At 47.9% G+C, this 57671-nt stretch carries 52 protein-coding genes and 1 tRNA gene (2 of these 53 running past the window's edge); 34 read left to right on the forward strand and 19 right to left on the reverse strand.

All coding sequences use genetic code 11. From position 1 onward, the window contains the following. Positions 1 to 708 carry the 5' portion of a membrane-bound lytic murein transglycosylase MltF gene (gene mltF, locus EZV61_RS05070; protein ID WP_131414530.1) on the reverse strand. Its footprint begins 849 nt before the window's first position, so 708 of the gene's 1557 nt are visible here — the first part of the coding sequence; it begins with the start codon at positions 706 to 708; its stop codon lies off the left edge, out of view. Between the two features lie 127 nt (positions 709 to 835). On the opposite strand from mltF, the gene purL reads away from it, so the two are divergent. Next, positions 836 to 4729, forward strand: coding sequence for a phosphoribosylformylglycinamidine synthase (gene purL, locus EZV61_RS05075; protein WP_131414531.1), 3894 nt, complete (start codon positions 836 to 838; stop codon positions 4727 to 4729). An 80-nt stretch (positions 4730 to 4809) separates the two neighbouring features. Here the strand turns inward: purL and EZV61_RS05080 are convergent, their stop codons facing one another. Next, positions 4810 to 5094: a hypothetical protein gene (locus tag EZV61_RS05080; RefSeq protein ID WP_131414532.1), complete on the reverse strand. Its 285-nt coding sequence runs from the start codon at positions 5092 to 5094 to the stop codon at positions 4810 to 4812. 226 nt (positions 5095 to 5320) lie between these two features. Continuing rightward, positions 5321 to 7378: a methyl-accepting chemotaxis protein gene (locus EZV61_RS05085; protein ID WP_131414533.1), complete on the reverse strand. Its 2058-nt coding sequence runs from the start codon at positions 7376 to 7378 to the stop codon at positions 5321 to 5323. A gap of 327 nt (positions 7379 to 7705) precedes the next feature. Between EZV61_RS05085 and EZV61_RS05090 the strand changes: the two genes are divergently transcribed. Continuing rightward, a complete protein-coding gene (locus tag EZV61_RS05090; protein ID WP_165569533.1) occupies positions 7706 to 8569 on the forward strand; it encodes a 2-hydroxyacid dehydrogenase in 864 nt (287 codons plus the stop codon). Between the two features lie 56 nt (positions 8570 to 8625). Continuing rightward, positions 8626 to 9198, forward strand: a complete 573-nt coding sequence (locus EZV61_RS05095) for a GNAT family N-acetyltransferase (protein WP_130567904.1) — start codon at positions 8626 to 8628, stop codon at positions 9196 to 9198. Between the two features lie 13 nt (positions 9199 to 9211). Here the strand turns inward: EZV61_RS05095 and smrA are convergent, their stop codons facing one another. From smrA to EZV61_RS05110, 3 genes are all read right to left on the reverse strand, one after another. After that, positions 9212 to 9796 (reverse strand): DNA endonuclease SmrA, encoded by a 585-nt coding sequence (gene smrA, locus EZV61_RS05100; protein ID WP_131414535.1) that lies wholly within the window; start codon positions 9794 to 9796, stop codon positions 9212 to 9214. A gap of 54 nt (positions 9797 to 9850) precedes the next feature. Next, the gene (locus EZV61_RS05105; protein WP_165569534.1) at positions 9851 to 10735 is read right to left on the reverse strand and encodes a TraB/GumN family protein; all 885 of its coding nucleotides are present in this window, start codon (positions 10733 to 10735) and stop codon (positions 9851 to 9853) included. A 79-nt stretch (positions 10736 to 10814) separates the two neighbouring features. Beyond that, positions 10815 to 10889 (reverse strand) — tRNA-Arg (locus EZV61_RS05110). A gap of 228 nt (positions 10890 to 11117) precedes the next feature. Between EZV61_RS05110 and EZV61_RS05115 the strand changes: the two genes are divergently transcribed. Beyond that, the gene (locus tag EZV61_RS05115; RefSeq protein ID WP_165569535.1) at positions 11118 to 11648 is read left to right on the forward strand and encodes a Crp/Fnr family transcriptional regulator; all 531 of its coding nucleotides are present in this window, start codon (positions 11118 to 11120) and stop codon (positions 11646 to 11648) included. 188 nt (positions 11649 to 11836) lie between these two features. Here the strand turns inward: EZV61_RS05115 and EZV61_RS05120 are convergent, their stop codons facing one another. Continuing rightward, positions 11837 to 12451, reverse strand: a complete 615-nt coding sequence (locus EZV61_RS05120; RefSeq protein ID WP_131414538.1) for an NAD(P)H-dependent oxidoreductase — start codon at positions 12449 to 12451, stop codon at positions 11837 to 11839. Between the two features lie 148 nt (positions 12452 to 12599). Then, on the reverse strand, positions 12600 to 13574 hold the full coding sequence (locus EZV61_RS05125; protein WP_131414539.1) for a DUF2860 family protein: 975 nt from the start codon (positions 13572 to 13574) through the stop codon (positions 12600 to 12602). 210 nt (positions 13575 to 13784) lie between these two features. Between EZV61_RS05125 and EZV61_RS05130 the strand changes: the two genes are divergently transcribed. Further along, positions 13785 to 14870: an efflux RND transporter periplasmic adaptor subunit gene (locus EZV61_RS05130; RefSeq protein WP_131414540.1), complete on the forward strand. Its 1086-nt coding sequence runs from the start codon at positions 13785 to 13787 to the stop codon at positions 14868 to 14870. Between the two features lie 2 nt (positions 14871 to 14872). After that, positions 14873 to 17977 (forward strand): efflux RND transporter permease subunit, encoded by a 3105-nt coding sequence (locus EZV61_RS05135; protein ID WP_131414541.1) that lies wholly within the window; start codon positions 14873 to 14875, stop codon positions 17975 to 17977. 128 nt (positions 17978 to 18105) lie between these two features. On the opposite strand, the gene EZV61_RS05140 is transcribed toward EZV61_RS05135, so the two are convergent. Then, on the reverse strand, positions 18106 to 19281 hold the full coding sequence (locus tag EZV61_RS05140; RefSeq protein WP_131414542.1) for a flagellar assembly protein T N-terminal domain-containing protein: 1176 nt from the start codon (positions 19279 to 19281) through the stop codon (positions 18106 to 18108). 234 nt (positions 19282 to 19515) lie between these two features. Between EZV61_RS05140 and EZV61_RS05145 the strand changes: the two genes are divergently transcribed. The 4 genes from EZV61_RS05145 (at position 19516) to EZV61_RS05160 (ending at position 21845) form a co-directional block, all read left to right on the forward strand. Continuing rightward, positions 19516 to 20097, forward strand: coding sequence for a FlgO family outer membrane protein (locus EZV61_RS05145; protein ID WP_114339795.1), 582 nt, complete (start codon positions 19516 to 19518; stop codon positions 20095 to 20097). Between the two features lie 91 nt (positions 20098 to 20188). Continuing rightward, positions 20189 to 20815, forward strand: coding sequence for a FlgO family outer membrane protein (locus EZV61_RS05150; protein WP_131414544.1), 627 nt, complete (start codon positions 20189 to 20191; stop codon positions 20813 to 20815). Positions 20816 to 20832: 17 nt separating this feature from the next. Then, positions 20833 to 21291, forward strand: coding sequence for an LPP20 family lipoprotein (locus EZV61_RS05155; RefSeq protein ID WP_114339841.1), 459 nt, complete (start codon positions 20833 to 20835; stop codon positions 21289 to 21291). A 155-nt stretch (positions 21292 to 21446) separates the two neighbouring features. Next, the gene (locus EZV61_RS05160) at positions 21447 to 21845 is read left to right on the forward strand and encodes a hypothetical protein (protein WP_114339793.1); all 399 of its coding nucleotides are present in this window, start codon (positions 21447 to 21449) and stop codon (positions 21843 to 21845) included. 26 nt (positions 21846 to 21871) lie between these two features. On the opposite strand, the gene flgN is transcribed toward EZV61_RS05160, so the two are convergent. The 3 genes from flgN to flgA all read right to left on the reverse strand — a co-directional run bounded on the left by flgN (position 21872) and on the right by flgA (position 23433). Next, positions 21872 to 22300, reverse strand: a complete 429-nt coding sequence (gene flgN / locus EZV61_RS05165) for a flagellar protein FlgN (RefSeq protein ID WP_158538129.1) — start codon at positions 22298 to 22300, stop codon at positions 21872 to 21874. A 22-nt stretch (positions 22301 to 22322) separates the two neighbouring features. After that, on the reverse strand, positions 22323 to 22655 hold the full coding sequence (gene flgM, locus EZV61_RS05170) for a flagellar biosynthesis anti-sigma factor FlgM (protein WP_114339791.1): 333 nt from the start codon (positions 22653 to 22655) through the stop codon (positions 22323 to 22325). A gap of 85 nt (positions 22656 to 22740) precedes the next feature. Next, positions 22741 to 23433 (reverse strand): flagellar basal body P-ring formation chaperone FlgA, encoded by a 693-nt coding sequence (flgA, locus tag EZV61_RS05175; protein WP_114339790.1) that lies wholly within the window; start codon positions 23431 to 23433, stop codon positions 22741 to 22743. A gap of 121 nt (positions 23434 to 23554) precedes the next feature. Between flgA and EZV61_RS05180 the strand changes: the two genes are divergently transcribed. The 19 genes from EZV61_RS05180 (at position 23555) to EZV61_RS05270 (ending at position 45065) form a co-directional block, all read left to right on the forward strand. Then, positions 23555 to 24484, forward strand: coding sequence for a chemotaxis protein CheV (locus EZV61_RS05180; protein ID WP_131414545.1), 930 nt, complete (start codon positions 23555 to 23557; stop codon positions 24482 to 24484). Positions 24485 to 24515: 31 nt separating this feature from the next. Beyond that, positions 24516 to 25346 (forward strand): CheR family methyltransferase, encoded by an 831-nt coding sequence (locus EZV61_RS05185; protein ID WP_114339788.1) that lies wholly within the window; start codon positions 24516 to 24518, stop codon positions 25344 to 25346. A 155-nt stretch (positions 25347 to 25501) separates the two neighbouring features. Continuing rightward, positions 25502 to 25897: a flagellar basal body rod protein FlgB gene (gene flgB / locus EZV61_RS05190; protein ID WP_114339787.1), complete on the forward strand. Its 396-nt coding sequence runs from the start codon at positions 25502 to 25504 to the stop codon at positions 25895 to 25897. 2 nt (positions 25898 to 25899) lie between these two features. Beyond that, positions 25900 to 26313 (forward strand): flagellar basal body rod protein FlgC, encoded by a 414-nt coding sequence (gene flgC, locus EZV61_RS05195; protein ID WP_114339786.1) that lies wholly within the window; start codon positions 25900 to 25902, stop codon positions 26311 to 26313. A gap of 21 nt (positions 26314 to 26334) precedes the next feature. Continuing rightward, entirely contained in the window at positions 26335 to 27027 is a 693-nt protein-coding gene (locus EZV61_RS05200; protein WP_114339785.1) for a flagellar hook assembly protein FlgD, read from the forward strand. Positions 27028 to 27068: 41 nt separating this feature from the next. Next, positions 27069 to 28403 carry a flagellar hook protein FlgE gene (gene flgE, locus EZV61_RS05205; RefSeq protein ID WP_114339784.1) on the forward strand — a complete coding sequence of 445 codons (1335 nt, stop codon included), beginning with the start codon at positions 27069 to 27071 and terminating at the stop codon, positions 28401 to 28403. A gap of 150 nt (positions 28404 to 28553) precedes the next feature. Beyond that, entirely contained in the window at positions 28554 to 29318 is a 765-nt protein-coding gene (locus EZV61_RS05210) for a flagellar basal body rod protein FlgF (protein WP_114339783.1), read from the forward strand. Positions 29319 to 29344: 26 nt separating this feature from the next. Further along, positions 29345 to 30133: a flagellar basal-body rod protein FlgG gene (gene flgG, locus EZV61_RS05215; RefSeq protein ID WP_114339782.1), complete on the forward strand. Its 789-nt coding sequence runs from the start codon at positions 29345 to 29347 to the stop codon at positions 30131 to 30133. A 17-nt stretch (positions 30134 to 30150) separates the two neighbouring features. Next, positions 30151 to 30822, forward strand: coding sequence for a flagellar basal body L-ring protein FlgH (gene flgH, locus EZV61_RS05220; protein WP_114339781.1), 672 nt, complete (start codon positions 30151 to 30153; stop codon positions 30820 to 30822). Positions 30823 to 30839: 17 nt separating this feature from the next. Next, positions 30840 to 31931 carry a flagellar basal body P-ring protein FlgI gene (locus EZV61_RS05225; RefSeq protein ID WP_114339780.1) on the forward strand — a complete coding sequence of 364 codons (1092 nt, stop codon included), beginning with the start codon at positions 30840 to 30842 and terminating at the stop codon, positions 31929 to 31931. A gap of 10 nt (positions 31932 to 31941) precedes the next feature. Beyond that, entirely contained in the window at positions 31942 to 33081 is a 1140-nt protein-coding gene (flgJ, locus tag EZV61_RS05230; protein WP_131414546.1) for a flagellar assembly peptidoglycan hydrolase FlgJ, read from the forward strand. A gap of 28 nt (positions 33082 to 33109) precedes the next feature. After that, positions 33110 to 35119, forward strand: a complete 2010-nt coding sequence (flgK, locus tag EZV61_RS05235) for a flagellar hook-associated protein FlgK (RefSeq protein WP_131414547.1) — start codon at positions 33110 to 33112, stop codon at positions 35117 to 35119. Between the two features lie 10 nt (positions 35120 to 35129). Beyond that, on the forward strand, positions 35130 to 36446 hold the full coding sequence (flgL, locus tag EZV61_RS05240; RefSeq protein WP_131414548.1) for a flagellar hook-associated protein FlgL: 1317 nt from the start codon (positions 35130 to 35132) through the stop codon (positions 36444 to 36446). Between the two features lie 150 nt (positions 36447 to 36596). Continuing rightward, positions 36597 to 38345: a flagellin gene (locus EZV61_RS05245; protein ID WP_131414549.1), complete on the forward strand. Its 1749-nt coding sequence runs from the start codon at positions 36597 to 36599 to the stop codon at positions 38343 to 38345. 120 nt (positions 38346 to 38465) lie between these two features. Next, positions 38466 to 38855 carry a hypothetical protein gene (locus EZV61_RS05250; protein WP_131414550.1) on the forward strand — a complete coding sequence of 130 codons (390 nt, stop codon included), beginning with the start codon at positions 38466 to 38468 and terminating at the stop codon, positions 38853 to 38855. Between the two features lie 237 nt (positions 38856 to 39092). Then, complete coding sequence (locus tag EZV61_RS05255; RefSeq protein WP_130567895.1) at positions 39093 to 40835, forward strand: flagellin N-terminal helical domain-containing protein; 1743 nt, start codon at positions 39093 to 39095, stop codon at positions 40833 to 40835. A gap of 97 nt (positions 40836 to 40932) precedes the next feature. Next, positions 40933 to 41337, forward strand: coding sequence for a flagellar protein FlaG (locus EZV61_RS05260; RefSeq protein WP_114339773.1), 405 nt, complete (start codon positions 40933 to 40935; stop codon positions 41335 to 41337). A gap of 20 nt (positions 41338 to 41357) precedes the next feature. After that, positions 41358 to 42899, forward strand: a complete 1542-nt coding sequence (fliD, locus tag EZV61_RS05265; RefSeq protein WP_114339772.1) for a flagellar filament capping protein FliD — start codon at positions 41358 to 41360, stop codon at positions 42897 to 42899. Positions 42900 to 43025: 126 nt separating this feature from the next. Further along, positions 43026 to 45065 carry a motility associated factor glycosyltransferase family protein gene (locus EZV61_RS05270; RefSeq protein ID WP_131414551.1) on the forward strand — a complete coding sequence of 680 codons (2040 nt, stop codon included), beginning with the start codon at positions 43026 to 43028 and terminating at the stop codon, positions 45063 to 45065. 62 nt (positions 45066 to 45127) lie between these two features. Here EZV61_RS05270 and pseI read toward each other — a convergent pair whose 3' ends face one another. From pseI to fliS, 7 genes are read right to left on the reverse strand one after another with little or no spacing between them, the layout of a single operon-like run. Continuing rightward, positions 45128 to 46186: a pseudaminic acid synthase gene (gene pseI, locus EZV61_RS05275; RefSeq protein ID WP_114339770.1), complete on the reverse strand. Its 1059-nt coding sequence runs from the start codon at positions 46184 to 46186 to the stop codon at positions 45128 to 45130. An 11-nt stretch (positions 46187 to 46197) separates the two neighbouring features. After that, positions 46198 to 47736 (reverse strand): UDP-2,4-diacetamido-2,4,6-trideoxy-beta-L-altropyranose hydrolase, encoded by a 1539-nt coding sequence (gene pseG / locus EZV61_RS05280; RefSeq protein ID WP_131414552.1) that lies wholly within the window; start codon positions 47734 to 47736, stop codon positions 46198 to 46200. After that, entirely contained in the window at positions 47736 to 48446 is a 711-nt protein-coding gene (pseF, locus tag EZV61_RS05285) for a pseudaminic acid cytidylyltransferase (protein ID WP_233496543.1), read from the reverse strand. The genes pseG and pseF overlap by 1 nt, the downstream gene beginning before the upstream one ends. Then, positions 48443 to 49609 (reverse strand): UDP-4-amino-4,6-dideoxy-N-acetyl-beta-L-altrosamine transaminase, encoded by a 1167-nt coding sequence (pseC, locus tag EZV61_RS05290; RefSeq protein ID WP_131414553.1) that lies wholly within the window; start codon positions 49607 to 49609, stop codon positions 48443 to 48445. The genes pseF and pseC overlap by 4 nt, the downstream gene beginning before the upstream one ends. Further along, the gene (gene pseB, locus EZV61_RS05295; protein ID WP_114339767.1) at positions 49606 to 50613 is read right to left on the reverse strand and encodes a UDP-N-acetylglucosamine 4,6-dehydratase (inverting); all 1008 of its coding nucleotides are present in this window, start codon (positions 50611 to 50613) and stop codon (positions 49606 to 49608) included. Before pseB ends, pseC begins: the two co-directional genes overlap by 4 nt. A 32-nt stretch (positions 50614 to 50645) precedes the next feature. Continuing rightward, positions 50646 to 50951 (reverse strand): hypothetical protein, encoded by a 306-nt coding sequence (locus EZV61_RS05300; RefSeq protein ID WP_114339766.1) that lies wholly within the window; start codon positions 50949 to 50951, stop codon positions 50646 to 50648. Then, on the reverse strand, positions 50944 to 51363 hold the full coding sequence (fliS, locus tag EZV61_RS05305; protein WP_114339765.1) for a flagellar export chaperone FliS: 420 nt from the start codon (positions 51361 to 51363) through the stop codon (positions 50944 to 50946). Before fliS ends, EZV61_RS05300 begins: the two co-directional genes overlap by 8 nt. 280 nt (positions 51364 to 51643) lie before the next feature. Between fliS and EZV61_RS05310 the strand changes: the two genes are divergently transcribed. From EZV61_RS05310 to fliF, 5 genes are all read left to right on the forward strand, one after another. Beyond that, entirely contained in the window at positions 51644 to 53086 is a 1443-nt protein-coding gene (locus tag EZV61_RS05310) for a sigma-54 dependent transcriptional regulator (RefSeq protein WP_114339764.1), read from the forward strand. A gap of 251 nt (positions 53087 to 53337) precedes the next feature. Continuing rightward, the gene (locus EZV61_RS05315) at positions 53338 to 54537 is read left to right on the forward strand and encodes a sensor histidine kinase (RefSeq protein ID WP_233496542.1); all 1200 of its coding nucleotides are present in this window, start codon (positions 53338 to 53340) and stop codon (positions 54535 to 54537) included. Between the two features lies 1 nt (position 54538). Next, positions 54539 to 55903 carry a sigma-54-dependent transcriptional regulator gene (locus tag EZV61_RS05320; protein ID WP_131414554.1) on the forward strand — a complete coding sequence of 455 codons (1365 nt, stop codon included), beginning with the start codon at positions 54539 to 54541 and terminating at the stop codon, positions 55901 to 55903. A 173-nt stretch (positions 55904 to 56076) separates the two neighbouring features. After that, positions 56077 to 56403, forward strand: a complete 327-nt coding sequence (gene fliE / locus EZV61_RS05325; protein WP_114339762.1) for a flagellar hook-basal body complex protein FliE — start codon at positions 56077 to 56079, stop codon at positions 56401 to 56403. A 29-nt stretch (positions 56404 to 56432) separates the two neighbouring features. Next, positions 56433 to 57671 carry the 5' portion of a flagellar basal-body MS-ring/collar protein FliF gene (fliF, locus tag EZV61_RS05330; protein WP_130567890.1) on the forward strand. Its footprint extends 510 nt past the window's final position, so the window shows 1239 of its 1749 coding nt (coding positions 1-1239); its start codon is at positions 56433 to 56435; its stop codon lies beyond the right edge, outside the window.

The raw sequence follows: 57671 nt of genomic DNA on the forward strand, positions 1-57671 counted from the left end.
GACTACAGTAAAAGCGAGGGAGAGTTCGGTGTGATAGCGACGGAACAGATCCAGTTGGCTTGAGTCGACGATGGTAAAGTCGATATCGCCAGCCAACACTTTCTGCATTAACTCTTCACTGTCATGCTCTGTGGTGACTTCCCAATCAAGATTCGGGTAGTCGGTTTTAAACCTTTCGAGTGTTTCGGCATGGCTGGAGTTGGCGATGACGCGAATAACACCGTCTAATTGGCCAAGGTTGCGTGGGCGTTTACGCCCCTTTTTATAAACAACCTTTTGGCTGATCCATTGATAGGCGGGGGAGAAGCTATAAAACTCTCGTCGTTGATCTGTGACTGCCAAGCCTGCAGCGAGGATGTCGACACGGCCTGCATTCAATTGGGTGAACAGATCATCAATGGTATAGCTCGGTACCATCTTAAGTTCGACGCCGAGGTAATCGGCAAGTTGTTTTGCTAACTCGTAATCGATGCCCTCAGGGCCGTTCGGGCCAAACAGGTATGTGGTACTCGAATAAATCGTGCCGACACGTAACTCACCCCGATCCAAAATCTGTTGCAGGTGAGTTTTGTCTGGTTGCGTCGGATCGCAGCCTAATAACAGCAGCGATGTCAGAAATAGGCTAACTAGCAGGATCTGTCGTTTCCATCCGCGAAACAGACGACTGCTAACTGACGACTCCGAGCTTTTCTGACGAGTAATTTCCATACTTAACTTATACCAGATGAAAACGAATGCGCCCAGCTTCCTTCTAGCGCTTATCAACGGCCACACTTTTCACTATAATACGCCTCCTTAGTTCAACCCCCCTAACTTCGGCCAGGTGAGTAAGCGTATGCAAATCCTTCGTGGTGCCCCCGCGTTGTCAGACTTTCGTATCAACAAGTTATTGGATGCTTGTCGCAGCCAAAAACTCCCCGTAACAAGCATTTACGCTGAGTATATGCATTTTGCGGAGTTGACGTCGCCACTGTCAGAAGCCGAGCTGGCTAAGCTGGAAAAGCTTCTGACCTACGGCCCAACCATTGCTGAACACGCGCCGGAAGGTAAGCTGTTGTTGGTGACTCCTCGTCCCGGCACCATATCGCCTTGGTCGTCTAAAGCGACAGATATTGCTCAAAACTGTGGTCTGGATCAGATCGTGCGATTGGAACGTGGTATGGCTTACTACGTTGCTACCAGCGCCGAGTTGTCCGCTGCGCAGTGGCTAGAGGTTCAAGGCCTTATCTATGATCGTATGATGGAAGTTGTATTCGAACAACTTGACGATGCGACGGCTCTGTTCCGCCACGATCAGCCGGCACCATTGAATTCGGTGGATGTATTGAGCGGTGGTCGTGATGCGCTTGCTCAAGCCAATATCGCTATGGGCCTGGCATTGGCTGATGATGAAATTGATTATCTGGTTGAGAATTTTCAGGCTTTAGGGCGCAATCCAAACGATATTGAGCTTTATATGTTTGCTCAGGCGAACTCCGAGCACTGTCGTCACAAGATTTTTAATGCGGATTGGACCATTGATGGAGAAGCGCAGCCGAAGTCGCTTTTCAAGATGATCAAAAATACCTATGAGCAGCATAACGATTACGTGTTGTCTGCTTATAAAGATAACGCTGCAGTGTTTGCCGGCTCAAAAGCTGGCCGTTTCTTCCCTGATCCGGAAACTAAAGCTTACGCTTATCATGTCGAAGATATCCATATTCTTTGTAAAGTGGAAACCCATAACCACCCGACTGCTATCTCGCCATGGCCGGGTGCTTCGACCGGATCTGGCGGTGAAATTCGTGATGAAGGTGCGACCGGTATTGGCTCTAAACCGAAAGCTGGTTTAGTTGGCTTCTCCGTGTCAAACCTCCGGATCCCTGGTTATCAACAACCATGGGAAACGGATTTTGGTAAGCCGGGACGTATTGTTTCTGCACTCGATATCATGTTGGAAGGTCCTCTGGGTGGCGCCGCTTTTAATAACGAGTTTGGTCGCCCGAACCTGCTAGGCTACTTCCGTACCTATGAAGAGCAGGTGGTAAGCCATAACGGAGAAGAGATCCGTGGTTACCATAAGCCGATTATGCTGGCCGGCGGTTTGGGTAATATCCGTGCTGACCATGTTGAGAAGAAAGAGATCCCAGTCGGCGCAAAGCTGATTGTTCTCGGTGGCCCAGCGATGAATATCGGCTTGGGTGGCGGTGCCGCTTCTTCTATGGCATCGGGACAATCTTCAGAAGATCTTGATTTTGCTTCTGTTCAGCGTGAAAACCCTGAGATGGAACGCCGTTGTCAGGAGGTGATCGATCGCTGCTGGCAGCTGGGTGATGAAAACCCTATCGTATTTATCCATGATGTGGGCGCGGGTGGTTTGTCTAACGCCCTGCCTGAACTGGTTAATGACGGTGAGCGTGGCGGTAAGTTCGAATTGCGCAGTGTACCCAACGATGAGCCCGGCATGAGCCCGCTTGAGATCTGGTGTAATGAATCGCAAGAACGATATGTGATGGCGGTGCCAGCAGAAAAACTGGCGCAGTTTGATGCTATCTGTCAGCGTGAGCGAGCGCCTTATGCGGTGGTTGGTGAAGCCACTGAAGAGTTGCACCTGACTCTCAGCGATAATCATTTTGGTAACAACCCCATTGATATGCCACTGAGCGTGTTGTTGGGTAAAACACCTAAGATGCATCGTGATGTGCAACGTTTGCAAGCCAGTGGTCAGGCCTTGGCTTTGGATGGTGTTGACCCGCTGGATGCAGCAGAGCGTCTGCTGAACTTGCCAACGGTCGCCGAGAAAACCTTCCTTATCACTATTGGTGACCGCTCGGTGACAGGTCTTGTTGCCCGCGATCAGATGGTCGGCCCTTGGCAGATCCCTGTCGCAGATTGTGCGGTTACCGCCGCCAGTTTTGATACCTATGCCGGTGAAGCTATGTCGATCGGTGAACGTACGCCGGTGGCACTGCTGAATTTCGCGGCATCGGCACGTTTGGCTGTGGCGGAATCACTGACGAATATTGCGGCAACGCAGATTGGCGATCTTAAACATATCAAACTGTCTGCCAACTGGATGTCAGCTGCAGGTCACCCAGGTGAAGATGCGGGCCTGTACGATGCGGTAAAAGCGATTGGTGAAGAGCTGTGTCCGACATTGGGGCTAACGATTCCGGTCGGTAAAGACTCCATGTCGATGAAGACTAAGTGGCAGCAGGACGGTGAAGAGCGTGCCGTGACTTCCCCGTTGAGCCTAGTGATCACCGCGTTTGGGCGAGTGGAAGATATCCGCTCAACAGTGACACCTGAACTGGTTACTGACGCAGGTGAGACCGACCTCTTACTGTTGGATCTGGGACTTGGTAAGAACCGCCTCGGTGGCTCTTGTCTGGCGCAGGTCTATAAACAACTGGGTGATGATACGCCTGATGTTGATGATGCTGAACTGTTGAAGGGCTTCTTCAATGCGATGCAGGTGCTGGTTGCTGACGGTCAGCTGCTGGCTTACCACGATCGCTCTGACGGTGGTCTATTTGTCACAGTGGCTGAGATGGCGTTTGCGGGACACTGTGGTGCTAACGTTGTGTTGGATGCGCTAGGCGGCAACGATCTGGCTGCCTTGTTCAGTGAAGAGCTGGGTGCGGTTATTCAAATTAAGCGTAGCGAACGCGACGCGGTGCTGGCGGTGTTTGCTGAACACGGCTTAGCGGCTGCAACCCACGTCATTGGTGAGGTGTCGGCAGAAGATAGTGTCAGCTTTAGCCGTGCGGGTGTTGAGGTGTTAAACAGCACTCGTACGCACCTGCGTACCGTGTGGGCTGAAACGACTCGTCGCATGCAAAAGCTGCGGGACAACCCAGCCTGTGCTGAGCAGGAGTTCCAAGCGAAGCAGGATGTAAAAGATCCTGGTTTGAACGTGTCATTACCCTATGATCCAAGCTTAGATGTTGCTGCGCCATATATCGCCACTGGCGTGAAGCCGAAAATGGCAATTTTACGTGAGCAAGGCGTTAATTCGCAGTTAGAGATGGCGGCCGCGTTTGACCGTGCCGGCTTTGAAAGCATCGATATTCATATGAGCGATGTACTGGCCGGGCGGATTAAGCTTGAAGACTACAAAGGCTTGGTTGCTTGTGGTGGATTCTCGTATGGTGACGTTTTAGGCGCTGGCGAAGGTTGGGCAAAATCTATTCTATTTAACTCGCAGGCGAGAGAGATGTTTAGTCGCTTTTTCGCCCGCGACGATAGCTTTGCGCTAGGTGTGTGTAATGGCTGTCAGATGCTTTCGACCCTGAAAGAGCTGATCCCTGGCACTGACTTGTGGCCACGCTTTGTTCGCAATGAGTCGGAACGTTTTGAAGCCCGCTTTAGTTTGGTTGAAGTGCAGGACAGCCGTTCTGTGTTCTTCCAGGAAATGGGTGGCGCCCGTATGCCTATTGCTGTTTCCCACGGTGAAGGTCGTGCGGAATTTGCCGCTGCTGATGGAGCGCAGAAAGTCTTGGAAAGTGGCTTAGTGGCGGTACGTTATGTCGATAACTATGGTCAGTATACGACTCAGTATCCGGCTAACCCGAACGGCTCTGAAGGCGGTATTACCGGTTTAACCAGTAATGACGGTAAAGTCACCATCATGATGCCGCACCCTGAGCGTGTGTTCCGTACCGTGGCTAACTCCTGGCACCCAGATTCTTGGGGCGAGGACAGCGCCTGGATGCGTATGTTCCGCAACGCTCGTAAGTTTGTTGGTTAGTTTGCTGGCGTTGATGCGAAGTAAGAAGAAAGGGCCTTAGGGCCCTTTTTTATTGCCGGGGCTTTATTGATGTTATTCACTTAGATCGCCTTGGATATAAATACCATGGGGGTTTTGCCATCGAGATCGAGGAATATCTGATAGATCCCAGGTGCGGGCGGCATGAACTCGAAATTTTCTTTGACTGCATCTGGTGTTGCTTTAACTACTCTGCCCATGGTGATGACCCGATCAGTGGGGTTGAGATAGCCAAAATTGCTACCGGGTGTGTAGTTCACATCAACCAGCTTAAAGTTGATTGGGAAGCTAGCGTTCTTAATCTCAATTTCTGTGCGATAAAGGTTTGCGCTGCCAACTTGCTGCATCTGGTACTCAGGTAGCGCTTGCCACCAGTTACAGTCACACCGGAGGTAGAGCGGTTCATCTGCATGAGTCGTATGGCTTAAGAGGAAGAGGAGGAGTATGGCTAAATGTCGGTGCATAACGGCTATGTCATCAGGTTGTCTCCTAACAAGCATAGTCTTAAATGGGCGGATCAAAAAAGGCCAGCAATGGCTGACCTTTAAATAGATTGACTAAATCAGTCGCTGGCTAAGTTTTGTAGCGCATGCAATGAGCTTTTTGCTCTTCTGACATACTCGATTGTTTCGAGCTTGTTTCGGTGATCTGCTCAAATACCACCATGTTGGCATCGGCAGCTTCGTTAATCATATTGACGTTGCGTGTCATCTCTTCAGTGGTACAACGTTGCTCCTCGGCAGCCACACTGATTTGATTAGACATATCAGCAATTTGTGTGAGGATCGACTTGATGGTGCCCATGGCACCGTCGGCGTCACTGACCTGAATAACATTCTCTTGCATGCGATCTGTGGCATCACGGACTGAGCCCGCAGCTTCACGGATACTGCTTTGCAGATTTTCGATGCGTTGGTTGATCTCTGAAGTGGACTCCGAGGTACGCTTGGCCAGGTTTCTGACCTCGTCGGCAACCACGGCGAAACCACGACCCTGTTCACCAGCTCGGGCAGCTTCAATGGCTGCGTTAAGTGCCAACAAGTTAGTTTGCTCAGCAATGCCGCGGATCACATCTAAGATCTGCCCAATTTGGTCACTGAAGTGTTCGACTTCTTGGATCTTATCGGCAGAACTTTGCAGTTGTTCAGACAGCTGGTTAGTGCTGGTAATGGTTGTCGTCATGATATCACTACCTTGATTGGCAGCGTCTTCTACTTGATGCACCTGCTCTGCGGTATCAGAGGCGTTCTTCGCTACTTCACTGAACGACGCTTCCATCTGTGTCATGGCTGTGGCTAATGCACCGATATTGTTTCGTTGATGCTCTAGGCTCGCATTGGCATCGTTACATGCGTGGCTATTATCGGCGGCGATCCTTGCTTGCTCGTCGGCTGAAACACTGAAACTGGCAAGGGTTTCCTGCATCTGGCTGGCTACCATATTTACATCATCAGCGATGGCACCAAATTCGTCTTTGTTGTTATAGCTGACGCGAGTGGTCATGTCGCCACTGGCGACGGCACGCAATGAGTGACTGACATCTTTCAGTGCCTTGCGCATCTGGCTACTCAGCCAAAGACCAAACAATATGGCAACAGTTACCGATGCGACCAAGATAATGATGACCAAACTCATACTGCTGCGGTAGGTCAACTTTGCGCTACTGGATGATTTCTCAACGGCAGCATCAGATGCTTGTATTAGTTGTTCGACCTGTTGCCGTGATTGTTGCTGGATATCTGCCAGTGCCGTTTTGTACTGTAGGTTTGCTTGTTGCAGTTTGAGCAGGTTGAGGTAGTTAGTAACCTTGCCGCCGCCACCAAGGGTAAAGTCGAGCTTGATAGCCTCCCAGCGTCCAGTGAATTCATCGCGATAGCTGGTACGGCTATCTTCATACATCTCGAATTCATCGATGGTGTCTGACATTTTCCCATCAAGGTTGGGTAGCATGCCATCGACCAAGGCACCTGCTTCTTCTAACTGAGCTACGGATCCACTATTTAAACCGTCAAACAGTGTCGCTTCCAGTTTTTCAAATGGATTAAGAAACTCACTTAGGGTCCAGTTAACGTAATCATCACCAGTTGAGTTGGCGACTTTGGTCAGGTGTTGTTTGAGGCGGGAAAACTCCAGTTGTAATTCTCGCACCTGGATGGATGCAGCCTCTTCGTCGTTTAGCTGTTGGCTATAGCCGTTAATCACATTTTCTGCTTGTTGTCCCATGTTGGGAAGCAGACCTGACAGCACCTCAACGCTGGGCTTAGCATCTGCTGATACCACTTCGTTGAGTTGCTCCAGTGATGCGTTCGCTTGCACCAAGGCATCGCGGTAGCTGGTGGCTAGTAGTTCTACCTGTGCAGGATCTCTTTCACTCAGGATACTGGTAATGCTCTGTGCCACCTCTTGTAATGAGATAAACAGATTTTGGCTGGCTTTTAGTTGCGGCAATGCACGCTCTGAAACCTCTTCTGCTCCATTATTTAAGGAGTTAATAGAGATGAGCCCAAATATACCAGTGAGCAGGAGCATTAGGGTGAGTATGCCAATAAGTAGATATAAGCGTTGAAGGAACGAGAGACCTCCAAGCTTGAAGTTTATCTTACCTATTCCAGGGAACTTACTTCTTATCATTCGTTTATCGCCCGCGGAGTTAGCCGTCAAAATATATTCATAGTAAACGCTAGCATAAAAAACCTGTCCGTGGCGTCGCACACGGTCACACAACTAGGTTGGTGATGTGCTGCTGCATCTCCTATAGGAGTCTAGCTAAGTATCGACGTTTGCAAGAGAAACTTAAATCAGCTTGTACGATTAGGTTGCCAAAAATCGACATAGGTCATGCTATCTGGATCCCTGTGTCGCATCGCGTAAACTAGGCAGGGGTTTCTGTCACACTTCTTTGATATGTCGTTAGCTGTTGTTATACCAGATAGAGATGTCTCGCCACTGTTGGCAGCAATGAGATGCCAAGGCCCAGAGATTGATATTCAGTGTTGGCCAGCCATTACTGCACCCGAGGTCGTAAAGGTGGCCTTGGTATGGTCGGTGACCGAACAGATGGTTGCAGATTTTGAGAATCTGTCGGGGGTGATCGCCTTTGGCGCCGGAGTGGATCGTCTATTAGAGCTAAATGCTTTGCGTGATATACCCTTGGCGCGCATTGTCGACCCCAACCTGGCGAACGCTATGGCACGGTATGTGGTGGCTCATGTTTTGCGCCATCATTTGCGACTGGCTGATTTAATGGCACAACAGCAACGGCGTGAATGGGCTCCTATCAGTGCAACGCCTAAATACAATGTCGTTGTGCTTGGGGCTGGGCAAATAGGCAGTGCGGTCGCTAGGGCGCTGGAGCTGCAAGGGTTTCATGTTGTGCGCTGGGTGCGAGAACCACGCGCTGACGATGACACGGCTATATGCGGTAAAAAACTTTTACATGCCGCCTTGGCAAGCGCGGACTATGTGATCAATACCTTGCCTTTAACCAGCGCGACTCGGGGTATTCTCAACGGGGAGCTGTTCGCTGAATGTCAGCGAAGTTGCTACTTGATTAATGTGGGGCGAGGGGAGCACTTGGTGGAGACTGATCTGTTGGCTGCACTCAGCGATGGTCAGCTCTCGGGGGCGACGTTGGATGTTTTTATGCAGGAGCCTTTACCTGCGCAACATCCCTTCTGGCAGCATAGAGACATTGTCGTGACACCCCATTGTGCGGCCTTGACCGATCAGCATGCTGTGGTTGCGCAAGTGATTGAAAATTATCGCCGTGTTAGCCGCGGACTACCTATGCACCATTTGATCGACCGAAACCGGGGTTATTGAGTCGGCCGGGCGACCATTCGCCACTGTTTATATCTGTTATTGCGTTGGAGCTATTTTTGAAAAAACAAGTGACCACTTACTATCTGGAAATGACGACACCTGATGACCTTGTTGCCGCTGAGCCTGTAGCAGGTTTTTCTGTTCAGCGCTGTCAGCATATCGTGCCTGAGTTCAACCAATTCATGTTTCGTGCCGTGGGCGGTCCCTGGCGCTGGTATAGCCGTTTGGGGTGGGACTACGCTGCGTGGCTAAGCCACCTTACTGATGAACGTGTCACCACTTTCATGGCTACCTACGATGGTAGCTTGGCAGGTTACTTCGAACTGTTTACTCATCCAGATAACAGTGTCGAACTGCACTTCTTTGGTTTATTGCCCACGTTTTACGGCAAGGGGTTGGGTAGTCGTCTGCTTGTTGAGGCGATACAGAGTGCCTGGTCGTTAGCGCCAGAACGTGTTTGGGTTCATACCTGCAGTGAGGATCATAAGTATGCCCTTGCCAATTATGAACGCCGTGGCTTTCACTGCTTTAACCAGCAAACAGAATGGGAAGAGTTGCCTGAGGACGATAGTCCACAGTGGTTGACGGCTCCCTTTGTTTTTAGCCAACTAAACCGTCACAGAGGTTGAATTTAGCCGCGGGCTATCCGCGGCGATGTTGAATGCGTTCTTTGGTCTCAAGCTTTTTTGTCGCTCCCTTTTTTAGCATCACGTAGACGGCGCCGAGTCCGCCGTGGTGGCGTTGGCAGGTGTGAAATGCTTGTACTTCAGCTAATGCTTGCAGCCATTGATTAACGGCACTTTTAAGCAAGGCGGGGGGCTTGGAGTGACGACCAATACCATGCACTATGATGGCGCTTCGCACCTCCATTCGGCGGCAGTCATCAAGAAACCCTTTGACCGCTAGTCGCGCTTGCTCGACGGAGTGTTGGTGCAGGTCCAGTCTTGCTTCGATCTGATACCGTCCTTGGCGTAGCTTTTTAAAAACACCATGTTGTACACCTGGGCGCACAAAACTCAGTTCATCGTCAGGCCCGATCAAATCGCAGATCTCTGTTGATAGCGGATCATCTGGCTGAGATAGGTTGGCCTGTGCGGCTTCCCGTTTGGCCTGTTTCTCTTGGTCTAATCCTGCACGTTTTGAGTGATGGGCAACCGTTTCTGTTCCGGCCAATTTTTTAACGTCCGCCATCTCGGCATCAAATAGTAGATACTCATCATCGCTCATTGGCGCACCTCTAACTCATTGCCACTGTTACCAGCGCTTGCTTGCCATTGTGGCTTAATAGCTGACAGCTTTTACTTGGTAACCAGCTTGGCGAAAGCTGTCCAAAATATTCTCTGGGCCAACTAAATGCGCAGCACCGACGACCACGAATAGCGTTTCTTTCTTCATCATTGGCTTCAGTTGTTGCAGCCAATTTTGATTCCGTTTTAATAGCAGATGTTCAACAAACAGTTTATCCGCCTGTGTGTCGTCTAGTTCTTCATTAAATATGGCGCTAAGTTCACTGCTGTTACCTTTTTCCCAAGCGGTCATCATGCGTTGGGTGTAGTCACTGCTGCTGTCTGCTTCGTCCAGTACTTGCTGCAACATACTGCTGCCTTCGCCGTCAGCTGCCAACATCGCATTAATCTGTTCGGCAAGGGTTTCTAAGCCATAAATGGCTTTACCTGTTTTTATTGCCTGTTGACTAAAGTACTGGTCGACTCCCCAATTTGGATCTAAACCCATGGTTAAATAATAGTGTTGGCCAATGAGCAGAGCGACGGCCCATGGACGTAACTGCTGAATGCTGTTGGCAGGCACGCCTAAGCGCTCGGCTGTTTTCATCGTTTGCCGGTATAGCGATGAGGGAATGTGGGTTTTTAGATCGCTGCCATCGAGGTACATCCCGTGCTGCATCATGAGTTGCATCATTTCCATTTGGATGGCGGATTCATCGGCCATGTCGATTTCCATCACCAGCCTTTGGCTCTGCTTGAAGCGTTGCTCAATGGCGCTAGGAAGTGGGTAGTAGCGGGCTTCGCCCATATGCACAGAACCAAAGAAATAGCTGGTATGCCCTTGTTTACTGACTTCAAAAAGTGCGGGGGAAATAGCGGCCATGACAGAGCAGGGCAGAAAGATGAATAATGCTAAAGCCGTGGCATAGAGTGCACGCATATTGAAGTCCATAGTCGGGTGGTAGAGGAGATAACTTTGCCCTGATGAAGGGGGATATTGCAAATAGACTCGGTAAAAATGGCGTCCTCGGCAGGAATCGAACCTGCAATACAGACTTAGGAGGTCCGGGTTATATCCATTTAACTACGAGGACGTATTTCAAGTTTATAGCAATCAACGAAAGCATCCAACATTTTAAGTGTGAACCACATAAAATACAGGGGCATAGAGCTGTTTCCATTCGGTGTAGCCGGGAAAGAATTGGTTGACATTTTCTTACTACTGTGATTCTTATTGAAATGTGCTCTCTGGTTAGGGGGGATATGTCTTGCTACGAAGGTTATTTTCTATAATTAATATTTTAGATTCTAAGGATTGTACTGTGGAAGATGTAAACAACCTCTGGCAAACCTATTTTCAAAATGCTGATAAAGTCTACCTGAAGAAAAAAGAAGCCATTATTTTGGAAGGTGAAGTTACCGAATCTGTTTATTATGTTAAGAATGGTTGCTTAAGATCTTGGTTCAACAAAGATGGGAATGATGTTTCGTTCCAATTTTTTCTTGAGGGAAGTTTCCTTTTGTCATTTGATAGCTTTATGTATGATGAGCCAAGTCTATTTACCGTTGAAGCTATTCTTCCAACTACTTTATATGTCATCCCTAAAAAGCAATTCAAGGAAAAGATTGCTGAATCATCTGAATTAAAAAATGCAGTTTTTAGAGTGGTGTGTGAACGAATGAGACACTACCAAAGGCTCTTCTTATCTAGAATTAAAGATACCCCTCAAGAGAGATATGAAGAATTGGTAAAAAACAATTCTGATTTGCTAAGAAAGATACCTCAGCACTATATTGCATCATATTTGGGAATTACTTCTGTCTCCCTAAGTCGGATTAGGTGTAGAAAGTAATATTTGGGAGATATTTGTTATTATCTGCTATTTTCTATAATTAACCTTTCTATTGTTGGTTTGATTTTTATACGGTTTGTTATTGCAAGATGTAATAAATTAAATTGTTTTTCGTTTTTTTCATATTTTTTAAATGTGTGCTTTATATTTGCTATTGTATAATGGTAATTTCAGACGTGCTTGTTGACTCAGTTAATTTTTTTAAATTTTTCTCTGAAATTTACTAACCATTTTTCCCTTTTCTTATTAGACGCTGACTTTACATTTGTTAGATTTATCCACTTTCTGTTTTTAACGCCAATCTTCCAGAACGTTCCCATCATAATGGCTTTCTTAATCGCATTACCAAATAATAATCTATATACGAGAGAAGGTGTGTTCATTGTCGTTATCATTGTCACACCCTTTAATTTATTTAAAGTACATGACATACCGGTACCTTTGTTGCTGTACTGATATGCAATGCCGGGAAAAATTAGTTTGTCTATGAACCCCTTCATCAATGCCGGCATAAGTTCCCACCAAATAGGAAATATAAAAATGATATGTTCAGCACATTCGACCCTCTGCTTATATTGTAATACCATAGGATCAAGTAGCTTGTACGCACTTTCTGGGTCAGTACGAGCGATTGAAAATGCCTGAAGATCTTTACCTCGCATTACAGGGTCGAAGTTATCATTATCCAAATGAATCAAATCCACTTCATGATTTCCTTCTATTAATCCCTGCTTTACATGTTCAAGAATAGAGTTGCAATAACTAAGATCGTAAGGGTGATTAAATACAATTAGTACTCGCATTTTTATACCAATAACCAGATGATGCCTTATTCTATATGTGTTTTTTATTTATCTACGATAACATATGTTATCAAGTTAGATTTTCCTTAATATTTTAGGTTGAGCTTGGTTAGACCCCTAAATTTAGGGCCTGTAACGAATAGAGGAATTAAAAATTGAAGGTGAGACCTAGACCTGCAACTGCTTCTTTCTCCTCATAGAAATCAATGTTTGAGGTGGTTTGTTCATACCCCAGGATAGCGTTAAGATCCAGGTTGTCGAAACCTGCTATTCCTTGATATTTATATGCGGAAAACAAACCTAAGTTTTTATCATTCTGTGTTTTGAGAAATATCGGGTTTTCCGAGTCGTTGTTAGATGATTTATATTTTGCAGACAAAGATAAGGCGTGCTTGTAGAAAGCTTTTCTATATACTATCTCGATACCTATTTGATCGTATGACATAGCATCACCATCCGCTGAAAAATTCCTATAGATAAATGACGGCTCAATGACAGATGTTGATGATAAGTACTCCGAATAACTAAGTTTCGAGTATATGCCACTACCATTCCGATCGAGCAGTTTGGTAGCTGCTTCACCGTAAATACTGCCGGATAGCTCTTCATCTAAATCAACGGTATAGTATGCGATATCAAGCGATAACGCAGTGTTGAAGGCGTTGTTGTATCTAAATCTAATGGCATCGCTAGATACGTCTACGATTTTTCGGTCTTGGTCTGTTAAGTAGGGGTCAGCAAACGTCTCACCGACCAGAGATGTCAGGTAGGAAAAACCCATACTGGACTGTTCTCCGACATCAAACCTATAACCTAGCTCGAGTGCGAAGTCACCAACTGTAATATCCTCTTTTAAGGTGCTAATGAATATTTGATGGTCATGGTCGGTGCCAAGTGTGTATCTAAGTTGACCTAATGGCACTGCAAGAAACTCAGTATCAGATGAGCCTTTAGTGTTTAGATTTTCCGGCTTACCTTTATTGTTTGTATTAAAATTTGACTTCTCGTAGCTAGCTCCCAGTAATACTGTCAATTCACCACTTAATCCTGATGGGCCTTCTATACGGGCATCTGCCGCATATGAAAATGATGATGCAACAACTAAAAAGGTAAGCCTTTTCATACAGTTCTCTTCAAGTTAGGTTTGCATTACTTGGCATACATTAACGCGATGTCGTGGGGTAAAACGATAACATTTGTTAATGGTTTCCTCGTATTTCACTTCAGTGGCATGCATCAGGGGTTTCGTCAAAATTGATAACATATGTTATCGGTAAATTTATCAGCTCAGCATTAAGCTCATGTTCTTTCCTGCCCGGCCCCAGAGAGAACGATGCAACGATTTATAGTTTTACCTTTCGCAGTGTTAGCCGTTTTACTGCTAGCTGCATGCTCCGATGTATCAACAAACGAGCTCGAGTCTCCAAATCTTCTGACGGTAGGTGTTCAACCGGCCCAGAAGAGCGATGGCTACACTGTGACAAGAGAATACGTAGGTACGATACAAGCGAATCAAAAGGCGAATCTTGGATCCGAATTATCTGGGAAAGTATCTCGAATCATGGTGGATATTGGTGAGGAGATTCAGGCGGGCCAAGCGCTTATAAGGCTTGATACTCAGTTGCTGGAAACAGAGAGAGAGCAGTTGATAGCGCAGCTACATGAAATAGAGGCGCAGCTTAAACTCACGATTGCCAACCTTAATCGACAACTCTCACTACGGAGTAAAGGGTTCAGTTCTGAGGCAGACATCGATGCTTTGAGCAGCCAAAAGGAATCACTCGAGGCAAATCTACAGCGTATTCAGTCTTTTGTTAATGCAAACAACCTCAAGCAGGAAAAGTCTGTTATTAGAGCTCCGTATTCAGGCATTGTGAGCGACAGGTTCGTTTCTTTGGGGGATGTTGTATCCATAGGTGAACCGACAATGGCTTTATTGTCTTCGGGTAACAAAGAAGCTGTTATCGGTGTCTATAAAGGCGATGCAAAAGGCATTATCGATCAGGGCCACTTTTCTGTAGATGTGGATGGTGACAGGTTTCCTGCAGTTCTTATATCTACGCCCTCTAATATTGATTTGAGATCGCGCAACGTGAGGCTGCGCTTTTCGCTTAAAGGTGGGGCGGAAGCCTTAGATGGAGATCTTGCACGCTTATCCTATCAAAAGAAGTTTACTGAGACTGGCTACTGGTTACCTAATACCGCACTGATCGACGGAATTAGGGGAACCTGGAACATCTATGTCATCGCTGAAAATGACAGTCAAAAGGTTGTAGAAAGCCGCTCTGTTGAAGTGATTTACTCGGATAGTCATCGAGTCTACATTCAAGGAGCGTTACTAGAAGGTGAGGAAATAATTGTATCCGGATTACACAAAGTCGTACCGGGCCAGACTGTCAAAGTTGCACAGGGGCGATAGTTATGGATTACAAAAGCATTATCTCTAACTTGCGACTGATGGTTTTAACTGTTGCCTTTTTGATTGTCAGTGGTTTTTCGGCATATTCATCTCTACCGAGAGCAGAAGACCCATCCATCGTTAACCGTGCTGCCACTATCAAAACTATCTACCCCGGAGCCAGCGCCACTCGTGTTGAGTCTTTGGTGACTGAGGTAATAGAAAACAAGCTTAGAGAAATCAATGAAATTATCTTAATTACCTCTACTTCCAGGTTAGGGGTTTCGGTGATCACTGTAGAGATAAGTGAGGATATTACGAATGCAGAGCCCATTTGGTCCGAAATAAGGGATAAGCTTTCGGATGTAGAAGTTGATCTTCCAGTAGAAGCACATTCTCCCGATCTGGACAGTGACGGGGGAGATTCCTTTACTACCATTTTCTCTTTGAGTTGGCAGGGTGAAGGTGAGCCCGACTTGCTGGTTCTTGGACGTTATTCAAATGAACTCGCCAAACGCCTTCGAATTCTGCCCGGTACTGATTTGGTAGAAGAGTTTGGTCTTTTGGATGAAGAAATCGTAGTTAGCATGAATACCGATGATGCGGTAGCTACGGGCCTTTCTGCAGAGAAGCTCGCATCAGCAATTGAAGGAGCTGATGTTAAAGGTTCAGCAGGTGAGTTGATCAATGAAAGTACTCGTTTTGGTTTGGAGTTGTCTTCTGGGTTGGATTCGATTGAGCGTATCAAACAAGTACCTATTGCGGTGGATGGCTTTGGCAGCACTTTGAGAGTGAGTGACGTCGCTACGGTGGCCAGAGCTGCAAAAACACCTTACTCAGAGTTAGCTCTTATTGACGGTAAGCACGGAGTCATGGTTGCTGCGAGAATGCAGCCTGATCTGCGCGTTGATCAGTGGTCTCCCGAGGCGCTGAATGTCTTGGAAGAGTTAAAGCAAGAGTTACCAGCGAACATTAATACCGATGTTATTTTTACTCAACAACCGTATACAGAAGCCAGACTGTTGGAACTGGGTAATAGTTTGCTTATAGGCTTAAGCCTTGTTCTGGTCGTTCTACTATTCACCTTGGGCATACGTGCCGCCTGCATCATCGCTTTGGCCTTGCCTTTGACAATGCTATTTACTCTGACCTTAATGAAATACCTCGGTATTGCCATCGATCAGATGTCGGTAACCGGTTTTATTGTTGCCCTGGGTATCATGGTCGACAACGCGGTGGTGATGGTGGATACCATTCAGACTAACCGACTTAACGGTAAGGGAAGAGTTGAATCTGCAATGCTCGCTATTCAGCATCTTTGGATACCTCTACTAGGTTCTACATTAACAACAGTACTGGCCTTTGCACCCATATTCCTGATGCCTGGCTCAATTGGCGAGTTTGTGGGTTCAATAGCATTAACAGTTTCTTTCTCCCTGATAGGCTCATACATCATTTCGCACAGTGTCATTGCCTCTCTATCTAGTATCTTTCTGCCTGACAATCAAACCTCTTCAGCCTGGTACCACGCTGGGATCACTATCCCAGCACTGAGCAAATGGTTCACTGGCTCGGTAGCATTTGCGATTCGTTATCCATATTTGGCGATAACGCTAGTGATCTCTGTTCCGTTACTTGGTTACTGGAGTAGCACACAGTTGACAGAACAATTTTTCCCATCAGCAGACAGAGATATGTTTGAAGTTCATGTTTACTTACCTTCGCAGGCGAGTATCTATGCAACGAAAGGTACGACTGAAGTCATTAATTCGCTCATTGCAGAAGAGCCAAATGTTAAACAGGTAAACTGGTTAATCGGTACTTCATTTCCTTCGTTTTATTACAATATGGTTCCCCCTACACATAATGCACCATTCTTTTCTCATGGGATGGTAAAAACGACGGACTTTGAATCAGCGAACGAGTTGATACCAAGGCTACAGAACAAGCTAAATGAAAGGGTGCCTGAAGCACAGGTTTTGGTGCGAAAACTCGAACAAGGCCCTCCATTCGGTGCGCCCATAGAGTTAAGAGTTTACGGACGAAATGTAGAGACATTAAAAAGTATCGGAAGAGACATCAGATTGATACTTTCCAGTATTCCTCACGTGACTCATACACGGGAGAGCCTGACATTGGGAGTCCCTCAATTTACGGTAAATGTCGATGAAGAAGCTATACAGATGAATGCGCTTAATCTCACCGATTTTGCTAGGTTACTTCAATCTTCTCTGGTCGGGCGTGAAAGTGGCAGTGTTATCGAAGACACTGAGTCGATTCCTGTTCGTGTGAAGGTATTAGATGAAGACCGAGAAAATTACAATGATCTAAATAAGCTCCGATTTCCGACCACAGCCAAAAGCACGAATCTTGGCATGTCGGTAATGGACTTCGCTCAGCTTGAGCTGGTTCCTGGCAGCGGTGGTATCACGCGAAGAAATGGTCTCAGAGTGAATATCGTTGAAGGCTATATAGAGGCCGGTGTTTTGCCACAAGTAGTGTTGGATGAGTTTAAGCTGGCCCTAGAACAATATAAGTTTCCTGCAGGTTATAAGATAGGCTTTGGAGGTGAAGCTGAGGAAAGGGATGATTCGGTCAATCAGCTCGTTAGCAATGTTTCTGTAGTTCTAGTGCTGATGATATTGGTGGTCGTGTTGTCATTTAATTCATTCCGCCTTAGCTCGGTTATTTTTATCGTTGCAGGCTTAGCAGCAGGCTTAGGTATACTGTCGGTTTGGTTTTTTGGTTATCCATTTGGTTTTACGGTTATTATTGCGTTGCTTGGTGTGGTTGGATTAGCAATTAATGCTGCTATCGTCATTATCAGTGAGCTGAGCGCGTGTCCACAAGCCAGCAAAGGTGAACCAGACGCCATCCTTGCGGCTGTAATGAGTTGTACCCGGCACATCACATCCACAACAATCACAACAATTGGAGGTTTCATACCGCTGATTGTGGCAGGAGGTGGATTTTGGCCTCCTTTTGCGATTGCGATTGCTGGAGGGACAGCACTAACAACGTTGTTATCATTCTATTTTGTACCACCAGTTTTTAAACTACTCACACAGATGCCTGTTAAGCTAAATTCCTTAGTTGTAGCTAATTGCGCTCAAGAAGTATCCCCTTGAAGCATCAATAGTTTTGTGAGGAATCTTGCAGGGGTTAAGGGGCCGCGCTATCCAGCTGTGCCACGGGAGCGAATATTTTTACCGCCGACGAGGTCGGCGGTCAGCATTATACTGGTCTAACGCTGAAATTAAAGCGTACCGGTAAGTTCGACCAGATCATGGATCTGAACGCCGCTTAGTAGTGCCGGATCGGTCACTCGGGCAACGGCGCGGTTTTGATAGGATTCAGTGATCCGTAACTGAACGGTGGTAGGCAGAAGCCGTACGTGTTGCTGGTTGTCTTGCCCATCATGAGCAGCACGGTGCAGCAGGGTTAGTCGGTCACCAACACGGATGCCATTGCTGACTCCGATATCGACTTCAACTGCGTCGTTCCTTACATGGGTGATGCGTCCGCGTCCTGGAGTGCAGCTTAGTGTCGTATCTATATCTGTGAGTAGCTGCGACATGACATCGGAGACGGCGCTCCCGTAGGCTGATTCCCAAAACTGGCGAGAGCCTAAAGCCACCGCTTCTTCTGCTTTAAACTCCCACGGGGCTTTACTGCGATAGCTTCTCTCCAGCGTCAGTTCACCACTGATACCATCGATAAGATAAACCATCAATTCGAAATTCCGCTCTGGCGGTGAGTAGAGCCACTGCTGCCATTTGCGAACAGGCAGGTCACCATTGAAGGAGAGATCTCTGATCTCTGCAAATAGTACTAACTGGGTATTGGTTTTCTCGGTCACGACCAGCGGTAGAAGCGGTGAAACCACGCTGCGGTTGTTGTAAAGGGAAGGGTTAAAGGTTGATATTTCATTTAACCAGCGCTTTGGATAACTGTGCAGACTCTCCGCTCTGAGATGGTCGTACAGCCATTGGCTGGTATGCAAACCGATCTCATCAATGCTGCCAGTGCGCGCATTGATCCGATCGTTGACCTTAAATCGTGTCAACAGCAGTGACTTTCTTGATCTGCCGTTCTGGCATTGTAACTGCTGTGGAAAGAGATCAGCATGGATCGTAATAAACAGCGTGTCTCCGCTACGACGCTCCGACAGCACGCGCACATCTCGTACGGTTCCTGCTGTGCGGATTTCAAATTGGTCGTTAACGATTTTGCCGGCGGCAACTTCTTGCAGGCTTGTGACCGTTCCTCCGGCAAGAACTAGTGCATTTTGGATTGCTTGCTGTGTTGCTCGCTCTCTGGCACTGGCGACATCGCCTGAATAGATAGCTGCGCGGCCTTCTGCTTCATACCAAATCCCTAGGCTCGGGGCGCTAAAAAGCAACAGGAGGCAGGCTAGCAGTTTGTTTCTCATTATTTGCTCCAGTCTGTTGAGGCGGCAGGCGTTAGTGACTAACGCGGTGTCAAATCAATGACTATCTTTTAATGGTGTAAGGTGCTCGCAAAAATTAGGCCAGTTAGTCGTGCGGGACTAAATTTATGAGCCTATGGCACAGCATTTGCTTTGTTTTAGGTGAGAACAATCCTTTGACGTGGGGTAGAGAAGCCGATGGGCCTTTTAAGAATTTTCCAAAGCATCCTCTTGGTGATGGCCATAAGCCTGGGATTGGCCGCGTGCTCGACCAGCGAAGAGGAGGCTGTTTATATTCCTGAGTCAGCTCCACCGATCCAGACCGCAGACCTTGCTACGCATGTGAAACAGATGGCGCTGCAGCTGATTGGTTCAAGCCGTTATGTGTCAGCAAAGACCCCGATTGCTGTGACCAGTTTTGTCGATATCGGTACGCTGGAAAGTACAGATATATATGGCAATCAGATATCTGAATTGGTGATGGTTGAACTGCAGCAAATGGGTTGGACCTTAATCGATTTCAAGTTTACTGGAGACATTGATGTGACACCCCAAGGGGATTTCACATTAAGTCGAGATTACCTGCGGTTACAGCATCGCCATCCTATTGAATATATTTTGACTGGCACTTTAGTGCGCGGTAGCAATGGTATGCAGGTCACAGCAAGGATCGTCGGCGTTGAGTCACGGGCAATAGTGGCAACTGCGGCGACATTTTTGCCGCTGTCACTGTTTGTGGAGCAAGCTGGTATGCCTGCCGCGGGAGGCTACGTTGCTCGTGAACCGCAATCAGGAATGATTATTCGTAAAGGTGGCTAGTGGAGACAGGCTAGAGCTAGCTCGACCAGACACTCAAGCCTTTAGTTAGGTTGCCGATACTAAGGGTAATCGCATTTTATAAGAGGTCAGTATGCGTTTTGCATCCTATGGTTATCTACCGCTTCTCGTCGCTATGCTCTCTGCATGCGCGACGGAGACACCACAAATGTCTGCTGAGGAGCCTCGGATGCCAATTGAGCCGGTGGCGACCCATGCGCTGTCTGATGAGGCTTGGGCAAGCAAAAGTCGTTCAGCCATGATCAGTAGTCATGTTGAGGCGATGGCTGAAGAGCTTGTTGGCACGATGTCGCAACGTTGCTTCAAAATGATGGCTGTCGCTTCTTTTGTCGATATTGAAACGTTAAATGTCAGCTCTCCGTTGGGCACAGCATTAGCGGAAAGTTTTATTACTCAAATGCAACAGCAGGGCTGTAAAGTCGTCGACTTTAAGCTGCGAAATGACATCCAGGTGACGTCGACAGGAGATTTTGTTTTTAGTCGTAACTTCAACCAATTAAAAGGTGACCTGCCCATAGTGCAAGTGCTTAGCGGAACGCTGCAGCCGATGTCTAAGGGGGTGCAGGTCAATGTGCGACTGGTGGATATTGCCAGCAAAATTGTGGTCGGGTCTGCTCAGGGATTTATCCCCAATGAGCTGCTCGCCGAGATCGCGCCGAGTAGTATGCGAGACGGTGTGCAATTGATGAAACAAGGGTGATGACAGAGGCAGTTATGATGAATATTCAGATATCAGTGATGTTGTTTTTGTCCTTGGTGCTTTCTGGCTGCAGTCAGATGTTTGACAAGCATGTGGAGTGGGAATCTGTGCCCCCAGATCACTATCCAGTTTTGCATGCCGTTGGCTATGCCCCGATCAGCTCGCAGCCTGGCTTGGATGAAAATACACGAATGTTGCAAGCGATAAGGGCGTCTAAATTGGATGCTTACCGTGAACTTGCTGAACAGATTTATGGCCAACAAGTGACTGCTGGCAGCAGCATGGGAGGCAGTGAGCTGTCGGAAGATCGCCTGCAAGTAGCTGTTAGTGGTGTTGTGCGCGGAGCTAGGGTTATCAGAACGTACCCATTAGGCGATCTCTATGCTACGGAGCTGGAATTGGACATGGCTGATGTACAGCGTGTCTATCAATCACTTAATCCGCCCCGTCGAATTCACGACGTTCAGTACTATTAGTCTTATCCGTGAAATCGTATCAAGTTTATTTTTTCTTGAGCGGGTATGAAAAATTACCCGCTTCAAAAATCCTGCACTAACCTTTAGATAACTGTTAACTGAACTGGCAGGCTGCTGTAACGCTATCCAGTTTCATCGTCGCGAGGATGACAGCAATGATGAAGCGCCCTGTATATGAATTACTTCCCTATCTTTATTTGTCAGCTGGGTTTATCGGTATCGCCAGTTTTGAGCTTGGTTGGGGGCAAGTGTTTGCCATTTTGTTATTTCTTGGTGGTGCTGATATTTGGATCTTGCGGTCTAATTATCGGCGGAAAGATAATGGCAAGAATCAACGCAGAGTCCATGATCGGATCCGACCGTTTTGGCTCTATGAGGCGTTACCCTTTTTAATTGTGTGTATTAGTGGTGTGGTACTTGCCGCGACCCGCGATTCAGCATTAAGTTGGTTGTTAGTGGCGCCAGTGGGTTACGCATTTTGGCGTGTTGAACAGCGAGTTGAATACCGACAACACGGCTGGATGCAGCTAACGGACAGTCATTCGACTAAATAATCTTGCCAGGCGGCAGGGCGATAAAGTTAAACTTTAAAGCCATGCCCCAGTTTGCCACCGGATTTTGCCTGACCTGTTTGGTCGTAGGTTACCCCTGCTTTTTCATTTCTAACACCTGCCAGCATGCTCTGTAATCGCGCTAATCCTGCCATACTCATTTTTAACGCTTGACCGTTAATCTCATTGAGTTGCTTGCAGGTTTCTAACATCAGTTCGATCTGTTGCCGAGCCTCATTGTGGTTGGCGTTCTCTTTGCTGGCGAGTAAAGGGGCTAGTTGCGCATCGGCTTGTTGCAATGCGGTCAAGTGATGGGTTTTCTGTTGCGAGATGTCGTTGATTTTCTCTATATCGCGGTGCTTTAGAGCCTCAAGCTCCTCTTTTAGCAGCCGTTGCAACGCCTCAAGCTGCTGAACCTGATGATCCAGCAGTTGTTTGATAGGGTCCTGGTTTTCCAAGCGCTTTACTCCTGATTGGTATCTAATTTATACCAAACAGCTCAGACTCCAGTTTTGTCATCGCTTTCGCCAGCTTGTCAGGATCTACTTTGTAGTTCCCCTCACTGATCGCCTTACGCAGTTCCGCGACTTTCTCCTGACTAACAGAAGGTGCTTTAGCCATCGCCTTTTGCGTTTGCGCCAGTTGCTGCGCCTGCGGTGTTATTGAAACCGAATCCTGTGCCTGTTTGGCACTTTGTTCAGGTGCTTTTGCCTGTGTTGTGGCCTGCTGCTGGACGTTTTGCTGTCTCGCTTGCTTATTGGCCACCACATCCTGTGGTCTCCCAGGCACAATCTTATTCAGATCAACCGCCATTTGTGCTTCCTCGTGGGATAAAATCTCGCTATCCCTTTATCGGCAACCACCTGACAAACTTTAATACTAATTTGGTATTTTTTTGTTAGATAGCGACAGTCACTACTCCGACTGCAGACACCTGTGCCTCAAGGGTGTTTCCTGACCGACTGTTTTTAATTCTCACTCGTTCGCCGAGACTGGCATCGCTTAACGCTATACCGTCAGCTCGAATATGAAAAACATCGGACTTCACCACGATTGTAACTGTTTCTCCTTTGCATACAACACAGAGCTGTTGCTCCAAGATGGGAGAGTTGACACGTACCTGACGTTTAAGCTTGGCACCGATCACAGATTCCATCTCAGAAACGACGCTGCCTCTCGTTAACATGTTTTCTTGATAAACTATTTTCAAATGCTGCCGATTAAGCACTGTGCCTTTCGCTAGGCCTATTTTGGCGACGACGACTTGGCGCATCTCTTTAATTTTTACTGGCAGATAGATCCGCCAGGGAGATGAGCCTTTGCAATGCAATTGTACGGTGACATTCCGACTGAGGCGCTGTTTTCCGGGGATCGCCGCTTCGATATCTGAATCGCATAGTGTGTATCGTGAGCGTGCATCTATTTTATTCGCGGTGATATCCCGCTTGATGTTGTCGTCGGGAAACTGAGCTGCAATAAAGGTTTCAGCTAAGTTTTGTAGTCGCTGGTGAGACTCCCATTGTTCATTGGCATGCACAAACTGTGAACTTGTGACAATAAAAAATATTAGAGTTTTAGTTAATCTGTTCATAGGTTTACTATGCTATGTATTGTGTCAGATGAATGAAGGCGTTCCGTCCGTCAAACATCAGTCACGCAAATTTATAAAAGGAGCGCTGCAATAAGCGTGCCTTTAAATGATGGAGTAAGCTATGGCGGGTATTCTAGACACGGTCAATCAGAGGACTCAGTTGGTTGGCCAAAACAGGCTGGAATTGCTGCTTTTTAAACTGACAGGGCGTCAGCGTTTTGGCATTAATGTGTTCAAGGTCAAGGAGGTGCTGCAGTGCCCGCCATTGACTAGCATTCCCCGTTTACACCCCTTTGTTCGAGGCCTTGCTCATATTCGCGGTAAAACCATCTCCGTGATCGATTTAGGCCAAGCGATTGGCGGACGCCCAATTCAGGATCTGTCGAAGTGCTTTATTATCATTGCTGAGTATAATCGCTCGATTCAGGGCTTCTTGGTCGAGTCAGTAGAACGGATCGTCAATATCAACTGGGAAGCGATCTTACCTCCGCCGAAAGGGGCCGGACGTTATAGTTATCTCACAGCTGTGACGGAAATAGAGAACGAACTGGTTGAGATACTTGACGTTGAGAAAATTCTCGATGAAATAGCGCCGACAGATACCGAGGTTAGCGGTGATCTGATTGATCGCACGTTAGCCGATACAATTGCTGGCCGTGCCGTTTTGATTGCTGATGATTCGAGTGTTGCGAGAAATCAGATCAATAGAGCCCTCAGCTCGTTGGGGTTGACCACCAAGCTGGTAAAAGACGGCAAAGAAGCCTTAGATCTTTTGAAAGAAGACGCTGAATCCGTTGACGATATTAGAGAAAAATATGCTTTGTTGATTTCAGATGTTGAGATGCCCGAAATGGATGGGTATACCTTAACCGCTGAAATTAGAAATAATCCCAAGTTGCAGGGGTTATATGTCATCCTTCATACCTCTTTGAGTGGGGTATTTAATGAAGCCATGGTGAAGAAGGTCGGTGCAGATGACTTTATTCCAAAGTTCAATCCGGATGAACTGGCTGGTGCGGTTACTCAAGCGATAGAGAAGAGTAATAAATAATCATGATAGCTTTCGAGTAGACGGTGTAGACGTGCCACATAAAACAATAGCTGAATCCGAATATAATGAATTTCGGAACTTTTTAGAGCAACAGTGCGGTATCGTACTGGGCGAAAACAAGCAGTATTTGGTAAAAAGCCGCTTGTCACCTTTGATGAATAAGTTCGGTTTGGCATCGATGTCTGAGTTGATCCGGCGTTCAATGCAGCCTAGAGAGCGAGAGCTGCGCGCATCAGTGATTGACGCGATGACAACCAACGAAACCTTGTGGTTTAGAGATACCTATCCTTTTGAACTGTTGAAGAATCGTATTCTGCCTGAATATGCTCGTCATCGTGGCCCCGTCAAAATTTGGTCGGCGGCAAGTTCTTCGGGTCAGGAGCCATACTCTATTGCTATGAGTTTGTTGGAATACCAGCAAAATAAGCCGGGGGCATTACCGGGTGGTGGAAAGATACTTGGGACAGACATATCCAATAGCATGTTGGAGCAGTGTAAGCTCGCCGAATATGACTCTTTGGCGTTGGCTCGCGGTTTGTCTCCAGAAAGAAAGCGTATGTTCTTTGAAGCATCAGGCGACAAAATGCGCTTGAATGCGAAAGTGCGAGGCTTGGTCAGTTTCCGTCACTGTAATTTATTGGATAGTTACGCCTTGTTAGGGCGTTTTGATCTGATTTTTTGTCGTAACGTACTGATTTACTTCTCTCCTGAAGTGAAATCTAAGATATTGAAGCAGTTTGCTGGCGCATTGAACCCGGGAGGACACCTGTTTCTTGGCGCGTCAGAGTCGATCACTGGGCTCAGTGATGATTTTGAGATGATCCGTTGTAATCCGGGGATCGTGTATAAAGTGAAGAAGTAGCCTGGTTACTCCCTCAATCTGCTTATCTTAAAAATGCGCCATGGTTGGCGCATTTTTTGTCTGTCCTATTTGTATTGCTTCTTTTGCCTTTCGTGTAAGCGCCAAAAATTCTTTGGCATGACTATTGCTTTTACAATTTCAGTGGAGGAATCGTTATGGCTATTAGTTTTGATCGCGCATTGGGAATTCATCAGCACACTGTCGGTATCCGTACCCAGCGGGCTGAAGTCTTGGCTAGTAATATCGCCAATGCTGATACCCCTCAATACAAAGCGCAGGATATCGATTTTAAGCAGGCATTAGCTAATGCGCAGACGCGGCAGGGCTTTGCCATGGCAAGTACTAATGAGCGGCATTTTAATGTCAATTTGCCGCCGACCGGCGAGCTTAAGTATCGCGTGCCCAATCAACCTGATACGGGCGACGGAAATACGGTTGATATGCAGGTAGAGCGGAATAACTACCTGCAAAATGCCTTGGAGCATCAAGCCTCGCTGACCTTCTTAGGCAGTAAGTTCCGCGGTCTTACTTCAGCAATTAAAGGAGAATAGGCATGAGTCTGTTTAACGTTCTAGATGTCGCAGGTTCAGGAATGAGTGCTCAGTCTATCCGTCTGAACACCACCGCGAGTAACCTCGCTAACGCTGACAGTGTGTCGAGCAGTATTGATACCACTTACCGTGCGCGACATCCGGTATTTGCAGCGCAGTTTGACAGCGCCATGCGCGACCAGAGTGCTGTTCCGGTTGAGGTGAAAGGGATCGTCGAAAGTGATAAGCCACTGATTCGACAATATGATCCTGAGCACCCGATGGCGGATGAACAGGGGTATATCTTTAAGCCTAACGTTAATACCGTTGAAGAGATGGCGGACATGATGTCGGCTTCTCGAAGTTATCAAACCAATGTTCAGATCGCTGATGCGGCAAAGCAGATGCTTAATCGTACGCTTCAGCTCGGCAAGTAAGTCGGGTAAGGAGAGCTAATTGTGAGTGAGATAAGCGGAAGCAGCAATTATATCGATCAGTTGAGTTGGCAAGAGCCGCAAACGGAAATCAGTGATCAACCGAAAGACACCATGTTGTCGCAGGAAGATTTCTTTCAGCTTTTGACTCAGCAGCTTGCGTATCAAGATCCGTTTAAACCGGTTGAGAACGCTGAGATGGTGGCGCAGATGAGCTCGTTTACAACGGCGGAAGGCATCGGTCAACTAAATGAACAGATGACAGGTTTGAACTCCATTATGAGTTCGAGCCAAGCACTACAAGCTTCATCTTTGGTGGGCCAAAAGGTATTGGTACCGACAGGCTATAGCCATAAGACGGATACCACAGGCATTGATGGTGTCGTGAGTTTATCTGCGCCAACAAATAACGTCACCGTTCGCATCGAAGACACCACAGGGCAGGTGGTGCATTCCATTACGATGGGGGCAAAGGAGGCTGGAAATGCCCGCTTTGAATGGGACGGTACAGATGCAAGCGGCAATCAGTTGCCGCAGGGTAATTATGTAGTGAAGGCATACGCTCTTCAGGGAGATAGCAGCGTCGAACTGCCTATCTCTACTTACGCCAAGGTTGATAGCGTCAGTATCAGTGGCGCCAACGGTGTGGCATTAAATCTGCAAGGTATACAGGGTGGATTCCGCTTAAGTGACGTTCTTGAAGTTGCTAAAGGCTAAAACAGGCCAAGCGATCACCAGATAAATGGGAGTATGAAGTTATGTCTTTTAATATTGCGTTGAGTGGGATTAACGCCGCTCAGAAAGATATTGATGTTACCGCCAACAATATCTCAAACGTAAACACCTTCGGCTTTAAAGAGTCGCGAGCTGAATTCGCCGACGTTTATAGTTCTAGTGTGTTTAGTAACTCGAAAACAACGGTTGGCCAGGGTGTCACTACTGCAGATGTGGCGCAGCAGTTTAGCCAGGGCTCATTCCTGTTCTCGAACAACTCCCTGGATTTGGCGATCGATGGCAGTGGTTTCTTTGCTACCTCAGCCAACGCGGAAGATCTTGACGTTAACTTGACTCGTGCTGGCGCATTTAAGCTGGATGAGAATAGCTTTATGGTTAACTCTGCAGGGCAATTTTTACGCGTGTTTCCGGTAAACCCGGACGGTACCGTTTCTTCGGTGGCGTTAGCTTCGACTATTCCGCTGCAGATTCCATCCTCAGCAGGGCAGCCGCAACCAACAGCTAATGTCGATATTGGCTTGAACTTGCCCGCGGGTGAAACGGCTTTAGATCCGGCAAACTTTGACCCGACGGACAACACCACATATAACGCTGCCACATCACTGACTATCTACGATTCCCTTGGGCAGAGCTACGTAGCAACCACCTATTACGTAAAGGATACTAACGTAGCGAATCAGTGGGCGATGTTTACCACGATGACAGATCCCAACGGCTCGCAGCCTGTCGATATTGTTGCACCGCCACCACCGCAAACTCAGCCTACCGGTGCTAATGGTCAAACCGGTATGTATATGAACTTTAATGCCGATGGCACCGTGGCTTCGGTTAATGGTGGTAACCCTGTGGTTACTGAACCCTTGGGGGTTGCTCCTCCGGGTGGTGCGGGCTTGGATATGGGCGGTGCCGATGTGAACCAGACGGTTACCTTCAATTTCAACAACCCGACTCAGTTTGCTTCCGCTTTCGAAGTTCAACAACTGGCGCAAGACGGCGTGACAGTGGGTCGTCTGACCTCTGTTGATATTGGCAGTAGCGGGTTAGTCAACGCTACTTACAGTAACGGTACAACACAGCCATTAGGTAAAGTGGCGTTGGTGAAAGTGGCGAATGAACAAGGTTTGGCACCTGTCGGAAACACGGCGTGGACGGCTAATCAATCGTCTGGTGATCCGATTGCTGGTGAAGCCGATCAGGGGTCATACGGGCGAATACTGTCGGGTACATTGGAACAATCAAATGTAAACCTGACCACTGAGCTTGTTGATCTGATCACAGGTCAACGTAACTTCCAGGCTAACTCTCGTTCTCTGGAAGTGAACAACACGATCACCCAGACTATCCTGCAGATCCGATAACGCAACGATAGTTCGTCAATGCCGCCCGCTCCGAGGCGGCATTTTTTTGCCACTTTTTCATCCCCTCCCTTTTGTTATCAGTTGGTTACCTATTTGGCATAGTCATTGCAATATCGTTGTTAGACATGTTTTTTTGACACCGAGGTCCCCATGGATCGTTTTATGTATCTGGCTATGAGTGGCGCCAAGCAGAACTTTCACAGTATTGGCGTGCATGCCAACAATTTGGCGAATGCAAATACCACAGGTTTTAAGGCCGACCTAGAACAGTCCCGTGCCATGCAGGCGTTTGGTGAAGGTTTACCTACGCGTGTGTTTGCGATGACGGAAAATCCTGCGTCAAGTTTGCGTGGCGGTGCTTTGGTGACCACTGGCCGTTCTTTAGATGTGGCGGTAAAAGGTGACGGCTGGTTAGCCGTGGCTGATGGTCAGGGTCAAGAAGCCTATACCCGTGCTGGCGATCTTGTTGTTTCGCCGGAGGGGTTGTTAACCAACGGTTCTGGCAGGGCGATCCTAGGGGATGATGGCGCACCGATAGTGGTGCCTCAGCCGTACGCCAAAATAGAGATCGGTGGTGACGGTACTATTTCTGTATTACCCACTGGTGCGCCGCCTACTGCGGTTGCAGCGGTCGGGCGCATTAAGTTAGTTCAGCCTGATAAGCAGGCCTTGGACAAAGGGCTTGATGGCCTCTTTCGCCTGAAAGGGGATGCTGCTGCGCTTGGCGATACATTAGCGCCGGCCAATGCTGACATCACATTGATGAGTGGCGTATTAGAAGGCAGTAATGTGAGCGCAGTAAGTGAAATGACCAGCATGCTTAGCTTGCAGCGTCAGTTCGAAATGCAAATCAAAATGATGCGGACAGCGGAAGATATCGATAAATCTTCTGATCAACTGTTGCGCCTCGGCTAATCACTGAACAGTAAGGAGTTAGCATCATGAATCCAGCACTTTGGATCAGTAAAACCGGTCTTGATGCCCAGCAGACCGATATTTCAGTGATATCCAACAATTTGGCGAATGCCAGTACGGTAGGTTTTAAGAAGAGTCGCGCCGTTTTCGAAGACCTGCTATATCAAACGATTAACCAACCTGGTGGTTTGTCATCTGCCAATACTGAGTTGCCAACAGGCTTGATGCTTGGTGCCGGCGCCAAAGTGACGGCCACACAAAAGACCTTTACGCAAGGTAACTTGCTCAGCACTGATAATTCGATGGACTGGACGATTCAAGGGCGAGGCTTCTTTCAGATCCTATTGCCTGACGGCAATATTGCTTATACCCGTAATGGTCAGTTTACCCTCAACGAAGATGGGCAGATGGTGACTAACGGCGCAGGTTACGAGCTACAACCAGCGATCAACCTGCCACCCGATGCGCAGTCGATGACGGTTTCTGTTGATGGTGAGGTGTCTGTCAGGCAACCCGGCAACACCGATAACGTCGTCGTAGGCAACGTTACCATCGTTGATTTTGTCAACCCCAGTGGCTTAGAGCCTATCGGTGAAAATCTCTATTTGGAAACCGGCTCCAGTGGCGCAGCCACCGAAGGCACACCGAGCTTGGATGGCCTAGGTTCTATTCGCCAAGGGGTACTGGAAACTTCCAACGTGAATGTCACCGAAGAGCTAGTTAATTTGATCGAAAGTCAGCGGGTCTACGAGATGAATGCAAAAGTGATCTCGGCCGTTGATCAGATGATGTCATACATCAATCAACAACTTTAGTAACCTGGTGTAGAGCGATGAAAAAACTAATTCCATTATCGGCGCTGTTACTGTCAGCTTGTTCCAGCGTATATCAGGTGCAACCTGATGACCCCTATTACGCGCCGCTGATCCCCGAGATGCCGGAAGAGGGCAACATGGTGCTCACCGGGTCAATGTTTCAGGATGTGACGGCACAGAACCTTTATTCCGATATTAAGGCACGCCGTGTTGGCGATGTGATCACGGTGAATTTAGTTGAGAACACCACGGCGAATAAAGGTGCCAAGAACGAGTTGGATAAGTCCTCGTCGGTGGGCTTGCAGACGCCGGTATTGATGGGAAGCCCGTTCACCATCAATGGAAACGAGCTTAATGCCAGCATTGAAGGTGATAACGAGTTTGAAGGGGAGTCAAAGGTTCGCCAAAACAACTCACTGTTTGGTGCGATTTCGGTCAGTGTTGTACAAGTGCTGTCTAACGGCCATCTGGTGGTACGTGGTGAAAAATGGATCACCATTAACCAAGGTGATGAATATATCCGTTTAACCGGGATTATCCGGCCTGAAGACGTGACCGGCGATAATAACGTTGACTCTACCCGTGTGGCTAATGCACGCATTCAATACAGCGGCACCGGCTCTACCCATGACACGCAAACTCCTGGTTGGTTGACGGGCTTCTTTAATAGTCCAATTTGGCCTTTCTAAGGCAGCAGGTAATAGCTATGTGGACGCGACTGATTTTATTGACTGTTTCATTTCTTGTTTGTGGTGTGACGAGCGCCGAACGGATTAAAGATGTCACGACCATCCAAGGGGTTAGGAACAACCAACTGGTTGGTTACGGCCTAGTGGTTGGCTTGACAGGTACCGGCGAACAAGCGCGATACACTGAACAGAGCTTTTCGACTTTGTTATCCAACTTTGGCATTAACCTGCCTCCCGGCACGCGGCCAAAGATTAAAAATGTCGCCGCTGTCGCTATCCATGCAGACCTTCCTGCTTTTACCAAGCCGGGGCAAACCATTGATATTACAGTGAGTTCAATCGGTAGTGCTGAAAGCCTCCGTGGTGGCACCTTGCTACAAACTTTCCTAAAAGGGGTTGATGGTAAAATTTATGCTGTTGCCCAAGGCAACCTCGTGGTCGGTGGTTTTGGTTTTTCCGGTGAGGATGGTTCAAAAGTAATCAGTAATACACCGACCGTCGGACGCATCGCCAACGGAGCGATTGTCGAGCGTGAAGTTCCTAGTATGTTTAGTCAGGGCGATTACCTGACATTTAATTTGAACAATCCCGACTTCTCTACAGCCAAGCGCTTGTCTGATGTGATCAATGATTTAGTTGGCCCTGATACGGCGCGCGCTATCGATGCAACCAGTGTACGGGTTACCGCGCCACGGGATGTTTCTCAGCGTGTCGCGTACTTGGCAACGCTGGAAAACCTTGATTTCGAGCCTGCCGATGAGTCTGCCAAAGTGATCGTCAACTCCCGTACCGGCACTATTGTTATTGGCAAGGATGTGCGCTTACTGCCTGCGGCAATTACTCACGGCGGCATGACCGTTACTATCGCTGAAGGGCAAGATGTCAGCCAACCGGGCGCCTTTTCGGGCGGTGATACCGTGGTAACGCAGGAAAGCTTAATTGATGTGGCTATCGATGATGCGCGTATGTTTGTGTTCAATCCTGGTACGACCCTTGACGATTTAGTGCGGGCTATTAACGCGGTCGGTGCTGCTCCTGCCGACGTCATGGCGATCTTAGAAGCGCTGAAGCAAGCGGGTGCGCTTCGTGGCCAGTTGATCATTATCTAAAGGTGCTGAGATGATCGATGCCGACAGATTTGCCCAAAGCCGCCAGGTTCATGACATCCAAGGTCTTGATAGGCTGCGTCAAAGTGCTCAGCAGAATGAAGAGGAAGCACTGCATGAAGTGGCAAAGCAATTTGAAGGCATGTTCGTACAGATGCTTATTAAGGGGATGCGTCAGGCGACCGAAGCGTTTGAGCTAGACAGCCCATTTAGTAGTAATTACACCAAATTTTATGAACAGATGGGCGATCAACAGATGGCCCAGGATCTGACACAGAGCGGCAGCTTCGGTTTGGCCGAATTGATGGTTCAACAGTTACGACCCGACGGCGATACCGTGCGCCCGGCATCAACGTTGCGAACCGACGGCAGCGATCAACTGTTTCCCCAAACACAAGCGGTATCTCCAAGTCTGGATCTAATTACAGAGAGTCAGTCTGGCGTGGCCTCCGGCAATAGTTTGCCGCTGGCGCCCTATTTACGTTCCGATACACATCAGAAATTGATGGCGGAACAGCAAGCGGCTAGTCAACAAAACCCGCTTGATGCAATTAAGGCAAAACTGGCAGCCAGTTCGGTGGCTACTACTGGGGTTGAACCGATAACCCTGAGTGACAAATCAAATCCAAACGCTCTCGACAATTCAAATGATGTGGCTGATCCCAAAGGCTTTTTACAAAGTGTCGACTTTTCGTCGCCGCAAGCTTTTGTGGATTCAGTGATGCCATACGCCAAAAAAGCGGCGGATGCGTTGGGTACATCACCTGCCGTGTTAATCGCGCAAGCGGCACTGGAGACCGGCTGGGGGCAAAAGGCTATCCGCCGTGGTGACGGTAGTAGCAGTAATAATCTATTCAATATTAAGGCCGATCAGCGTTGGCAAGGAGACAGTGTCAGCGTTAATACCCTCGAATATGAACAAGATCTGCCAGTACAACGTCGCGCGGCCTTTCGTGCCTATGACTCTGTTGCTGAAAGTTTCAATGATTTTGTTGATTTCCTTAAAAAATCCTCGCGTTATCAACCTGCTATTGCTGAAGCGAAAGATTCGGCAAACTTCTTGCATAATCTTCAACAAGCTGGATATGCGACGGATCCCCGTTATGCGGATAAGGTCCTGAACGTACTAAAGCAAGTTAATTCTCTGCTTTAACCAAACGGTTTTTTGAAGGAGCGCCATTATGGCTGTCGATCTCTATCAGTTGGGCGTCAGCGGTTTGCTTTCGTCACAGAAGCAACTGTCGACAACCGGTCACAACATTGCCAACGTCAATACGGAAGGGTACTCGCGCCAGCGTGTTATCCAGGATGCGGCTCCTGCGTTGTGGGAGGGGGGCAGCTATTTCGGTACCGGTACTCAGGTTATTGATGTGCAGCGCTCGTTTAACAAGTTTGCTTATCAAGAGTTGGTATTTAACCAGGCACGCCTTTCTGGCGATGAAACCCGTGGTCAAAAGATGAGCGAGTTGGATGAGTTGCTCTCTCGGGTCGGTGCTGGTGTAGGTACTTCCTTAAATGAGCTCTTCTCTGCGGTGAACAGTGTGGTTGATACCCCGAACGACATCGGGGTACGTAATGTGATGCTCTCTAATGCGGATACTGTGGCTTTTAACTTCAACTCCATTCGCGCCACGCTGGAAAACCAGTTGCAGGGGATAAACGAAGACATTGAAGTGGTTGCAGATCGTATCAGCGAAATTGGTGCCCAGATCGCTGTACTTAACCAAGACATTATCTCTGCTGAAGCTAACGGTATTAACAACTCTCCCAATGATCTGCTCGACAAGCGCGATGGCTTGGTCAAAGAGCTGGCGGAATACACGACAACCTCAACGGTTGACAATGGTGATGGCTCAATCACCGTTTTTATCGGCAATGGCCAGACATTGGTGACTCAGGTTAACTCGTTTGAAATCAGTGTCAGAACGGGTAATCCTGATCCACAACAGACCGAGTTGGTGCTGACGAACAATGGCAGCGGAACGGTTCCATTAGACGGCGCACGTATGGGCGGACAGATCGGCGCTATGTTCACCTACCGCGATAACGATCTGCGTAACGCGATAAACGAATTGGGTCTGACCGCCATGGCGGTTGCTGACAGCTTCAATCAGCAGCAGGCACAAGGTTTGGATCTGGATGGCAATATAGGTAACGACCTTTACCGCGATATTAACGACATTGAAGTGGCGCGTTTGCGCATGAAGTATGACAGCAGCAACGCGGGTAACATGGTCGGTAACGTCACCATCAATGATATGAATATGGTGACAGGTGATGACTATGAGGTGGCATATGATCTTGGCACCAATAGTTACACCATCACCAATACCAATACGGGCAGTAACCAAACAGTGGTTAGAGGGGCTGCACCGTTTTCCTTTAGTTTTGAAGGCATCGATTTTAATGAAGAATCTGGTGCGCCAGCTGACGGCGACACCTTTCTTCTGCAGCCTACCGCCAGCGGCGCTGCGGATATCCGGCTGGAGATTGATCAACCAGAGCGGATTGCGGCCTCCTCTATAGCTGAAGTAACGGCAAATGAGAAAAATGTCGGTACTGGCTCTGTCAGTATCACCAACACCACGGGGATCGATAATTTTAACGTTGGCGGGTTAGCATTTCCTTATGAGGTGCGTTTTATAAATGCAGTGCCCGTCCCTGGTGGTACGCAGTACGACGTCGAGATTTATGATAACTCGGGTGCATTGTTTAGCGCATTGCCTGGTGCTTATGATACGACGGCGCAGCCGACAACGATTAATGTTCCCCTCGCGCCGGGTCAAAGCTTCGATATCGAAATTGAAGGTGATCCGGTTGGCCAGCCACCTAACGCGCCCGATACCTTTGCTGTTGAGTATGTCTTTGGCTCAGGTAACAACAAAAACGCTTTGGCGATGGCTGATCTGCAAACAGCAAAAGTGGCGAAAAATGGTCGTTCGACCATGTTCGATAACTTCCAGAGTTTAGTGACCGAAGTGGGCGCTGCCACGCAAACCGCAGAGATTAACTACAACACATCGCTTGCCTTATATACCCAGGCAGAAGAGCGGATGCAGTCTATCTCTGGCGTGAATCTCGATGAAGAAGCGTCAAACCTACTGCGATTTCAACAGAGCTATAACGCAGCAGCCCGGATCATTACGGTGGCAGGTGAGTTGTTTGACACCCTGTTAGCCTCGGCGCGTTAAGGAGCTAATCATGCGTGTCTCAACGTTTCTCTTTTACCAGACCAATACCGTTAACATCACCACTAAGCAGTGGGATGTAAACGAATCTATCCTGCATCTCTCTTCGGGTAAGCGGGTGATTAACGCCTCTGATGATGCGGTGGCAGCAAACTCTATTTTGAATTTTAAACAGTCAATTACCACGACCGAGCAGTATCAGCGCAATGTGGATTTTGCCAATAACCGGATCAGTGCGGAAGAGACTTCGCTTAAAGCGACAGAAGATATCTTACTGCGGATCAAAGATTTGACGCTGCAGGGTAACAACGGTGCATATACCCAGGAAAACCGCATAGCGATCGCTGAAGAACTTGAAGCGCGATTCGACGAACTACTGGCTTTGGCTAATACCAGAGATGAGGGCGGTAATTACGTTTTTGCCGGCTACCAAACAGAGAATCAGCCGTTTAATAAGCAACCTGACGGCACCGTGATCTATCAGGGTGATGACGGTCAGCGACTCACCAGTGTCGGTGATGGGGTAAAGGTGGCGACCAGTGATTCCGGTCAGCAGATTTTCCAACAGGCACCTAACAGTACCGGCGATTTCCGCCCCGAGTATCGTGATGCGACAGGCTTGGTCACCAACACCGGTGGCGTGACAGTCAAAAATGCGTCGGTTGTTGATCGTGGGGTGTATGACACAACGGCATTTCCGCCACCCTATACAGTGAATTTTGTAGACTCAGATGGTGATGGTGAACCAGAAATCGAAGTATTGGATTCCACACTACCGGTGCCTAATCCTGTACCTGTGTTTGATTCAACGGGGACGCAGGTTTATCCGCCACCACCGGCACCAGCTCCTGCCCCCGCATTTGTGCCCGGAGAAAAATATACCTTTAACGGTGTTGAAATGCAGATCGATGGCGAACCCAATGTGGGTGACTCGCTGACGCTGAACGCCGATGAAGAGGTCGGCATGTTTGAAACGCTCAGAGATGTTATTGAGTGGCTTAAGGTACCGAATGAAGACGGTATTAACCCTGATGACATCAGTAAACAGCAGCGCCAGATTGATATTGGTCACTTGATCGACGACATCGATAGTATCGCAATCCATGTTTCTAGCCGTCGCGGCACCATCGGTGCGCGCTTAAATACGGTCGCAACCCAGGAGAACGTGAATGCGGAATATATCTTGACCTTAGAGACGGCTAAGTCGCCTTTGGAAGATTTGGACTACACCACGGCAATCACTGAATTTGAGCGGCAAAAAGTTGCCCTGCAGGCGGCACAAACCGCCTTTACTCAGGTGCAGAATTTGTCACTGTTTAATTTAATCTAATAAAACATGCCTAAGGTTATGAATTTTAAGGTTTATTAAACTTGGCACACTAAATGCTTTAATAACCTTGACTGAAAAATAGGCAAATTTTTGACAGGCAGACGGATTACTTTAATTGCACCGGATGCTTGAACTAGTTGGAGGCTAAAGATGGCACTTTCAGTACAAACAAATGTTTCATCACTGAACGCGCAGCGTAACTTATCCAAGTCTTCCGACGCACTGGGGACTAACTTCCAGCGGCTCTCCTCTGGTTTGAGAATCAACAGTGCGAAGGATGATGCGGCAGGCTTACAGATTTCAAACCGGTTGACCTCACAGATCAGCGGATTGAATGTAGCGGTTCGTAATGCAAACGATGGCATATCCATGTCACAAACCGCTGAGGGCGCATTGCAGGAAAGTACAAATATCTTGCAACGTATGCGTGACTTGGCAATTCAATCAGCGAACGGTACTTTTTCCGACTCTGATCGGGCAGCACTGCAAGATGAGGTGTCTCAATTACAGGCTGAATTAGATCGTATCGCGGAAACGACGACCTTCGGCGACCGCCCCTTGCTTGATGGCAGCTTTGGTACAGAAAGCTTCCAGGTGGGTGCGCAAGCATTTGAGACCGTAAGTGTTTCGATTAACTCGTTCTTTACTGATGATATGGGTACTCAAAACTATGCGCTGCAAAAGGCAGAAGTAGGTGGGTCCTTTACCTCGATAGGGGCTTCAGTCGGCACAGCGAGTATCGTTAGTGGCTCTGCGACAACGATTGGCTTGGGTGGTATTGGTATTAATACTGCGGCGACGCTGAACCATTCCCTTGGGGATACCGGTTTAACTAACAGTAATAACACGTTGAGCATCGCTGGTCCGTTAGGTGATGGTGTTATTAACGTTAACAAAAACGACAGTGCTTATGATCTGCAACGCAGCATTCAGCAAAATACCTCTAAAACAGGTGTAGATGCAGATGCTAGAACGGTCGTAGCGTTGGATCTGTTTACCGCATCATCAGCGACGTTGACAAACTCAAGCGGTACGATTGATACCGTCGGTGGAGCGCTGTCTGCTACCACTACGGTGACATTTAGTCTGCGTGGTATGAATGATGATCCGACAGCTCAACCACCTACGATTAAAGTGGACTTAGAAAATACAGAAGATCTGTCTTCATTGGCCAATGCTATTAATGCGGTAGCCAATGAAACTGGTATTGGTGCGTCTGTAGCGCCTGATGGTCGTCTGTTATTGGTATCTGAGCGAGGTGATACTGTTCAAATTGACGATCTTCAACTTTCCGGAGCTGGATCCACTGTCGGTATCAATGCGGCAACTTATGAGTATGAAGGGGATCTAACTGACAATAGTAATATCCTCTCGTACGGTGAGATTGTGGCAAGAACGGATACGACGATTGGTGGTGCTACGGCGGCTTCTGATAGTGCTGTTGACTTCGTTGGTACGGTGCGCCTGACTTCTAATGGCGACTACGCCATTGCTGCAAATACTGAAGTTGGCGCAAGTAGCCTTACGTCGGGTATTTTACAGGACGGAGCATTAGGTGGGGCGGATGAGCTAAGTGCGTTAGAAGGCGTTGACTCAATCAATGTTTCCACTGCCATTGGTGCTCAGGTTGCTATTGATGTGATTGATGGCGCACTTGCTTACATAGATAGTCAGCGTGCGAGTTTGGGTGCGGTACAAAACCGTTTATCAAGCACCATCTCTAACCTAACCAACATTTCTGAAAATGCTTCAGCATCGCGATCTGGTATTCGCGATACCGACTTTGCATTAGAGACATCAGAATTGTCTAAGAACCAGGTGCTTCAGCAGGCCGGTACGTCAGTATTGGCTCAGGCTAACCAGGTGCCACAGGCGGCGCTATCGCTCTTGGGTGGTTAATTCGCGACCTTACTGAGGTTAAAAAGGGACGGCATGCCGTCCCTTTTTTTGTGCGTGGTCAATTTATAAACAGCTCGAAAGCGTCTATACTCCAGTCATAAATGTGACGGAGATCTCTCTATGCAAATCGATTCAGGCGCGGTGGCGTCATTTTCCAGTTTTGAGCCTAACCGGGTGCAACAACCTTCTGTTCCTGATCGCCAGCAGATAGCAAGCCAAGAGCCTGGAGTGGCTGAAAACGTGCAAGAGAATAGGGATACTGCAAGGCAAGTTGCGGTTGGTGTGGCCGAAGTTAATACGCAGCAGCAAACCATAGATACTTATGTCAATGCCTCAACAAGTAGCAGTGATGATGGTGGCTCATCGGTTACGGCGGCAGATGTGCGTGATGCACAGCAAGCGGCAACTGAACGCAGGGCGACAATTGAAGTACTTGATAGGGCACAAAATGGTGAGTTGGGTAACCCTTCAGTCAATCCTTTAGGTCAGTTAATTGATACGACAGTGTGATCAATATCTTAGTTAGATTGTCAAAAGGCGCCTGATGGCGCCTTTTTTGTCAGTTTTTTTAACATTGTTAATATGTTGAAAAATAAGCGCTTTATTTTGTTTTGGTGGTTGATTGAGCAGTTGTTGTGATTTTTTCTTTAAAAAAAACTAAAGCTTCTTTTAGCGGTGCCGTTACTAAGTGTGAACAAACAACATAGTGTTACTTAGCGTCAAGCTAGAGTATGTGGAGAATTTGACATGGCACTTACAATTCAAACAAACGTATCATCGCTAAATGCGCAGCGTAATTTGAATCAATCCAACAGTGCGTTGGGTACAAACTTCGAACGCCTCTCATCTGGCTTGCGCATTAACAGTGCGGCTGATGATGCAGCGGGCTTACAGATTTCAAACCGTCTGACCTCTCAGATTAATGGTTTGAACATCGCAACACGTAACGCAAACGATGCAAACTCACTCTCGCAAACTGCGGAAGGTGCACTGCAAGAAAGTACTAACATTCTGCAGCGTATGCGTGATCTGTCAATCCAGTCTGCTAACGGTACTTTCTCCGATTCAGACCGTGGTGCACTTCAAGAGGAAGTGAACCAGCTGCAAGACGAACTGGATCGTATCGCCGATACGACTACCTTTGGTGACCGTAAGTTGCTTGATGGCAGCTTCGGTACAGAAAGCTTCCAGGTCGGTGCGCAAGCATTTGAAACAGTAGCTGTATCAATTAACTCTTTCCAGACAGAGTCAATGGGTGCGCAAACCTATGAGTTGCTGAAAACCGAAGTCGGTGGCAGCTTCACTGGCGTAGCTGTTTCAGAAGGTACGGCGTCAGTTGTTACCGGTTCTGCTTCGGCGATTGGTTTAGGTGGTATCGGTGTAAGCACGGCAGCGACTGCTGATGCGACATTCGGTGGTACGGCACTGACTAACAGTGCGAATACACTTAATGTTTCTGGTGAGCTGGGTTCTGCTACCATCAACGTCGACGGTTCCGCATCTGCTGGCGATATCGCTAAGTCGATCAATGACCAAAGCCAGGCAACAGGTGTGAATGCTGATGCCCGTACTGTTGTTGCATTGGACTTCTATAGCGCAGGCGGTTCTTTCGCTGCGAACTCATCAGGCACTATCAATACCTTTGGTGGCGCGTTGACTGGGACTGCAACGCTGACCTTCTCGCTGCGTGGAGCAAATGATGATCTGGCAACGGCGCCAACCATCAAAGTTGACATTACCAACACAGAAGATCTTTCATCTTTGGCGAATGCGATTAACGCTGTTGCTGATGAAACCGGTGTTGGTGCCAATGTAGGTGATGACGGTCGTCTGGTACTGACTAGTGAAGGCGGTGATACCATTCAGATAGACAACCTTCAGCTCACAGGCGTGGGTAGTACTGTTGGTATTGATGCGGCAACGTATGAGTTCTCTGGTGATACAGATGACACTGCTAATATTGCTTCTTATGCTAACTTGGTTGCCACTACAGGCTCTACCATCGCTGACGCAGCGGCCGTAGGTGACAGTGCTGCAGACTTTGTTGGTACAATTCGCCTGACTGCGAATGGTGACTTCAATGTTCAAGCGAATACTCAAGCGGGCGCAAGTGCTTTGTCTACTACCATTCTGCAGAACGCTTCGCTGGGTGCCGGGGCAGAGCTAAGCCAGCTGGATTCTGTTGATAATATTGATATCAGCACAGCGATTGGCGCACAGGAAGCGGTATCGGTGATTGATGGTGCATTGTCTTACATCGATAGTCAGCGTGCATCACTCGGTGCGGTTCAGAACCGTCTTGATAGCACTATCTCAAACCTGAGCAACATTAGTGAGAATGCTTCAAACTCACGTTCAGGTATCCGTGATACTGACTTCGCAGAAGAGACGTCAGAGCTGTCGAAGAACCAGGTGTTGACTCAGGCTGCAACCTCAGTGTTAGCGCAGGCTAACCAGTTGCCACAGGCCGCATTGAGTCTTCTTGGCTAACGGAGCTAGACTTAGTGGGTAAATGACAACGGCAGGGAAGATCTAATCTTCCTTGCCGTTTACCCATTTCAGGTAAGTAAGTTTTGGAGGAGTTTTTATGAGCGTCGATGCAATACAAGCACAAGCAACATCAAATCCTCAGTTGCGCACTCAGCCTGAAGCGGTCACTCCTGTACAAACTGAAACCGCCACGGAAAGCCAGGTAAAGCCTGAACAGGTGCAGCCGAGTGAGCAAATACAGGAACAGGCTCAACAGCTGAAACAAGAGCAAGAAATTGATCGCCAACGATTAGAAGAGATGGCGCGAAACCTGCAAGAGTTTGTGCAGTCATTTAATAAATCACTGACGTTCAGTGTCGATGATGCGTCAGGCAGGGATGTTATCAGTGTTAAGGACAAGGTTAGCGGTGATTTGTTGCGGCAAATTCCTTCCGAGGAGATGCTGAAACTTGCCGTTAGATTATCTGAGTCCAACAGTTTGTTTTTAAAAACTGAAGTCTAGCTAAGTATAGAGAGTAAATTATGGCTGACCTTCCAACGATTAGCGTACCCGGTATCGGTTCCGGTCTCGATGTAAATGGCATCGTGCAGGGGCTTATTGATGTGCGCAAGGTACCTATCACGGAACGAAATGATGCCAAAATTGATTCTTTTAGCAATCAGATATCTGCAATTGGCTCACTGCGGAGTGCACTGAGTGATTGGCAGAAATCTTTATTTGAGTTGAAACTAGATAACAGTTTCAACCAACGCTTAGTTACCTATGGCAATGAAGCAGCGGAAGAAAAGTTTACCGTTACCGGTGACTCTACTGCTTCTGAAGGCAGTTACGATATTGAGGTAATGCAGACGGCACAGGCTCACAAGTTGACCTCAGATTTTGCGATCGGTGAATTTGAGGCCGTGGGTGAAGGCACCATGGATATCACCGTAGGCAGTGAGACCTACAGTATTGAAGTGAGTGCATCTGACACACTCAACGATGTTAAAAATAAAATTAACGATATCGCTGGTGCCAGTATGAGCGCGTCAATTGTAAAGACCGACACCGGCGTGCATTTGTCGTTAGCGAGTAAAGAGACGGGCGAAGCGAATGCGATAGAGATCGCAGTGACTGACGTTGATGGTGTTGCTGATGCCAACGGTCTATCCCGATTGCAGTACGATGCCAATTACAGTGCGGATATGCAGGAAGTTCAGCTCGCTCAGGATGCCAAGATCAAGGTGGATGGCTTTCTTGAAATTAGCTCTGCAACCAATAAGTTTGAAAACGCTATCGACGGCGTCACTATTTCAGTAAAAGAAGCTCACCCTCCAGGTGAGAGTGATAACTTTAATTTGTCGCTGGATAAAGAGAGCACAAAAGAAAAGATTCAAACATTCGTCGATACATATAATCAGGTTTTGTCTGTTGTTGATAATTTGACCTTTGTTAATCGTGATGGCTCGGGTAACAAAGTTGAAGACAGTAATAGCGAAGACAACAATACCGCGTTAACAGACGAACAGATTGCGGCGCAGAAAGCTGAACGCGAGAAGGGTACGTTAGCTACTGATTCAACGGTTAGAACCATGATGAATCAGATCCGAGCAACCATGGCCGATGCGGTTAAGACCTCGGATGGCAGCGCAACCTCGTTATCTGTTCTCGGGTTGGAAACTCAATCTGATGGCAGTTTGAAAATTGATGAGGGTAAGCTTGATAAAGCACTCAATGAAAATTTTGATCAAATCAGCGAAGTGTTTTCAGGTTATGACACGCTGGATGTCGATGGAAATGTCATCTCCTCAACGCCAGGTGTAGCCGACAAACTGAATGATCTTGTGCGAGAGTATGAGAAGTTTGGTGGCATATTGCAGACTAAATCCAGCTCCTTTTCTGACTCGGTAGATAAAATCAATACTGAGCAAGATAAGTTTGATGAAATGATAGGGCGCTATGAAGCGCAGCTTTACAACCAGTTCTTATATCTAGATAAGATATCTGCACAATTAGACTCCGTCAGCTCTTTCTTGGAACAGCAGTTAAGCAACCTTCCTGGCGTAGTGAAAGATAAGAAATAAGTTTTACTCCACACTTCTTTCAAAGGGCACCCAAGTGGTGCCTTTTTTGCATTAAGCTCTTAGTAGACAAGATTTTGACATTGCGCGCAGCCAGTTTGATGGGGCGTGGTACTCGGAGCCTACTGTATGGCAACTCAGATCGATAAAAATGGATTGAATATCTTACGTCAGGTATTGAATCTAACCTTCAATAAGAACCTACAGTTTTTGCAAGAGCGCTTTCCTCATATTGCTGCTCGTTTTAAAGAGCATAAACCGAAAAGCATGGGGCTGGAGATGGATCCCCTTGGCAGGCTGAATATCTGCGGAGCGGAAGGGTTTATCTATGACGGTGATCCGAAAGAGATCTGCGCTAAACAAGCGAAAGATTACTTTGACCGCCCAGTCACAGGAATATATCGACTCAGCCAAACAGGTTGGGAAGCTTCAATGAAGTTGTTCCGTCATGCCAATCTATTGAAAGAGCTGGTTGAACTCGGTGAAGAACACTCTAAAGAAGCCGTCGCAGTGGGTGAGCGGGATCCCTACCATTGGTTTCCTTTCTTTACCGTGCTGGGGGTAGGTATTGGGTATCACTTGGAAACCATTCTTGCCCACGCAGAAAAGATAGGTCACCTGTTTATCTATGAGCCTAACGATGATCTGTTTTTTGCTTCGCTACATGTATTTGATTATCGGCAGTTATTTGAAGCGTTCACTAAGCAGAATAAAGGCATCACCCTGTTGGTTGGCTGCGAACAGGAAGAGTTTATTCATACTGTACAAAAAGTGATGTTTAAAATTGGTATCTTTAAGTCATGCGTGTTACCGATTTATCGACATTATGACAGTAAAACCGCGGATGAAAGTTTAAAGCGCTTCTTTGATAACCTCAGTAATTTTTATGCTGGCTTTGGCTTCTTTGAAGATGAAGTTATCTCCACGCGTCATACCATGAAAAACATGGCGGGCGGTTGCAATCTCATGGCTGATAGCCCTTCAGGGCATGAATTCGATCGCCCCGTCTTTATTTGTGCAAATGGCCCCTCTATCGATTATTCCCTCGATTATATTCGAGAGCATCGCGACGATATTATTTTGGTCTCTTGCGGTACCGCGTTAAAAACATTACATAATGCGGGAATTAAGCCTCACATCCATATTGAGATTGAACGGGTTGAATATTTAGCCGACTGGGTTCGGGAGGTCGATCCTTCAGGTGAGTTCGTTGGGGATATTCACTTGGTAGGAATGAATACCCTATCACCCGGTGTGGTTGAGCAGTTTAAAGAAGCGACCCTTTTCTGGAAACCGAATGATGTCGGCACAGAGCTGGCTCGCGTCACGTTGATGAAGGATTTTCATCAATATCTGCATCTCTTCAACTCCAATCCAACCGTATCGAATGCTGCGATGGCATTGGCTATCCACTTTAAGGCGCCTCAAGTCTATCTATTTGGTGTTGATGTGGGGTACGTGGATCCGAAATACCACCACTCTAAAGACAGCGCATATTATGGTGAGTTTAAAGGCGCATTTGAGAAAGGTTCTTCCGGGAGTCATAAGCCGGTGCCCGGTAACTTCCGCGAAAAGGTTTCGACCAGTGCGGTATTTGACTGGTGCCGTCATGTGCTTGAGTTGGTGATCCGTATTAAGGGTGAAGGAACCGAGGTGTTTAATACTGCAGACGGTGCACGTATAGAAGGTACCACCCCCTGTCGTATTGAAGATATTGAGTTGCCAGCACCTAAGAGCGAGCCTTTTGATCCTGATGCATGGATCGCAGCAGCGAGGGTTAAGAAGCCGGTGACGTTTGAGATCTTGTACGACAACTTCAAACAGCGTCAGCGTACTATCAGGAAGCTACTTAAGTTTCTGACTGACGAGCGGGTGCAGGAGATCGATTGGGCAACGAATGATGTCTTTGAGCTGTTCCAAAGAAACCATCTCGAACTTCGTAAGCATATTGGTGGTCAGGACAACCCTGCGGTGCGAATGATCGAGGGCAGTGTGACCTACCTGCAGATCACCATTTTGGGCTATCTCCACATGATGCCTAACGCTGAGGTTCGGGCGCGATTTGTAACCGCAGCGATGAAGATCTTTCATCAGTACTTCAAGGAGATGAAGGGGATTTTCAAGGGGTTGGAGCAAGAGCTGAAAGAACTGGAAGAGAGCCGAAAGTAATAACTGCTGTCATTGTAATTTAAGCAAAAGGCGACAATCCGTCGCCTTTTGTTTTTGTGGTGTTAGGTTAATAACTCCCAACTGACCGGGGTGCCCCTTGTGATATCTTTTGCCGCTTTTTTTCCAATAACGTCATCATAAAACTTTGGCGCAAGCCCCTGGCCTGGTCGTATCCTGCGCACATGCTGCGGCGTGATCGTTTCTCCTGCCAAGGCATCTTTAACAAAAAAGAGCGAGCGTCTAAAAGTCAGATTAGCTTCTTCTACAGGCTTCCTCTCGTAGCCAGCTTTGCCTATGGCTTGCCACGCAATTTTCGTCTCCTGGCATAAGGTTTTGAGCTCTCCTGGCTCTAGCGAAAAAGAGGAGTCTGGACCTTTATCTGCGCGGCTGAGAGTAAAGTGCTTTTCTATCAGGTTTGCTCCTAAGGCAATAGATGCCACGGCAACCGTCGTGCCCAGAGTATGATCTGATAACCCTGTCAGTACGTTGAAGCGAGCGGCCAGATCAGGGATTGTACTTAAATGACTTTGCTCGGCTGGCACCGGGTAGCCACTGATACAGTGCAGTAGAATAATGTCACTGCAGCCATTCTCTTTTGCCGTTGTGACGGCTTCTTCTATCTCCGATAAATTAGCCATTCCAGTGGAGATGATCATCGGTTTACCCGTTTCTGCTACGCGTTTGATTAGCGGCAGATCGACAGCTTCAAAGGATGCAATCTTGTAAGCAGGGGCGTTGAGCGATTCCAGCAAGTCGACAGCGGTTTCATCAAATGGGCTACTGAAGCAGGTGATCCCCAATTCATGGGCTTTGTCGAAGATAGCCTGATGCCATTCATAGGGCGTATGTGCTTCTTGGTAAAGTTGATATAGAGAATAGCCATCCCAGAGGCCGCCCTTAATTTTAAAATTGGGCTTATCACAATCAATGGTCATGGTATCGGCTGTATAAGTTTGGATCTTAATCGCATCGGCACCAGCAGCCTTCGCCGCTTCAATATGTTTGAGTGCACGTGACAGATCGCCATTATGGTTGGCTGACAGTTCCGCGATAATATAGGGCGGATGTTCAGGACCGATCGGTCTGCCATCGATGATGACTGCTTTGTTTGGCTTTTCCATGGCGCTATACCTTATCGAGGATCTTGTTGGGTCTGGGTGTATTTAAACTGATTTTCACTGAGTCGTTTAAAACCCGCCCGACTGAATAGTTGCTGTGATACTAGGTTATCAGGATGAACTTCGGCAAAAATAGGGGTAAATTGCGATTGCTTTGCCCAATCCAGCGCAGTTCTTGCCAAACCTTTGCCTTGATGCTCAGGGGCGATAAGGATGGAGATCTCCCAGCCTTCTTGCTGACGGTCAAACCGTAACATGCCCACAGCGTCGTCGCTTAGCTCCAGTATCAACAGAGAGCGTTCGTTATCAGCCAATACTTTTTCAAACCACTGACAATGGGTTTGGTAGCTTGGCGGCTCTGGAGTTCTGGAATAGTCTCGAACTCCCGGAGCGGTTTGCCAGCGATAGAGCAGATCTTTATCCATCGCGGTGGCAGCTCTTACCTGACACTCGGCCTGAAAAAGCGCTTGCAACACACGCTTCACACCATGTCCATCGCAGAGCTGTACGGCACAGCCTGCAAGCTGGTTCAGCGTGTCGGGTGCGGTGCTGATGGTTAACAGCTGCTCTTTGAACTGTTGCGGATTTAGTGTTTTGAAACAGCCTAAGCTTAACGCTGCTTTAGCTTTGGTTAATTCCATTGCATTGTGGCGCTGGTTTTCCGCGGTAGTGATCAGTAGCGAGGGAAGTGCCATCGCACACCTCTCAAGTGCAGAGCCACCGGGGGCGCCAATACAGAGGTCGGCATGTGCGAGCCGCTCTGCTATTGAGCTTGGTTCAACGACCAGTTCTGTTTTTATTGTCATCAATTCGGTTTGAGATTTTACTCGTGCTAGGTGGATAGCACTTTCGCTCAATAATACCTCGATGCTTGCAATATTTGGCGGTGGCTGCATTTGATTAATCTCTTTTAGCAGCCAGGCACTTACGTTGTCTTTGTCGACGCCGCCCATAGCAATGAGCAGTTTTATCGGGTTATTACTTTGATAAGCGGGGCGCTTAAAGCCTGAGAACTCGCCACGCAGCAGGGCGAAATTGGGGCCGCAGAGCAGTGTGCAATGTTCTGGCACTAACGCTTTGTAGTGCGCAGCTTGGCGCCCTGGAGAGGCATCAACCAGTATGTCAGCAAGATGCTCACGATCCGCTAGATCATCAATAACGAGTAACTTGTGATATCCCGTTTTGACGTGTGCTTGCCATTGCTTATCAAGCGCATAGTGATCGACGACAAGCCAATCACAGGGCTGATTTGATAGTCGTGTCAGTGTTTGTTGTGCGTCTTGTTGCCAGAGGCACCCCAGCCATGGGCTGTGTGCGGGCAAGCATTCTGTCGTGACCTGTGTTTGCTTGCTTTCATCACTTCTATCGGTTTTTAATAGTTCGAGCTGAAACCCCTGCTTTTTGATCAGCGCTGCGCGATGCCCTGGCAGCTCTCGGCAGATGAACAATATCTCACAACCTTTGCTCTGAAGCTGATGGGCGAGGGTAAGGCATCTAGCTAAGTGGCCATTGCCTATTTCAGTCGAAGCGTCTGTTCTGAAAACGATACGCATTATGAATTATCTGTGGATAGGCCGGAATTCAGCGCGCGATATTTTAACTCCGCTTCGAGCCAATCATCGGGGGTATCAATGTCCTGGACGAAACGCCTTGGAATGGGGTAACCCAGAGCGGCCTTTGAGATGATCGGGGTATGATTTAGAAATGACGATACTTTTCCCCAATAAAACTGTCCACAATCATGATAATAATCGGGAAGGTCCTGGCTTCTGGCGTTGATGTGTTGCTCAAAACTGGGGGTCAGTATGTTGTCTTCATTCATACTGACCGCCCGTAAAATAGGAAAATCAAATTCCGTTACTGGAAACGCATAGTCAGCCTGGCGGTCGACAAGCAGCTGTTGTACGGCCTTTAAATGGTTTACCTGAATTAACGGCGCTGTGGCATAGATACAGCAACAATGGGTAATCTCCTTTGTCTGCGTCATTTCCTGCTCTAATGCATGAGCTACGACAGGTAGGGTTGCAGCATAATCATCTGATAACGTGGCGGGCCGGATGAAAGGAACGTCTGCGCCATATTGCTTTGCCACAGAAGCTATCTCTTGGTCATCAGTAGAGACGACTATTTTAGCAAACAGCTTGGATGCAATGGCGGCTTCTATGGAGTAGGCAATCAATGGCTTTCCGCAGAAAGGCTTAATATTTTTTCTTGGTATTCTTTTACTGCCACCTCGTGCAGGAATGACCGCAATACATTTCACTGCATCTCCCCCTCACAAAGCTGTGTGACCGTTTCTATCACCAGATCTTGCGCCTCAGTGGTTAATTCAGCATACAGGGGAAGAGAGATCGCTTTTGTTGCATAGCTCTCTGCTTGTGGAAAATCCCCGACTTGAAAGCCAAGCGCCTGATAATAGGGTTGAAGGTGAATAGGCATGTAGTGCAGGTTTACGCCAATATTTGCAGCCCTAAGCGCTTCAAAAATCGTTTGATGTTGTAACTTTAAGTTGTCCGGTAAACAGATAACGAACAGGTGATAGGCACTTAATCTGTCATCGCTAACCGGTAGATATTTGATGACGGTGTTGCTGAATGCTTGCTGGTATCGCTTTGCTAAAAGGTTGCGCTGTTCAACCCATCTATCTAAGTGGCGCATTTGGCTTAAGCCTAAGGCCGCTTGTAGCTCTGTCATGCGATAGTTAAACCCCAGCTCCTGTTGCTCGTAATACCAGGGGGCAGGGGCTTCTTCTTGTAGTAATTCTGGATCGCGGGTGACACCGTGAGAGCGAAATAGGGACATTCGCTTTGCCAACTCAGGGTCATTGGTAAGCGCCATACCGCCTTCCGCGCTGGTAATGATTTTTACCGGATGGAAGCTGAATATCGTAATGTCGCTGTATTGACCACTGCCGGTTTTCACGCCTTGGTATTCACTTCCCACCGCGTGACTGGCGTCTTCGATGATGTTGATAGCAAACGGCTGACATAACGCATGGATCTCGCGCATATCACACGGTTGCCCGGCAAAATGCACGACCACGAGCACTTTGGGCAAGCGGCCATTGGCTTTCGCAATGGTGAGTTTCTTTTCCAGTGCAGCAACACTGAGGTTACCGCTGTCAGGGTCGATATCGACAAAGTCGATATCTGCACCGCAGTAACGTCCGCAATTGGCCGAAGCGACAAACGAGTTGGGTGATGTCCAAAGCAGGTCTCTAGCGCTGAGCTCTAATGCTAAACAAGCGATATGTAGCGCTGAAGTTGCGCTGTTGACCGCGACGGCATGTTTTGCATTGCAGTATGCCGCTAAAGCTCGCTCAAACTTCGGTACTTGCGGCCCTTGCGTTAAAAAATCAGATTTGAGTACGTCAACGACCGCGTCTATGTCATGACTGTCAATCGATTGTCTACCGTAAGGGATCATGCGTTAGCCATCTCGTTAAAAGCTAATAACCCCTCGTGATCCAAAAAGTCTGGATTATTCTTCGAGTTATATTCAAACCCGTGCTCCACTGGCGTTCCTGATTCACCTATGGCGTTGGTGGTGAATTCGTTTGAACGTTCATTGCTGTAAAAGCGAATGGCTGGGGTGATAACGTAGTGGTCATGGAATTCGTATGTGTCGTAGCTTAATTCACTTGGACACATCACTTCGTGTAGCTTCTCACCTGGGCGGATACCGATAATTTTAATCGGCAAATCTGGAGCCATCGCTTTGGCTAGATCAACGATACGCATGGAAGGAATTTTGGGAACAAATATTTCACCCCCTAACATACGTTCGAAGTTCTTAAGGACAAAGTCGACCCCTTGCTGCAGGGTGATCCAGAACCGGGTCATCTCTTCATGGGTGACAGGGAGGTGATCTGCGCCTTCGGCGATCAAGTTGTTAAAGAAGGGAACGACAGACCCGCGAGAGCCGACGACGTTACCGTAGCGAACAACAGAAAAGCGGGTCGCATGGCCACCTGAGATATTATTTGCCGCGACAAACAGCTTGTCTGAGCAGAGCTTAGTGGCGCCGTAAAGGTTGACCGGGCTGGCGGCTTTGTCGGTGGATAGCGCGATCACTTTTTCCACGTTGTTGGCCAACGCGGCATCAATGACGTTTTCGGCACCGTTGATGTTGGTCTTGATACATTCCATCGGGTTGTATTCGGCCGCTGGAACCTGTTTTAGCGCGGCAGCGTGAATGACGTAGTCAACGCCTTTCATCGCACGGATCATACGCTCTTTGTCTCGAACATCACCGATAAAATAGCGCATACAGGGCTCGTTAAAGCGCTGCTGCATTTCAAACTGTTTCAGTTCGTCTCGTGAGTAAACAATGATTTTTCTGGGTTGATAATTTTTAAGTAGGGTCTGAACGTATTTTTTGCCGAAAGACCCTGTACCACCTGTAATGAGAATCGATTTGCCGTCAAACATCCTAATTTCTTACCCTCTTATTTAGCGTCTTTCTATTTATTTTGTTGTTGGTAGGCTAATTTGCCTTTGCTGGCGCGCTTGGATTTCAGTAGTTGTTCTTTGGTTCTTTTTCTTGCACTGGTGCTCGCTATCTTCACTTTGTCGATTATCACTTTTAGCTGTTCCAGTGAGCTTTGCGCTTCTGATGTTTCCGCAAATGAGCGCACGTCGGCCAGCCAAGCCTCTATCTCAAGTGCCTGGAGTGTCGCATCGGCTGATATCTCCGCTTCGAGTTGCTTGGTGAGTTGCCTGCCTCGGGATAGCAAACTTGAAGCTGTATCGCTCTCCGTTTTAGCCACCTTCAGCAGCCTTCTTTTGGGCTAAATCATCTCTGACATCTTGTGGAATACCGTCCCAGCCCTCTTTGATATTGCGCATCACGCCGGTGACAGCATCTAAGGCTTCAAGATCTCCTGAGACTGAACCTTCGCCCAGCTTAAAAATACAGAAGTCATAAAGATCGAACAGATTGCGCGAGATCTCCCCGCCAACTTCCATATCTAAACTGGCTTGCAAAACCGTTAGCAGCTCAATGGCTTTACCAATTTTCAGGCCTTTAACTTCAAAATCTTTCCGTTCAATTGCCCCTCTGGCTGCTGCCACATTGCCCAGAATATGAGCCATGATTGCGGCAACCTGAGTATGGGGATCGGCGTCAGTCAACGAGTTAACCGTTCCTTTGCCATATTGTTGGATCGATGTTCTTGCCATTTTTAAGTACCTTACTCTGCTCTTAGTCGCGTTTGTGCAGTTGCTACTCATAGTAGCAGCGTCAAATATCTGCGCAGACGGATCTGCTTCTCATTTGTGTAAGCAAATTGAGTGCCAGCCATCTAAACTGAGAGCTGGCTCGCACTCCATTGTTGCTCTATCAGGCACTTTCAATACAATAGAAGCCAATAATAATATATGATTCGAAAAAAAGACGGTTTCTCCTGCGTCAAGGAAATGGCGGGAACTCCGCAGGCCCAGAGGGTGAAAGGTTTCATTTATGCAGGGATTATCTGACGTTCTCGTCATTGATGATAATAGTGATCGCCGAGCACAGTTAGAGCTTTTATTAGGATTTGTTGGTGAATCATGCCGCATCACTAGCTCTAGCAATATTTCTCTGATTAACAGTGAAGACTGCTGGCGTGCGGTATTTATTGGCGATATTGCCGATGAAGACCCATTAGAATTCATTCAGCGTTTAGCTTCTGTCCATCCACTACAGCCTTATGTGCTGCTTGGTGATGATAAAGGGGTCGTTTTACCCAATTTAGTGGGGTCTTTGATGGCGCCATTTAATTATCCGCAGATGACCGAAGTGATCCACCGCTGTCAAGACTATCATCGCAAGCGTCCTGGTGGACAACCGCAAACATCGACTCAGACTAAACTGTTCCGCAGCTTGGTGGGTCGCAGCGACGCTATTGCCCAAGTGCGGCAACTTATTGAACAGGTGTCTGTGACAGACGCCAATGTGCTTGTTCTCGGTGATTCGGGTACAGGTAAAGAGGTTGTTGCGCGGAATATCCATTATCTCTCTTCTCGCCGTGATGGCCCTTTCGTTCCGGTCAACTGCGGTGCTATTCCGGCTGAGTTATTGGAAAGCGAATTATTCGGCCACGAGAAAGGTGCGTTTACTGGTGCGATAACCACCCGTAAAGGTCGCTTTGAACTTGCTCAGGGGGGCACACTGTTTCTTGATGAGATCGGTGATATGCCCACCAATATGCAGGTGAAACTGCTGCGCGTGCTACAAGAGCGGGTATTTGAGCGGGTAGGCAGTGCGAAGTTGGTTAAGGCCGATGTTCGTATTGTTGCGGCGACGCATCGAAATCTTGAAGGGATGATCGCGGAGGGTAAATTCCGTGAAGATCTCTACTATCGCCTGAATGTATTTCCTATTGAGATGCCTGCTCTGTGTGAGCGTCAGGATGATATACCGCTGTTATTGCAGGAGCTGGTTTCTCGCTTAGAAGCTGAGCACAATGCGTCGGTACGTTTTACTGATAAAGCGATCGACTCCTTAATGCTGCACCCATGGTCGGGGAATGTCCGTGAGCTTTCCAACTTGGTTGAGCGGCTTGTGATCCTCTATCCCAATGGTGTGGTTGATGTCAGTGACTTGCCGCCTAAGTACCGGCATATTGACGTTGATCCTTATGAGCCGGTCTATTCCGAAGAGGTGATGGAGCGTGAGTCATTAAACGCACTATTCCGTGAAGACGCTGAGCCACTGATTGCTGAGCCTCAAGTTCCCCATGAGTTGCCGGATGAAGGGATCAATCTCAAAGAGATGCTATCTGAATTGGAAACTGACTACATTCAGCAGGCATTGGTACGCCAAGACTGGGTCGTGGCTCGCGCTGCGGAACAGTTAGGTATGCGCCGTACCACGCTGGTCGAGAAGATGCGTAAGTATCAGATCGCCAGAGATGATGAATAGCTACCGGTTTAACTGCTTCATCTGTTACTGAATAAAAAAGCACCTCAAATTGAGGTGCTTTTTTTATCTTCCAGCTCTCTTGGGGCAATGAACGTGTTTGATATTTCCCGCTGTTGAAAGCGTCAAAACCCTGTCTACATCTACTATTCTAACTAGATTGTTTCAGTTTTTATTAATTAAAACATGAGATTGAAATAGTTGGCACGCTCTTGGCTTTATCTCGGTATCGCGTCAAAAGGAGCGACATAGAGATGACACAGTCGAGCAATGTTGCCGATCAAGCCAAGTCCAGCAATGGACAGTTTCCTCCCCAGCTTCTCGCTACCGAGAAGGTGCCACTCAGATCTGAATCTGTAGTGATGGGTGAGATGGCAAAGCGCCAGTTGAATGAACAGAGCCTTCACGCCGAGGTATCGTCGACCGGGGTGCAGAATAACGCCAGTCGTATGCAGCACCTGATGGAGATCCTGCCTGCTGGGATTGTGGTATTGGATGGTAACGGCATCGTGCGTGAAGCCAACCCTATTGCCCTCGAGATGCTGGGTGAGCCGCTGATCGGTCAGCCATGGCGACACATTATCTCTCGGGCGTTCTCGCCGCAGGCTGATGATGGTCATGAGATCTCTCTGGCCAGTGGTCGGCGAGTGAAGTTGGCGTTGACTGCGTTATCGCCTGAGCCTGGTCAGTTGATTTTGATGACGGATCTAACCGAAACCCGTGAACTACAAAATCGGATCAGTCATTTGCAGCGTTTGTCGGCGCTTGGAAAAATGGTGGCGTCATTGGCTCATCAGGTGAGAACGCCACTTAGCGCTGCCATGCTGTACGCGGCAAATTTAGGTAATAACACCCTCACAACAGAAAATCGTGGAGCGTTTCACCTTAAGCTTTTGGCACGCTTACAAGACTTAGAGCAGCAGGTGAACGATATGCTGCTGTTTGCCCGCAGCGACAGTCAGATCGCCGCTACACCACTCTCCATGAAACAGCTTTTGTCCGATCTGCAGTCGCGGGTCGAAGCCATGGTTAGTAAAAGTCGTAGTCAGTTGCAGATCGAGTTGCCTGAGCCAGATATCGAGATTCTAGGTAACGCCAGTAGTCTGGCCAGCGCCATCAGCAATCTAGTGCACAACAGTCTACAAGCATCAGCGACCAATATTCATGTCTCTGCGAAACGTCAGCAGCAGATGGTCGCAATCGAGATCCGGGATAACGGCAAAGGGATCCCTGAGGCGATGCAGAAGAAAGTATTAGAACCGTTTTTTACCAGCCGCAGCCAAGGAACAGGTTTAGGCCTGGCCGTGGTTCAAGCGGTGGCGTCGGCGCATAAAGGCTCGGTGAGCCTTGTCTCCGGCGAGGGTCAGGGTACATGTGTGCAGCTGCTCATTCCCATACGTAATGAAGATGAGCTTAGCGCTGAAGTGCCACTAAAAGAGGCGTGGGGAGGTTAAGATGGCCGATACCAAAGTGCTCGTCGTTGAAGATGACGCCGGCTTGCGTGAAGCCTTAGTGGATACCCTGATGATTTCCGGGTATCAGGTAACTGAAGTCGATTGCGGCGAGGCTGCGCTGTTACAACTGTCCCGTGGCAAGTTTGATATTGTCGTCAGTGATGTGCAGATGCCGGGGATGAGTGGGCTACAGTTGTTGCGGTCTATTCGCAGTAAACTGCCGCAACTGCCCGTGCTGATGATGACAGCTTACGCCACCGTCGATGCGGCTGTGGCAGCCATGCGGGAAGGGGCTAATGATTATCTGGCGAAGCCGTTTGCTCCAGAAGTATTACTCAACCTGGTTAGTCGTTACGCACCAACTGACGGCAATGAACGCTACTCACCGGTTGTGGGTGATCCGCAAAGTGAAGCTTTACTAAAGCTGGCGGCCAAAGTGGCTGCGTCGGAAGCGAATGTCATGGTACTTGGGCCCAGTGGCTCAGGTAAGGAAGTGCTGGCGCGCTATATTCACGATAATTCGCCGCGCGCAGATGGTCCTTTCATTGCTATTAACTGTGCGGCGATCCCGGAAAATATGCTGGAAGCGACACTGTTTGGTTATGAAAAGGGCGCATTCACCGGCGCGTTGCAGGCATGCCCCGGAAAATTTGAGCAAGCACAGAACGGTACAATTTTACTTGATGAGATCACTGAGATGGATCTTGGTTTGCAGGCTAAACTTTTGCGCGTACTGCAAGAGCGGGAAGTTGAGCGCTTAGGCAGCCGCAAAACCGTCAAGTTGAATGTGCGGGTGTTAGCAACCAGTAACCGCGAGCTGAAGCAAACCGTGAGTGATGGTCAGTTTCGTGAAGATCTCTATTACCGATTAAACGTATTTCCGTTGACCTGGAAGCCACTGTCCCAGCGTCCTGGTGACATTATTCCGTTAGCGGAGCATCTGCTGGCTCGTCATAGTCAGGTTTCTGGCTCAGAGATCCCTATATTGACTGCGGCGGCTAAACATCGCCTGCAACATCATGCGTGGCCGGGTAATGTGCGTGAATTGGATAACGTGATCCAACGTGCGTTGATTCTGCAATCTGCCGGTAAAGTCGATGCAGACGATCTGATCATTGAAGATGAGATCACGGTTCAACTGCATACACCCACGACAGTTCATAGCGCTGAGCCAGAAGTGGCCATGGATGATGCTGAGGGGTTGGGCGGTGAGCTTAAGGTGCAAGAAAATCAGATTATTCTGCAGACATTGGAATCGTGCCAAGGGCGTCGAAAAGATGTCGCGGAAAAGCTAGGGATCAGCCCCCGTACCCTCAGATATAAGCTGGCAAGGATGCGCGATCTGGGTATCGAGTTGCCCGCTTAACTTTTTATCTACAAATATAAGGCAGGTTAAATACCTGCCTTTTCAATTTGTTAGATATTATCTTTCCTCGTGATACTCCTCCCTTTATGCATTTGTTTAACGTGTTGGCAGGCTCCTTGCAGTTACTCTGCTATATGTGAAATTTTTGACGCTCAGGCGTCAGGAGCATTCAAATGCAAGTGAAAGCCAACGATCTATACAGCGAAATGCAGGCGATGATGCGCCAGGCTCAGGCTCCAGAGATGCGACCTGATGCTGTCCCTGTAAATTCTGCCGGAGACAAGTTTGGTGGCCTACTTCAGAATGCCATTGATGGTGTCAATGATGTGCAATCTCAGGCGGGTCAGTTGAGAACAGCATTCGAGATGGGCGATCGCAATGTCAGTTTAGGTGACGTGATGATCGCTTCACAAAAATCGAGCGTTGCATTTCAGGCGACTGTTCAGGTTAGAAACAAGCTGGTTGAGGCTTACAAAGAGATCATGAATATGCCGGTGTAATCGGCGTATTTTAGACGGAGAGTTGAGTCGTGGCTGAAGCAACGCAAAATACAGAATTGATGGTTCCCGCCGCAGGCGGCGAGATGAGTAAAGACGCGCAGGTCGACAGTGGAGAGAAAAAATCTTCAGTGTTGGCCCATATTGGCAATGTCGATGTTCTGCGCCAAATTACAATTATTCTCGCCTTGGCAATCTGTTTGGCTCTTGCCGTATTTGTGCTTATTTGGGCACAAGAGCCAGAGATGCGTCCTTTACCGCAAATGGAAAGTGACGAGCTGCTGCAAACACTCGACTTCTTCGATCAAAATAAGATCACTTATAAACTTGAGCGTGATGTGTTGTCTATTCCGGCAGAGGAGTATCAGGATATCAAACTCAAGTTGGCTCGTGCCGGGCTGGAAGCAACCCCTGAGAACGGTACCGATATCTTGATGCAGGATATGGGTTTTGGTGTGAGTCAGCGACTGGAGCGAGAGCGCCTGAAGCACAGCCGTGAACAGCAGATCGCACGCACCTTAGAGGATCTGCGTAACGTTAAAAAGGCACGTGTACTGCTCGCTATTCCCCAGCAATCGGTATTTGCCCGTCGTGAGAAAAGCCCCAGTGCCACAGTCGTGCTGACTATTGGCCGCGGCTCAGCGCTGAGTCGCGAAGAGATCGACTCTGTGGTTGATATTGTTTCTTCTGCGGTCAATGGCATGGAACCGACGCGGGTGACAGTGACAGACCAGAGTGGCCGCTTACTTAATTCAGGTAGTCAAGATGCCAGCTCAGCACGTTCGCGCAAAGAGTATGATCTTGAGCGTCAGCGTGAAGCTGAGTACATGAACAAAATTGATTCTATTCTGATTCCTGTCGTCGGCTTAGGTAATTACACCGCGCAGGTCGATGTCAGTATGGATTTCACCACGGTTGAGCAAACCCAGCGCCGCTATAATCCTGACTTGCCAGCATTACGCAGTGAAATGACTGTTGAAGATAACTCTGTCGGTGGTGTTTTGGGCGGTATTCCTGGTGCATTGACTAATCAACCGCCAGTGGCCGCAGAGATCCCGGAAGAAGCGATCGGTGGTGGCCCTGCCGGTGGCGCGGCTCCAGGAAGAAGCCACCGTGAAGCCACTCGCAATTATGAATTAGATACCACCTTGAGCCATACCCGCCAGCAGGTGGGTGTGGTAAGAAGAGTCAGTGTTTCAGTGGCCGTCAACTATAAGTCAGTAGCGAATGCCGATGGTAGTGGTATTGATTTGGTGCCGCGAGCGCAGCAG

It is taken from the genome of Corallincola luteus (genome assembly GCF_004336975.1).
Classification (GTDB): Bacteria; Pseudomonadota; Gammaproteobacteria; order Enterobacterales; family Neiellaceae; genus Corallincola; species Corallincola holothuriorum.

Bases quoted from the DNA above. Each gene is read 5' to 3' on its own strand.
- EZV61_RS05130 (WP_131414540.1), top strand. From the start codon at position 13,785: ATGCAACGATTTATAGTTTTACCTTTCGCAGTGTTAGCCGTTTTACTG.
- flgB (WP_114339787.1), top strand. From the start codon at position 25,502: ATGGCTATTAGTTTTGATCGCGCATTGGGAATTCATCAGCACACTGTC.
- pseI (WP_114339770.1), bottom strand. From the start codon at position 46,186: ATGGAAAAGCCAAACAAAGCAGTCATCATCGATGGCAGACCGATCGGT.
- EZV61_RS05135 (WP_131414541.1), top strand. From the start codon at position 14,873: ATGGATTACAAAAGCATTATCTCTAACTTGCGACTGATGGTTTTAACT.
- fliS (WP_114339765.1), bottom strand. From the start codon at position 51,363: ATGGCAAGAACATCGATCCAACAATATGGCAAAGGAACGGTTAACTCG.
- flgA (WP_114339790.1), bottom strand. From the start codon at position 23,433: ATGAACAGATTAACTAAAACTCTAATATTTTTTATTGTCACAAGTTCA.
- EZV61_RS05090 (WP_165569533.1), top strand. From the start codon at position 7,706: ATGAGATGCCAAGGCCCAGAGATTGATATTCAGTGTTGGCCAGCCATT.
- EZV61_RS05180 (WP_131414545.1), top strand. From the start codon at position 23,555: ATGGCGGGTATTCTAGACACGGTCAATCAGAGGACTCAGTTGGTTGGC.
- EZV61_RS05145 (WP_114339795.1), top strand. From the start codon at position 19,516: ATGGCCATAAGCCTGGGATTGGCCGCGTGCTCGACCAGCGAAGAGGAG.
- EZV61_RS05125 (WP_131414539.1), bottom strand. From the start codon at position 13,574: ATGAAAAGGCTTACCTTTTTAGTTGTTGCATCATCATTTTCATATGCG.
- flgC (WP_114339786.1), top strand. From the start codon at position 25,900: ATGAGTCTGTTTAACGTTCTAGATGTCGCAGGTTCAGGAATGAGTGCT.
- EZV61_RS05310 (WP_114339764.1), top strand. From the start codon at position 51,644: ATGCAGGGATTATCTGACGTTCTCGTCATTGATGATAATAGTGATCGC.
- flgM (WP_114339791.1), bottom strand. From the start codon at position 22,655: ATGGCGGTTGATCTGAATAAGATTGTGCCTGGGAGACCACAGGATGTG.
- EZV61_RS05250 (WP_131414550.1), top strand. From the start codon at position 38,466: ATGCAAATCGATTCAGGCGCGGTGGCGTCATTTTCCAGTTTTGAGCCT.
- EZV61_RS05225 (WP_114339780.1), top strand. From the start codon at position 30,840: ATGTGGACGCGACTGATTTTATTGACTGTTTCATTTCTTGTTTGTGGT.
- EZV61_RS05120 (WP_131414538.1), bottom strand. From the start codon at position 12,451: ATGCGAGTACTAATTGTATTTAATCACCCTTACGATCTTAGTTATTGC.
- EZV61_RS05270 (WP_131414551.1), top strand. From the start codon at position 43,026: ATGGCAACTCAGATCGATAAAAATGGATTGAATATCTTACGTCAGGTA.
- pseB (WP_114339767.1), bottom strand. From the start codon at position 50,613: ATGTTTGACGGCAAATCGATTCTCATTACAGGTGGTACAGGGTCTTTC.
- EZV61_RS05160 (WP_114339793.1), top strand. From the start codon at position 21,447: ATGATGAAGCGCCCTGTATATGAATTACTTCCCTATCTTTATTTGTCA.
- pseG (WP_131414552.1), bottom strand. From the start codon at position 47,736: ATGCGTATCGTTTTCAGAACAGACGCTTCGACTGAAATAGGCAATGGC.
- flgJ (WP_131414546.1), top strand. From the start codon at position 31,942: ATGATCGATGCCGACAGATTTGCCCAAAGCCGCCAGGTTCATGACATC.
- EZV61_RS05105 (WP_165569534.1), bottom strand. From the start codon at position 10,735: ATGCGTGCACTCTATGCCACGGCTTTAGCATTATTCATCTTTCTGCCC.
- flgE (WP_114339784.1), top strand. From the start codon at position 27,069: ATGTCTTTTAATATTGCGTTGAGTGGGATTAACGCCGCTCAGAAAGAT.
- EZV61_RS05320 (WP_131414554.1), top strand. From the start codon at position 54,539: ATGGCCGATACCAAAGTGCTCGTCGTTGAAGATGACGCCGGCTTGCGT.
- purL (WP_131414531.1), top strand. From the start codon at position 836: ATGCAAATCCTTCGTGGTGCCCCCGCGTTGTCAGACTTTCGTATCAAC.
- EZV61_RS05150 (WP_131414544.1), top strand. From the start codon at position 20,189: ATGCGTTTTGCATCCTATGGTTATCTACCGCTTCTCGTCGCTATGCTC.
- EZV61_RS05085 (WP_131414533.1), bottom strand. From the start codon at position 7,378: ATGATAAGAAGTAAGTTCCCTGGAATAGGTAAGATAAACTTCAAGCTT.
- flgL (WP_131414548.1), top strand. From the start codon at position 35,130: ATGCGTGTCTCAACGTTTCTCTTTTACCAGACCAATACCGTTAACATC.
- flgG (WP_114339782.1), top strand. From the start codon at position 29,345: ATGAATCCAGCACTTTGGATCAGTAAAACCGGTCTTGATGCCCAGCAG.
- smrA (WP_131414535.1), bottom strand. From the start codon at position 9,796: ATGAGCGATGATGAGTATCTACTATTTGATGCCGAGATGGCGGACGTT.
- EZV61_RS05140 (WP_131414542.1), bottom strand. From the start codon at position 19,281: ATGAGAAACAAACTGCTAGCCTGCCTCCTGTTGCTTTTTAGCGCCCCG.
- EZV61_RS05210 (WP_114339783.1), top strand. From the start codon at position 28,554: ATGGATCGTTTTATGTATCTGGCTATGAGTGGCGCCAAGCAGAACTTT.
- EZV61_RS05315 (WP_233496542.1), top strand. From the start codon at position 53,338: ATGACACAGTCGAGCAATGTTGCCGATCAAGCCAAGTCCAGCAATGGA.
- EZV61_RS05260 (WP_114339773.1), top strand. From the start codon at position 40,933: ATGAGCGTCGATGCAATACAAGCACAAGCAACATCAAATCCTCAGTTG.
- fliD (WP_114339772.1), top strand. From the start codon at position 41,358: ATGGCTGACCTTCCAACGATTAGCGTACCCGGTATCGGTTCCGGTCTC.
- flgH (WP_114339781.1), top strand. From the start codon at position 30,151: ATGAAAAAACTAATTCCATTATCGGCGCTGTTACTGTCAGCTTGTTCC.
- EZV61_RS05255 (WP_130567895.1), top strand. From the start codon at position 39,093: ATGGCACTTACAATTCAAACAAACGTATCATCGCTAAATGCGCAGCGT.
- EZV61_RS05080 (WP_131414532.1), bottom strand. From the start codon at position 5,094: ATGCAGCAAGTTGGCAGCGCAAACCTTTATCGCACAGAAATTGAGATT.
- flgK (WP_131414547.1), top strand. From the start codon at position 33,110: ATGGCTGTCGATCTCTATCAGTTGGGCGTCAGCGGTTTGCTTTCGTCA.
- fliE (WP_114339762.1), top strand. From the start codon at position 56,077: ATGCAAGTGAAAGCCAACGATCTATACAGCGAAATGCAGGCGATGATG.
- pseC (WP_131414553.1), bottom strand. From the start codon at position 49,609: ATGATCCCTTACGGTAGACAATCGATTGACAGTCATGACATAGACGCG.
- EZV61_RS05155 (WP_114339841.1), top strand. From the start codon at position 20,833: ATGAATATTCAGATATCAGTGATGTTGTTTTTGTCCTTGGTGCTTTCT.
- EZV61_RS05245 (WP_131414549.1), top strand. From the start codon at position 36,597: ATGGCACTTTCAGTACAAACAAATGTTTCATCACTGAACGCGCAGCGT.